This window comes from Staphylococcus sp. 231237_7MaSpsaltlick, from assembly GCF_043107035.1.
Genome location: NZ_JBICNX010000010.1, coordinates 115,343 through 161,856, shown reverse-complemented (window position 1 = coordinate 161,856; position 46,514 = coordinate 115,343). Strand labels below are relative to the sequence as shown.

Below are 46,514 nucleotides of genomic sequence, written 5' to 3'. Positions count from 1 at the left end.
GCTTTCTTAAAATCTAAAGGTGGTAAACTTGTAGACTTCGTACGTTATGAAGTAGGCGAAGGTATGGAAAAACGTGAAGAAAACTTTGCTGACGAAGTTAAAGGACAAATGAAATAATTTTTCATAGTTAGAACAAGAAAGAAGACACCTTTTGTGCTCCGTATGAAAGATTCACTTTTGTATTGGAAGACCTATTGTGTCTTCTTTACTTGTATAATTACATATTTTACAATAGAGAGGATAAGACAATGGCTCAAACTTCTAAATACGAACGTGTTGTATTAAAATTAAGTGGCGAAGCACTAGCAGGTGACGATGGGTTTGGAATTAACCCAATTATTATTAAAAGTGTTGCAAAACAAGTAGCTGAAGTAGCAAAAATGGATTGTGAAATTGCTGTTATCGTTGGTGGAGGCAATATTTGGAGAGGTAAAACTGGTAGTGATTTAGGCATGGACCGTGGTACTGCTGATTACATGGGTATGTTAGCTACGGTTATGAATGCATTAGCTTTACAAGATAGCCTTGAACAATTAGAGTGCGATACACGTGTCTTAACTTCAATTGAAATGAAACAAGTTGCAGAACCGTATATCCGTCGTCGTGCAATTAGACATTTAGAGAAGAAACGTGTTGTAATATTTGCAGCTGGTATAGGGAATCCTTATTTCTCTACTGATACTACAGCAGCATTGCGTGCGGCTGAAGTTGAAGCTGATGTTATCTTAATGGGTAAAAACAATGTTGATGGTGTTTACTCTGCTGATCCAAAAGTAGATCAAAATGCAATTAAGTATGAACATTTAACACATATTCAAATGTTACAAGAAGGTTTACAAGTCATGGATTCAACGGCTTCATCATTCTGTATGGATAATAATATCCCATTGAATGTATTTTCTATAACAGAAGAAGGCAATATTAAACGTGCTGTTATGGGTGAAAAAATAGGAACGTTAATTACAAAATAATTTAGAGGTGTATGACTATGAGTGACATTATTAATGACACGAAATCAAAAATGCAAAAATCTGTAGATAATCTTTCTAGAGAATTAGCTAATATCAGTGCAGGTAGAGCTAACTCAAATTTATTAAATGGTGTAACTGTTGACTATTATGGTGCACCGACACCTGTACAACAACTTGCAAGCATCAGTGTACCAGAAGCGCGTTTATTAGTAATTGCGCCATACGATAAATCATCTGTAGGTAACATTGAAAAAGCGATTAATGCTGCTAACTTAGGCGTTAATCCTTCAAGTGATGGCGAAGTGATTCGTATAAGTGTGCCTGCTTTAACAGAAGAGCGTCGTAAAGACTTAGTTAAAGAAGTTAAGAAAATCGGCGAAGATGCTAAAGTGGCTGTTAGAAACGTACGTCGTGATGCTAATGATGAACTTAAAAAACAACAAAAAAATGCTGACATCACTGAAGATGATTTAAAATCACAAACAGCAGATGTACAAAAGCTAACTGACGATTCAATTAAAGAAATCGATAAATTGTTAGAAGAAAAAGAACAAGATATTATGTCAGTATAAACATGGTAATGAATGATAAGACTTGGCTTCAATTCTGTTGTTTCAATTAATCAACGGGGTTCAAAAATTAGAAGTCTATCATATTTTATCTGAACTGTATCAAATCAGACTTTGGTACAGTTTTTTTATTTGTTTATTCAATGCGCCTATCTAGTATGATAAAATGGTAGATAATTGCATCTAGAACCTATTATAATAAACATAGATGATCACGCTCGGAGGAAATACCATGTTTAAAAAGTTAAATAAGAAAAAAAATCAGCCTAACCAATCCGATTTCGAATTGGATTTACATAATATACCTGAACATGTTGCAATCATAATGGATGGTAATGGTCGTTGGGCGAAACAAAGGAAATTGCCTAGAATTAAAGGTCATTACCAAGGTACACAAACCGTAAAAAACATCACTAAAGTAGCTAGTGATCTGGGAATAAAATACTTAACATTATATGCATTCTCTACAGAAAATTGGTCAAGGCCGGAAAATGAAGTTAATTATATTATGAGTTTACCAGGCACATTTTTAAAAACTTTTCTACCGGAATTGATAGAGAATAATGTGAAAGTAGAAACGATTGGCTTTTTGGAACATTTGCCAAATTCTACACTCAACGCAATAGCTAAAGCGAAAGAAGATACTAAGGACAACACAGGCTTAAAATTAATCTTTGCTATGAACTATGGTGGACGTGCCGAAATTGTAAACAGTGTGAAAAAAATCTATGATCAATTAACTGCTAAAGGTTTATCGAGTGATGAAATCACTGAACAAATGATTGATGAGCATTTGATGACTCATGCATATCCTGACCCAGATCTTTTGATAAGAACTTCAGGAGAACAAAGAATTAGTAATTTCCTTATCTGGCAAGTATCGTATAGTGAATTTATTTTCAACGAAAAATTATGGCCGGACTTTGATAAGGAAGAATTAATAAATTGTATTAAAATTTATCAATCACGCCAACGTCGCTTTGGTGGGTTATAAATAGTTAGGAGATTAGTATGAAAGTTAGAACTTTAACCGCAATCATAGCACTTATCATTTTTCTCCCTGTATTACTAAAGGGCGGCTTTATTCTAATGCTATTTTCATATTTATTAGCATTTATAGCTCTAAAAGAATTGCTTAATATGAATATGATTAAGTTCTTATCTATACCAGGTATAATAAGTGCATTAGGTATTTTAATTATTATGTTGCCTCAAGAAGCAGGCGACTGGGTTAATAATTTCCAATTAAAATCGTTAATAGCTATGAGTTTTATTTTATTAAGTTATACCGTGCTTTCTAAGAATAGATTTAGCTTTATGGATGCAGCTTTCTGTCTTATGTCTATCGCATATGTTGGTATTGGTTTTATGTATTTATATGAAACTCGTTCAGAAGGCTTGCATTACATCTTGTTCGCATTTTTAGTTGTGTGGTTAACAGATACGGGCGCTTATATTTTTGGTAGATTGATGGGCAAACATAAGTTGTGGCCAGTTATCAGCCCTAATAAAACAATAGAAGGTTTTATTGGCGGATTAATTTGTAGTATAATTGTCCCACTTGTAATGATGCTATTTGTTGATTTTAATATATCTACCTGGCTATTAATCATAGTTACAATTATTTTAAGTATGTTCGGACAGCTAGGTGATCTTGTTGAATCAGGTTTTAAACGCCATTTTGGTGTTAAAGATTCAGGTAGAATTTTACCGGGCCACGGTGGTATTTTAGATAGATTTGATAGTTTTATGTTTGTATTGCCATTGTTGAATATATTATTAATTCAAAGCTAAACATAGTTGTTCTTAAAATTTTATAAATTATAAACATGGAGTTAATGAATTGGAGTAACTGCGCTAAGCATACAGTTAATATGATTCTTAACTCCTTTAATAAATCTAAAGAATTTAACTTAATACTACGTTTTGCTATTACGAGATATGCAAGTTGAATTAGGCCACTGTTATTACATAATCAAAACATCTTAGAGATTAAATAAACTAAATTATTAGCTGATACCTTTTTACATAAAAAATGGCCACAATAATATATAATAGTAACGTGTTTCAGTTAACATTATTGTGTTATAATTTTATAATCTGAAGTACGAATAACAAACTTTAAAGTAAAGCGCTTGTTTTTTTAAAGTTAAACGTAGTTAATTTATTAAGAATATATGAGGTGTATCAAATTGAGTTTTCTAGTAACAATTATTTCTTTTATAATCGTCTTTGGTGTCCTCGTAACCGTGCATGAGTATGGGCATATGTTTTTTGCCAAACGGGCAGGGATTATGTGTCCAGAATTCGCAATTGGTATGGGACCGAAAATTTTTAGTTTTAGAAAAAATGAAACGTTATATACAATACGACTATTACCTGTAGGTGGTTATGTTCGTATGGCGGGCGACGGCTTAGAAGAGCCGCCTGTTCAACCAGGAATGCACGTAAAAATTAAATTAAATGATAAAGAAGAAATTACACATATCATTTTAGATGACCAACACAAATTCCAACAAATTGAAGCTATGGAAGTGAAACAATGTGATTTTAAAGATGGCTTATTTGTGGAAGGTGTGACTGCCTATGATGATGAACGTCATCGTTTCCCTATTGCAGAAAAATCATATTTTGTAGAAAATGGTAGTTTAATTCAAATTGCACCTAGAGACAGACAATTCACATATAAAAAGCCTTATCAAAAATTCTTAACGTTATTTGCTGGACCATTGTTTAATTTCTTACTTACATTAGTCTTATTTATCGGTTTAGCTTATTATCAAGGTACACCGACGAATTCAGTTGATGAAGTAGCGAAAGATACGCCGGCAGCTCAAGCTGGACTTAAATCTGGTGACACAATTGTGAAATTAGATGATAAAAAAATCGAAGACAAAAGTGATATCGATAAATTTGTTGAACAGAATAAAGACAAAAAAGCAAAAATGACAGTAGAACGTGATGGTAAGACCCATACGATGGATATCAAGCCTAAAAAAGTAGAACAAAAAGTTACTAAAAATAAGAGTCAAACAAGATATTTATTTGGCTATACTCCTACCACAGAACACACTTTATTTAAACCAATCGTTGCTGGTATTGACCGCACACTAGAAGCTGGAAAGCTTATTTTCTCTGCAATTGTCGGGATGATTGCTAGTATTTTCACAGGGAACTTCTCTTTTGATATGTTAAATGGACCTGTTGGTATCTATCATTCAGTCGATTCTGTGGTTAAAACTGGTATAATAAACTTAATTTCTTGGACGGCATTATTAAGTGTCAACTTAGGATTAATGAATTTATTACCTGTACCTGCTTTAGACGGTGGTCGCATACTATTTGTCTTTTACGAAGCAATATTTAGAAAACCTGTAAATAAAAAAGCAGAAACAACAATTATTGCAATTGGTGCAGTATTTGTATTAATCGTAATGGTCTTAGTGACTTGGAACGATATACAACGTTATTTCTTATAAAGAGGGAGAGAAGTATATAAATGAAACAGTCTAAAGTATTTATACCAACTATGAAAGAAGTACCAGCCGGTGCTGAAGCATTAAGCCATCGTTTGTTATTGAAAGCAGGTTTAATCAAACAAAGCACAAGTGGCATATATAGTTATTTACCGCTCGCAGCAAGAGTATTGAATAATATAGAGGCGATTGTCCGTGAAGAAATGGAACGTATTGATGCAGTGGAAATCTTAATGCCAGCACTGCAACAAGCAGAATTGTGGGAAGAATCTGGCCGTTGGAGCGCATATGGGCCGGAACTCATGCGTTTACAAGATCGTAATGGCCGTGAATTTGCCCTTGGACCAACTCACGAAGAAGTAGTTACTTCTTTAGTAAGAGATGAATTAAAATCTTATAAACAATTACCTTTGACATTGTTCCAAATTCAATCTAAATATAGAGACGAAAAACGACCACGTTTTGGATTGTTACGTGGCAGAGAATTTATTATGAAAGATGCTTATTCTTTCCATGCTGATGAAGAATCTTTAGATGCTTCATATCAAGATATGTACAATGCATATGGTCGTATTTTTAAACGAGTTGGTATTAATGCGAGACCCGTAGTTGCTGATTCTGGTGCAATTGGTGGTAGTCATACGCATGAATTTATGGCATTAAGTGAAATTGGTGAAGATACGATTGTCTTTAGCGACCAAAGTGATTATGCTGCAAATATTGAAAAGGCAGAAGTTATTTATCAACCAAATGAAAAGCATGATGAGATTAAACCATTAACTAAAATAGAAACACCTAATGTGCATACTGCACAAGAGTTAGCGACATTCCTTGAAAAGCCATTGGATGAAATTACGAAATCTATGATATTTAAAGTAGACGGTGAATTCATTATGGTCTTAGTACGTGGCCATCATGAAATCAATGATATTAAATTAAAAGCGTACTTTGCTACTGATAGCATTGAATTAGCAACTGAAGATGAAATTGTTAATTTACTTGGAGCGAAACCCGGTTCTTTAGGTCCAATTTTCGATAAAGATATTAAGATTTATGCTGATAATTACATTCAAGACTTAAATAATATCGTTGTTGGTGCAAATGAAGATGGCTACCATTTATTAAATGCAAATGTAGGTCGCGATTTTGAAGTTACAGAGTATGGCGATTTCAGATTTATATTAGAAGGTGAGCCACTAGTAGATGGTTCAGGTTCAGCACACTTTGCCGAAGGTATTGAAGTAGGACAAGTATTTAAACTAGGCACAAAATATTCAGAAAGTATGAATGCTACTTTCCTTGATAATCAAGGTAAAGCTAAACCACTATTAATGGGTTGTTATGGTATTGGTGTTTCTAGAACATTAAGCGCGATCGTTGAACAAAATAATGATGAAAATGGTATTATTTGGCCGAAGTCAGTTACACCATTTGATTTACATTTAATAACAATAAATCCTAAAAAAGATGATCAACGTGAATTAGCAGATCAACTCTATACACAGTTAAAAGAGCAATTTGATGTGTTATATGATGATCGTAAAGAACGTGCGGGTGTGAAATTTAATGATGCAGATTTAATTGGCTTACCAATACGAGTAGTTGTTGGTAAAAATGCTGCTGAAGGCATTGTTGAGGTTAAGCGTCGTGACACTGGTGACAGCGAAGATATTCACATTGATAACTTAACAAACTATGTAAGTGACTTATATTCAAATATATAAATTGAAAGCAGAGTCGATGACAATTTGTTATAATAGCTAATGTAAATAGGTTAATAATACCTATAAAAAATCATAAGGCTGAAACAAAAAATAGAGTATTAAATACTGATGTGTTTAAACTTGGAGCATATACAGTAGCTGTTTAGTATTTAAAAATAAGGGTTTCAAGATTTTTAAATACTTATTCAGTCTTGTGGGGGCGGGCATATGAAATCAAATTTAAAACTTTGGTTTCTGTTCCGCTCCCACTTATTTGTTTGTAAAAATTATGAATTAGGTCCAAAGAGTTGAACTATTAGAATTTCAAATATATTTCGTTATAATAGAGAGAATGAAAAATAATACATACACCGTCATAAAATGTAATCAATAATATACAAGTAAAACAGTGTAATTAATAGTAAGGTGGTTATCGTCATGCCAATGACAAATCAGGAAAAGTTTAAAATCCTAGCTGACCAAATTAAAATAGCAGAGCATTTGGATTCTGAAATATTAACACAAAGTGAGTTAACACGTGTGGACGTTAAAACAGTAGATCGTTCATGGGTGTTTCAAATCACTTTCCCATATTTTTTAACAATAGAAGATTACTTACTTTTCACTAGTGCAATTACTGAAGAATTCAAAACAATTGCTGAGGTAAAATGTAATATCACGATAAAAGATAAAGCAAACCAAGATGAATTTGCTATTAAATACTTTAGTCATTGTATCGATCAAACAAAGTTATCACCAAAAGTTAAAGGTCAATTGAAACAGAAAAGTTTGATAATGTCTGGAGATATTTTAAAAGTGATGTGTCAAAACGATATTGAACGAGATCATTTTGATAAAGCTTGTAACGGTAGTTTAATTGCAGCATATCAACAGTGCGGATTTAATATAAGTAAAGTTGTTTTTGAAACTGATAGCGCTGTAAATGATGGTGATTTAGCATCATTAGAGGCACATATACAAGAAGAAGATGAAAAGAGTGCACGTGAAGCAACAGAAAAATTAGAAAAAATGAAAGCTGAAAAAGCAAAACAACAAGATAATAACGAAAGTTCTGTCTCAAAATGTCAAATTGGTAAACCAATTCAAATTGAAAACGTACGTACAATTGATTCTATTATTGAAGAAGAGTTTAAAGTAGCCGTTGAAGGCGTTATTTTTGATATTAATCTAAAAGAGTTGAAAAGTGGTAGACATATTGTAGAAATAAAAGTAACAGACTATACGGATTCTCTCGTATTAAAAATGTTCACCCGTAAAAATAAAGATGACTTAGCTCATTTCAAAGCTTTAAGCGTAGGGAAATGGGTACGTGCACAAGGTAGAATAGAAGAAGATACTTTTGTACGAGATTTAGTTATGATGATGTCAGACATAGAAGAAATTAAAAAAGCAACGAAGCAAGATAAAGCTGAAGAAAAACGAGTAGAATTCCACTTGCATACCTCTATGAGCCAAATGGATGGCATCCCAAATATTTCTACGTATGTAGAACAAGCTGCTAAGTGGGGTCATAAAGCTATTGCTGTTACAGATCATAACGTTGTTCAAGCATTTCCAGATGCACACGCTGCGGCAGAAAAAAATGGTATTAAAATGATTTATGGCATGGAAGGTATGCTTGTTGATGACGGGGTGCCTATAGCTTATAAGCCTAAAGATTGTAATTTGAAAACAGCAACTTATGTTGTGTTTGACGTTGAAACCACAGGTTTGTCTAACCAATACGATAAGATTATTGAGCTTGCGGCTGTCAAAGTTAAAGACGGTGAAATTATAGATAAGTTTGAACGATTTAGTAATCCACATGAACGTTTATCAGAAACAATTAAAAACTTAACTCATATTTCTGATGATATGTTAGTGGATGCACCAGAAATTGAAGAAGTGTTAACAGAATTTAAAACATGGGTCGGAGATGCAATTTTTGTTGCTCATAACGCTTCCTTTGATATGGGCTTCATTGATACTGGTTATGAACATGTTGGTATAGGTGCTTCTACAAACGGTGTTATTGACACATTAGAATTATCTAGAACAATTAATACAGAATATGGTAAGCACGGTTTGAATTTCTTAGCTAAAAAATATGGTGTCGAATTGACTCAACATCATAGAGCCATCTATGATACTGAAGCAACTGCATATATGTTTATAAAAATGTTGAAACAATTAGAAGAACTCGGGGTTCACAATCATCAAGATATCAATACTTCTTTGACAAACGAGGACGCGTATAAGCGTGCGAGACCTAATCATGTTACTCTCATTGTACAAAACCAACAAGGCTTGAAGAACTTGTTTAAAATTGTAAGTGCTTCGTTAGTTCAATATTATTATCGTACCCCACGGATTCCACGTTCACTTTTAGATGAGTACCGTGAAGGGATATTAGTAGGTTCAGCTTGTGACGAGGGTGAAGTATTTACAGCCGTAATGCAAAAAGATCAATCTCAAGTGGAACGCATTGCTAAGTACTATGATTTTATAGAAGTTCAACCACCAGCACTTTATCAAGATTTAATCGATAGAGAACTTGTGAGAGATAATGAAACATTACATGAAATATATAATCGTTTAATTAGGGCTGGAGATGTTAATAATATTCCTGTAATCGCGACAGGCAATGCACACTATTTAAATGAACATGATGCAATTGCCCGTAAAATTTTAATTGCATCACAACCAGGTAATCCGTTGAATCGTTCTACTTTACCCAAAGCACATTTTAGAACAACTGATGAAATGTTAGATGAATTACATTTTTTAGGTGAGGAAAAAGCATACGAACTTGTTATCAAAAATACAAATGAATTAGCGGATAAAATTGAACGTGTTGTACCAATTAAAGACGAATTGTATACACCAAGAATGGAAGGCGCAAATGATGAAATTCGTGAAATGAGCTACTCTAATGCTAAAGCATTATACGGCGATGAATTGCCTCAAATTGTTATTGATCGTTTAGAGAAAGAACTAGAAAGTATTATTGGAAACGGCTTCTCTGTTATTTATTTGATTTCACAGAGGCTTGTTAAAAAATCATTAAATGATGGTTATTTAGTAGGTTCACGTGGTTCGGTGGGGTCTAGTTTTGTAGCAACAATGACAGAAATTACAGAAGTAAATCCATTGCCGCCCCATTATATTTGTCCAGAATGTAAGAACAGTGAATTCTTTAATGATGGTTCAGTTGGTTCTGGTTTCGATTTACCGGATAAAAAATGTGAATCTTGTGGCTGTGACTTAATTAAAGAAGGACAAGACATTCCCTTTGAAACATTCTTAGGATTTAAAGGGGACAAAGTACCAGATATTGACTTGAACTTTAGTGGGGAATATCAACCGGAAGCACATAATTATACAAAGGAACTCTTTGGGGAAGATAAAGTGTTCCGTGCTGGTACAATAGGCACAGTTGCTGAAAAAACTGCATTTGGTTTTGTTAAAGGTTACTTAAATGACCAAGGTATCCATAAACGTGGTGCTGAGATTGATAGACTAGTGAAAGGTTGTACAGGAGTAAAACGTACAACAGGACAACATCCAGGCGGTATCATCGTTGTGCCTGATTATATGGATATATATGATTTTACGCCAGTCCAATTTCCAGCAGATGATCAAGCATCGTCTTGGATGACAACGCATTTTGACTTCCATTCTATTCATGATAATGTCTTGAAACTAGATATTCTGGGACACGATGATCCAACTATGATACGTATGCTGCAAGATTTATCTGGTATTGATCCGAAAACGATTCCAGTTGATGATAAAGAAACAATGGGTATATTTAGTTCACCAGAACCATTAGGTGTGTCTTCAGAGGAAATTCTATGTAAAACGGGCACATTTGGCGTACCTGAATTTGGTACTGGCTTTGTTAGACAAATGCTAGAAGATACAAAGCCTACAACATTCTCGGAACTTGTTAGAATTTCTGGTCTTTCTCATGGTACGGATGTATGGTTAGGTAATGCGCAAGATTTAATTCGTTCTGGAAAATGCGATTTAGCTAGCGTAATTTGTTGTCGTGATGACATTATGGTTTACTTGATGTATAACGGTTTAGAACCATCACTTGCCTTCAAAACGATGGAATTTGTGCGTAAAGGTAAAGGATTAACAGACGATATGGTTGAAGCTATGGTCGATAATGAAGTACCAGACTGGTATTTAGATTCATGTAGAAAAATTAAATACATGTTCCCTAAAGCGCATGCTGCCGCTTATGTATTGATGGCAGTACGTATTGCATATTTCAAAGTGCATTATCCATTGTATTATTATGCAAGTTATTTCACGGTACGTGCTTCTGATTTTGACTTAATTTCAATGATTAAAGATAAAGAAAGTATTCGTAATACAGTAAATGACATGTATTCAAGATATATGGATTTAGCTAAAAAAGAAAAAGATACTTTAACTGTACTTGAAATTATGAATGAAATGGCTCAACGTGGTTACCGGATGCAACCAATTAGTTTAGAAAAGAGTAAGGCTTTCGAATTTATAATTGAAGGTGATACTTTAATCCCACCATTTATATCTGTTCCAGGTCTAGGGGAAAACGTTGCACAAAGAATAGTTGAAGCTCGTGAAGAAGGACCATTCTTATCTAAAGAGGATTTAAATAAGAAGGCAGGTTTATCACAGAAAGTAATTGAGTATTTAGATGAATTAGGCTCATTACCTAACTTGCCAGACAAAGCACAACTTTCAATTTTTGACATGTAACAAGTTGTATCAATTAAATTATAAATGCTAATACTAAAATTGATTAAATTAGGTTTGAACAATTATCTCAAACTTAAGGTGCGTGATTTGAAGCTATAAAAATTAGATGACTTACAAATTTTAATTTATATAGAGGTATAATGGCTTTAGCGCATTAAAATAACAACATTAGCGGATTTAAATTACGAAGCGTTTGAAACAATGCTTTAATAAAAAAAGAATTTAAAACTTATAAAACATAGCACAACAAAGTGACTAGCTTGTCATTATGGGATTTATAAAATATAGTTATTTGTATAGAAAATAAACATATGATATAATAATAGTGCTTAAAAAATTAGACTCAGGCAGGAAGAGTGGGCATATTACCCGCTCTTTTCTATTTGCCAAAAAAGGAGGTCAGCATGAGTAAAATAACTGAGCAAGTTGAAGCAATTATTCAACCTGTCCTTAACGACTTAAATTTTGAATTAGTAGAAGTTGAGTTTACAAAAGAAGGAAAAGACCATTTTTTAAGAGTATCTATTGATAAAGAAGGCGGCGTAGACTTAAACGATTGTGCGTTAGCTTCTGAGAAAATCAGCGAAGTTATGGATGCAGAAGATCCTATTCAAGAAATGTATTACTTAGATGTTGCGTCACCTGGTGCAGAAAGACCAATTAAAAAAGACAAAGATTTCCATAACGCTGTAACAAAACCTATTTTCGTTTCTTTATATGCACCAATTGAAGGTTCTAAGGAATGGTTAGGTATTTTAAAATCTGTTGATGATGAAACGATAACTATGGAAGTTAAGGATAAGTCAAAAACAAAACAAGTTGAAATATTAAGAAGCAAGATCGCTAAAGCACGTCATGCTGTAATGATATAACGTGATAAGGAGGATGATAAGTCGTGTCAAGTAATGAATTATTATTAGCAACTGAGTACTTAGAAAAAGAAAAAAAGATTCCTAGAGAAGTGTTAGTTGATGCTATAGAAGCAGCTTTAATCACTGCTTATAAAAAGAATTATGATAGTGCAAGAAGTGTACGTGTTGAATTAAATATGGATAATGGTACATTTCATGTTATCGCACGAAAAGAAGTTGTCGAAGAATCAATGGATGATAGAGAAGAAATTGATTTAAGTACTGCACTTGTTAAAAACCCTGCATATGAAATTGGTGATATTTATGAAGAAGATGTTACACCAAACGATTTCGGGCGTGTGGGTGCTCAAGCAGCCAAACAAGCAGTGATGCAACGCTTACGTGATGCAGAGCGCGAAATCCTATATGATGAATTTATCGATAAAGAAGATGACATCGTAACAGGCTTAATTGATAGAGTAGATCATCGCTATGTTTATGTGAATTTAGGACGTACTGAAGCAGTTTTATCTGAAGCGGAAAGAAGTCCAAATGAAAGTTATATTCCAAATGAAAGAATTAGAGTATACGTAAACAAAGTTGAACAAACTACAAAAGGCCCACAAATTTATGTTTCAAGAAGTCATCCAGGCTTACTAAAACGTTTGTTTGAGCAAGAAGTACCTGAAATATTTGATGGTACAGTAATTGTTAAATCTGTAGCACGTGAAGCTGGAGATCGTTCTAAGATCAGTGTACACTCTGACAATCCTGATATTGACGCAGTCGGTGCATGTGTTGGTGCCAAAGGTTCTCGTGTGGAAGCTGTAGTAGAAGAACTTGGTGGAGAAAAAATTGATATCGTTCAGTGGAACGAAGATCCAAAAATATTTGTCAAAAATGCCTTAAGTCCATCCCAAGTTTTACAAGTTATTGTTGATGAAGCAAACCAATCTACAATTGTTGTCGTACCAGATTATCAATTATCATTAGCGATTGGTAAACGTGGCCAAAATGCCCGTTTAGCTGCTAAATTAACAGGTTGGAAGATTGATATTAAATCTGAAACTGACGCAAGAGAAGCAGGCGTTTATCCAACTGATGAAGGTATCATTGAAGAAGTTGACACGCCTTCAGAAACAGTTGACACAGAGGTAGCACATTCCGAAAATGCTACAAGCGAAATTATAGAAGAAGATGTAGATACTGAAAAATAAATTGGAGTGATTACTTTATGAAAAAGAAAAAAATTCCAATGCGTAAATGTATACTATCAAATGAAATGCATCCGAAAAACGACATGATAAGAGTTGTGATAAATAAAGAAGGCGAAATTTTTGCTGATGCAACTGGAAAACAACAAGGTCGTGGTGCATATGTATCAAAAGATGTTAAATTAGTAGAAGAGGCTCAGCAAAAAGGTATATTAGAAAAATATTATAAAGCTGATGCTGAAACACTAGAACCTGTTTATAAAGAAATTATACGTCTTATTTATCGTGAAGAGATTCCTAAATGACCAAGGACAAAATCGTAAATTTTTTAGGTTTAGCAATGCGTGCTGGAAAAGTTAAAACAGGTGAATCTGTCATTTTAAATGATTTAAAAAAGAACAAGTTAAAGCTCGTAATCATTGCAACAGATGCTTCTGATAACACAGCTAAAGTGATACAGAACAAATGTGAAAGTTACCATATATCATTACGCATATTTGGAACGAGAGCTGAATTAGGACAAGCTTTAGGGAAAGCAGAACGTGTAAACATTGGAATCACTGATCAAGGCTTTGCTAAAAAGTTATTGTCAATGATTGATGAATATCGTAAGGAGTGACTATATGAGTAAAAAAAGAATTTACGAATACGCAAAAGATTTAAAATTAAAAAGTAAAGATATTATAGATGAACTAGCTAAAATGGACGTTGAGGTAACAAGCCATATGCAAACGTTAGAAGACGACCAAATTAAAGCATTAGATAAAATCTATAAACCAGAACAAGCACAACAAGCTGCTAAAGCAGAACAGAAAAGTGCTCAAAACAAACAATCAACGACGAATAATAAAAATAACCAAAGTAACAAAGGCAATCAAAATAATAAATCAAACAACAAGAAAAATAATAAAAACAACAATAAGAATGCTAATAAAAACAATAAAAATAATAAACAACCTAAACAAGAAGAGCCAAAGGAAATACCTTCTAAAATTACGTATCATGATGGTATAACTGTAGGTGAACTTGCTGAGAAGCTAAATATAGATTCTTCAGGTATTATTAAAAAATTATTTTTACTTGGTATAATGGCAAACATTAACCAATCTTTAGATGATGAAACTTTAGAATTAATCGTAGATGATTATGGTGTAGAACTTGAAAAAGAAGTTATCATTGATGAAGAAGACTTATCAATTTATTTTGAAGATGATGCTGATGAAGAAAATGGAATTGAACGTCCAGCAGTTGTAACAATCATGGGACATGTTGACCATGGTAAAACAACATTATTAGACTCAATTCGTCATACTAAAGTAACTGCTGGTGAAGCAGGTGGTATTACTCAGCATATCGGTGCATATCAAATTGAAAATGATGGCAAAAAAATCACTTTCCTTGATACTCCAGGTCACGCTGCATTTACAACAATGCGTGCTCGTGGTGCCCAAGTTACTGATATTACAATTTTAGTAGTAGCAGCAGATGATGGTGTAATGCCACAAACAATTGAAGCGATTAACCATGCTAAAGAAGCAGAGGTACCTACAATTGTGGCTGTAAACAAAGTTGATAAACCAACAGCTAATCCTGACCGTGTAATGCAAGAATTAACAGAATACGGTTTAATTCCTGAAGCTTGGGGCGGCGATACAATTTTCGTACCACTTTCAGCTTTAAGTGGAGACGGTATTGAAGACTTACTAGAGATGATTGTACTAACTTCAGAAGTTCAGGAATTAAAAGCAAACCCAAGTAAACACGCTGTGGGTACTGTGATTGAAGCTGAATTGGATAAATCACGCGGACCATCTGCGTCATTATTAGTTCAAAACGGAACCCTTAATGTTGGCGATTCACTAGTAGTAGGAAACACTTATGGCAGAATCCGTGCTATGGTAAATGATTTAGGTCAACGTATTAAGTCAGCTGGTCCTTCTACACCTGTAGAAATTACTGGTATCAATGATGTACCACAAGCTGGTGATAGATTTGTTGTCTTCAAAGATGAAAAACAAGCAAGACGTATCGGTGAAGCACGTCATGAAGCAAATGTGTTGCAACAGCGTCAAGAAAGTAAGAGCGTTTCATTAGATAACCTGTTCGAACAAATGAAACAAGGTGAAATGAAAGATCTTAACGTAATTATTAAAGGTGATGTACAAGGCTCAGTAGAAGCACTTGCAGCATCATTAATGAAAATAGATGTTGAAGGCGTTAATGTGAGAATCATTCATACAGCAGTAGGTGCAATTAATGAATCAGACGTTACACTTGCAAATGCTTCAAATGGTATCATTATCGGCTTTAATGTACGCCCAGATACTGGTGCGAAAAGAGCGGCAGACAATGAAGGCGTAGATATGCGTTTACACCGCGTTATTTATAACGTTATTGAAGAAATTGAATCTGCAATGAAAGGTATGCTAGATCCAGAATTTGAAGAACAAGTTATTGGACAAGCAGAAGTTCGTCAGACTTTCAAAGTTTCTAAAGTAGGTACAATCGCTGGTAGTTATGTAATTGACGGTAAAATCACACGTAATGCTGGGGTACGTGTGATAAGAGACGGTGTAGTACAATTTGAAGGTGAATTAGACACATTAAAACGTTTCAAAGATGATGTTAAAGAAGTAGCTCAAGGCTACGAATGTGGTATAACAGTTGAAAAATTCAATGACCTTAAAGAAGGCGACATTATTGAAGCATTCGAAATGGTTGAAATTAAAAGATAACTTTTAGATTCTAGCAATATTTTCATTTTTGAAAATAAATTTTTATTAGCAACAAAGCAAACATATAGTATACTGTTTGCTTTGTTTTTTTGTCTCATTTTTTATATTTTTTCTCTTTGGAACATTGTTAACAAGCAATGGTAACACATTAATTTACTGATAAAATAAACTTGAATTATGTACAATATACATGACCATATTTTTCTTTTTTAAAATAATAGTAAAATATAAAAATTGAATATTGCAAACGTTGACCGATTTATTTATATAAATTATATGCCTATTTATAGTTGTAAATTAGATTGAAAAATTATTGTAAATATTCACTCTTTTGAGAGGGCTGACAATAGTTGTCTATGCTTTTAATTAGAATTAAGTTGAATAGGAGGTTATAAATGATGAGTAAATATTTAAAAGATATAAATGAATTTTGGGAACAATATTTTAGTCAGTATAACTCTATTTATGACGAATCAACATTAAAGGCGATTATAAAAAAAATGATACAACAGCGTTTTTACATCCTATGGATTATGCATATTTTCAAGAACATTTTGGAGATAATTTTACTGACATTCCAAGGTTTAAAAAAATGATAGATTTTGCGAACGGCAAAGTTACTTTAAATAAAAATAGACAAAGAGTTACATTTGAAAATGCAGATTTAAACCCAGCAATAGCAAGACCATATTTTGGGAATCCAGAAATTGCCGATATAGTTATATTAAAAAAGCAGCCAGAAAATGATTTCAAAACATACGAACGTAATCTGACTGATGATGAGGCTATTGAATATAGACAGAGAATATTCTTAGATATCCAAGGTAAGTTATCATTTAATGGAAAAAAATTATTTTTACCTTATATAGATAGACATAGATGGTTTGTAAAATATTTATATAGTAATGCGTCTACATTAAAACAATTTAATATCGATCCTAACAGAGTTATGGTTATCAATTTCTTTCCATATCAAACTGGACATTCTGCGGGTATACCTAAAGATTTTTTATCATTTAACCATCAACTTCCATCTCAAGTTAAAAACTTTGAGTTATTAATTAAAATGTTGAAAGACGATAAGCCTCGCATTTATATCGTTAGTGAAGAAGAACTATATATTTCTATATTTAAGAATTTTGCAGATAGTGAATTATGTCAGTATTTAATTGATCATTTATTCGTACTATCATCAAAACAAAATCGTCACCTTACAGTATGTAATGTGCTAAGTTATAGAGAACAACGTATGCGTATTAAGAAAAAACAAGAGCTTAGTAAAATCGAATACTATAAATGGAACCAAGAACAAAAAGCAGCACGTGAAAATGGGTATTCCGATTTCCACGAAAAAGTAAAATCATTGCAATATACATTGGAGAATCAACATTAATAAATTAGGCAAGGCTCTTAAGGAAAATAAGTTAATATTAAAAATCAATAAATACCATCATAAAATATAGTGATTTAGCCTCGTTATCTAGCTGTTTAAATATAAAGCGTTGGTATAAAGAGTGGGACAGAAATCTAATTCAGTTAAAAAGGTTTATTTGTTCTATTTCACAAAGATGATTAAGCTCGATAGAGATAAAAAGTTTTACTGAGCTGTAGTGCATGCATAAAGCCATTAACTTCATAAATTAATAAGTGGTGGGTCTTCGAAGAAGTGAAAGTTTTAGCTATTGCTAATATAATGAGTAAGGCAGAGATATTTATATCTCTGCCTAAATAATAAACGTCAATCTCTATAGAAATTGACGTTTATTTAGTTTTATAAAAATTTATAGCGTGTTGAGCTATCATCTTTCTTATATATAGTACAATTAAGGCAAACTTCTACCTTGTTTATTCCTCGAACTGACATACGAGTCCAACCTAAAATAGCTTTTATAAACCCAAAATTAATTCTATATCAATTTTTCTTTGATTGTAGATTTTTTACTTTATGGTTCAGAAAGCTGTTGATTAATTTGAAATTTGAAATATTCGCAATTATAATTCTTCATTAAGTTTTTTGCTTGTTTTCAAATGAAATTTCATACATATAATTTTTAATAAAGAACGAATTACATTAAAAATGGCTATCCTTATATCATAAGTATAAAGTAGCCATAAATGTTTTGTTTTTTAATTTCTATTTGAAAGGTGGGGTTCGTTAATACGGATGAGTCCTTTATTTTGAGAATAGAAATTTTTGTCTCTGACTTTTTCCATCCTTAAGTTATTTAAAACTTCACAATTAAATAAAAAGAAACAATCAATCGACATGTATATATGATTATTTTAAGTTTTATTTGAGAAGTTAGCAAAACCTATGCCATTTTATAAGCGTCAAAATAAAGCGAAACAGTTTTTTACTGAATCAATAGCACGCCAATACTAAAATCTAAAAGTAAAGCTATTTAGCTAAACTATTTTTCAATAACTAATTTAAATATTGTAAGTGTTGAACAAAGATTTTATAATCATTTTGAAATCGTCAACATAGTGTTGGGGCTTTAGTAAAGTGATTTGGTTAGGATGTTCATAAGCAATATGCATGCTTTCTTCTTTTGAAATAATAATATCTACAATTCGTCCATTATCTACAGATTTGGTATTTACTATGATAAACTGATGCTTAATTTTAGGCCAAATATGATCTTGAATGAACATAGTCACACTATTAATATTTTCGAATACAGATTGGTTATAAACATCATTAAGTTGTTCAACTTCTCTTACAACAGATAAATCGAGAGTATTAACTTTGCCGTTAGCTAAGTAAGTAAACCAATATTTATCAGAAAAATACCTTGTGTATATAGGAATGATACCTGTAATTTGTGTATCTTGTAATTGAACAGAAATTTTATGACTGTTTTCAATCGCTAATTGTATTCTGAAGATTAAGGTTGATTCACTAAGTTCACGATGGATATTGAATTGGCTTAACATTTTATTAGATAATAGTTTTTCTGCTAAATTCGAATTGGCATTTAAACCTCTTATGAGATTATATGTATCTTCGTGTATTATAGGGGTAAAATTTTTCATTCTAAAAATTAAATTAAGTAGTCTATTATTTTTGAATTTATACCTATCAATTTTTAAACGGTGCTTTTCTAAGGCGTTATCGTATACAATCTGCCCTTCTAGACCATGCCATTCTTGATCTTCATATAAAAAATTGTTTATATCACTTATATCTCTTTGGATAGATCTTACATTTACATTGAGTCGTTGTGCCAGTGCTTCTTTATTTAATGCTTTTCCATTTAAAAATCGTGTATAAATGTACAAAAGCCGTTCTGGTTTCTCCAATAATATACGCTCCTATTATATTGAAAATAAGGCCGGGTCATTAAAATGTTTCGACCGTTAAAGTGTCACTTAAGTATAATTCATCATGAATTAATCTACTAATTTAAGTTAATGGTGCTAATGTATTTGTACGCTTGTTGGTTAATCTTAGATATAAATATGGGGGAGGGCGATAATATACTTTTGAAAATATGTTGCCACTGTCTCACTCCTTAGAAGTATACCATTATAAATTATGAAATGTGTAATATTTTATTTTTAAATCACATAAATAGTAAGGGAATACATAATAACATATCTTATTGCATTAAAATTAACACTAAGGCAAAAATTTATAACAGTTAGGCAACTCAAAATGAAATTTATAGCGTTTTTATGAAAAATTATTACATAATTTAACAGTTAGGGAATAAAATAATGCTCAACTGTCATAAGATATTTGTATTTTATTAATACTATGCAATTTATCCTTTTAACAATCCTAGCTATATGCAATATATTATTTTAAACTTCGAATAAGTGAAATTTGTTTGACGTTATGAAATAAACTGTCATATAATCTGTAAGTAAGGGAAAGATTAACGGACTGATAAACAATGAGAGGTGAAACTTAATGAATATGAGAGCGGAACGCGTAGGCGAACAAATGAAACAAGAAATCATGGATATCGCTAATAATAAAGTTAAAGATCCAAGAATTGGATTCCTAACGATTACAGAGGTTCAATTAACTAATGATTTATCTATTGCAACAGTTTATCTAACTGTACTAGGAAATGAAAAACAAAAAGCAGATACATTCAAAGGTCTAGAAAAAGCAAAAGGTTTTATTAAATCTGAGCTTGGTTCGAGAATGAGACTTAGAATTATCCCTGAGTTAAATTTCGAATATGATGAATCAATCGATTATGGTAATAAAATTGAACGAATGATTCAAGATTTGCATAAAAAGGATTAATTTATCGAAAAACAGTTAAGACATTCATATAACTTATAATGTTCATGTTGTAATATATAACTTGCGCAATTGCCGAATTTCTTCTAAATTATAATTAAATTAATTTATTTAGTTGATTTGACAAAATTGTGGGGGCGGGAATACGAAATCAAATTTAGTTTTGATTTCTGTCCCGCTCCTTTTTACATAACTTATTATTAACAATTACATGTTAATATGAGATTAGAGCTTTAAAAATCAGACTTTGAAGGTGAAATAAGAATGTATAATGGTATATTACCTGTATTTAAAGATCGAGGATTGACGAGTCATGATGTGGTTTTTAAATTAAGAAAAATATTGAAAACTAAAAAAGTAGGGCACACTGGCACTTTAGATCCTGAAGTTTCTGGTGTGTTACCAATATGTATAGGGGCTGCGACAAAAGTTAGTGACTACATAATGGAAATGGGTAAAACTTATGAAGCAACAGTAAGTTTGGGTAGTACAACTACTACTGAAGATCAAACTGGTGATGTGATAGAGCAAAAATATATACTACCTGGTGAAATTACTGCAGAAAATGTTGACTTGATACTCAAACAATTTGAAGGAGTAATTACTCAAATACCACCAATGTATTCCTCGGTAAAAATAAATGGTAAGAAATTATATGAATATGCTAGAAATAACGAAGAAGTTGAGCGACCTGAACGTCAGGTACACGTATATAAAATTAAGCGCACATCCGAATTACGTTTTGAAGATAAACACTGTCAATTTGATATAATTGTAGGATGTGGTAAAGGTACATATATACGAACACTTGCAACAGATATCGGCAGCGCATTACAATTCCCTGCGCATATGTCAAAATTAACGCGTACACAGAGTGGTGGATTTGACATTAAAGATAGTTTGACTTTAAATGAAATAGTGGAATTACATGAGCATGAATCATTACAAGAAAAGTTATTTCCTATAGAATATGGTTTGAAAGGTTTACCACAAATTATAATTTCAGAAGAAAATATCAAAGCTAAAATTTTGAATGGACAAAAATTTGAAAAAACGATGTTCCAGCAAAATATAGACGATATGGTTACAATGGTAGATGAGGACACACAAAAAGTAATAGCAATTTATGAACCTCATCCAGAAAAACAAGATGAAATTAAACCTAAAAAGGTGTTTAACTAAAGGAGAAATACGCATGAAAGTGATAGAAGTAACTCATCCAATTCAAGAAGAACAATATATAACAGAAGATGTTGCTATGGCTTTTGGATTTTTTGATGGTATGCATAAAGGCCATGCAAAAGTATTTGATATTTTAAATCAAAAAGCAGAAGCTGCGAATTTAAAAAAAGCAGTGATGACATTTGATCCACATCCTTCAGTCGTATTAAATCCTAAACTAAAACGGACTGATTATTTAACGCCGATTCAAGATAAAATAGAAATTTTAGAATCATATGATATTGACTATTGTATTGTCATTAACTTTTCATCTAAATTTGCAGAAGTAAGTGCTGAGGATTTTATACAAGATTATATTATAAAGAATCACGTTAAAGAAGTCATCGCAGGTTTTGATTTTACTTTTGGAAAATATGGCAAAGGAAATATGATGATCCTAGATGAAATGACTGAATTTAATTCGACAGTTGTAAGCAAACAAGAAATTAATTCTGAAAAAATTTCTACTACTGATATAAGAAAATCATTGAAAACTGGAGAGTTACAAAAAGCTAATGATGAATTAGGCTATCGCTATCGTATTAAAGGTACAGTTGTGCAAGGCGAAAAACGAGGAAGAACAATAGGTTTTCCAACAGCAAATGTGCAACCAAGCGGTGATTACGTATTGCCTAAGAATGGTGTTTATGCAGTTAGCATGGAAATAGGTGCGGATAAGCAGATTTATAGAGGAGTTGCTAATGTAGGGGTAAAACCAACATTTCACGACCCTTCTAAAGCTCAAGTCGTAATCGAAGTAAATTTATTTGATTTTGGTGAAAATATTTATGGTGAACGTGTTACCGTATTTTGGCATCATTATTTAAGACCTGAAATTAAATTTGATGGTATTGACCCGTTAGTGGAACAAATGAATAAAGATAAAGAAAAAGCGAAATACTTGTTATCGGTTGATTTTGGTGACGAAGTATCATATAATATTTAAGTCGAATGTGTATTACACATTTTAGCACCTTTACCTTGGCACTTCGAAACTCCGACGATTTGCTCGGATAAAGGCGAATAAAATTAAAGGAGGAAATTGACAATGGCAATTTCACAAGAGCGTAAAAATGAATTAATTAAAGAATATCGTACACACGAAGCGGACACTGGTTCTCCAGAAGTTCAAATCGCTGTATTAACTGCAGAAATCACTGCATTAAATCAACACTTACGTGAGCACAAAAAAGATCATCATTCACGTCGTGGATTATTAAAAATGGTAGGTCGTCGTAGACACTTACTTAACTATTTACGTGACAAAGATGTTCAACGTTACCGTGAATTAATTAAATCATTAGGTATCCGTCGTTAATTATAAGGCGTATATTGATAGAGGCTGGGGCATAATTACATGTCTCAGCCTCAACTTTGATATAGGTATTGATAGATTTGAAAAAGCACTTATAAAACCTACTACTGCTAATGTATAAGACTTAAATTATAATACGAGTAAGATTTATATAACGATTTAAATGTTTCTTCTACTCATCTTTACTTGGGGTGGGATAATGAAATCTTATTAAAATTATTAGATTTCTGTCCTGCTCCTTTTTTATAATTTGAAATGAGCATTTTTAAAAAACAATATACTAATATAAAAATTTTCTAAGAAATGATATGATAGTACTATTAGATATATGAGAGGAGATTTGTAATGTCTCAAGAGAAAAAAGTTTTTAAAACGGAATGGGCAAACAGATCATTGACGATTGAAACTGGTCAACTTGCTAAACAAGCCAATGGTGCTGTACTCGTTCGTTATGGTGATACAGTAGTCTTATCTACTGCGGTCGCTTCAAAAGAACCACGTGATGGTGACTTCTTCCCATTAATGGTTAATTATGAAGAAAAAATGTATGCTGCTGGTAAAATTCCAGGAGGATTCAAAAAACGCGAAGGTCGACCAAGTGATGAAGCAACTTTAACTGCGCGTTTAATCGATAGACCAATTCGTCCATTATTCCCTAAAGGGTATAAATATGACGTACAAATCATGAATACTGTATTAAGTGCAGATCCTGATTGTTCACCTGAAATGGCGGCAATGATAGGTTCATCAATGGCATTGAGCGTTTCTGATATTCCGTTCCAAGGACCAATTGCTGGCGTGAATGTTGGTTATATTGATGGAGAATATATTATCAATCCAACAGTTGCACAAAAGGAAGTATCACGTTTAGATTTAGAAGTTGCTGGTCATAAAGACGCTGTAAATATGGTTGAAGCCGGTGCTAGTGAGATAACTGAAAGTGAAATGTTAGATGCTATTTTCTTTGGACACAGTGAGATTCAACGCTTAGTTAATTTCCAACAAGAAATTGTAGATCATATCCAACCTGAGAAGAAACCGTTCGTTCCGGTTGAAAAAGATGAGTCACTTGTAGAAAAAGTTACTCAATTGACAGAAGCAAATGGTTTGAAAAATGCTGTTTTAACATTTGATAAACAACAACGTGATATTAACTTAGATAATTTAAAAGAAAAAGTTGCAGCTGAATTTATCGATGAAAGTGATGCTGACAATGAAGCTTTAATTAAAGAAGTTAATAGCATTTTGAACGATTTAGTTAAAGAAGAAGTAAGAAGATTAATTGCAGATGAAAAAATAAGACCAGATGGCCGTAAAACGGATGAAATTCGTCCGCTTGAATCAGAAGTTGGTGTATTACCAAGAGCTCATGGTTCGGGATTATTTACACGTGGTCAAACACAAGCACTTTCAGTATTAACGTTAGGCTCAATGAGCGAATATCAAATTCTAGATGGTTTAGGCGAAGAAGAACAAAAACGCTTTATGCATCATTATAATTTCCCTAACTATTCAGTAGGTGAAACTGGTCCAGTACGTTCTCCAGGACGTCGTGAAATCGGACACGGTGCTTTAGGAGAGCGTGCGCTTAGCCATATTATTCCTGATGTAAAAGATTTTCCTTATACTGTTAGAATTGTAAGTGAAGTTTTAGAATCAAATGGTTCTTCGTCACAAGCATCAATTTGCGGTTCTACATTAGCATTAATGGATGCAGGTGTACCTATTAAAGCACCAGTAGCAGGTATTGCGATGGGACTAGTTACACGTGATGATAGTTATACAATCTTAACTGATATTCAAGGTATGGAAGATGCATTAGGCGATATGGACTTTAAAGTTGCCGGAACATCTGAAGGTATTACTGCTATTCAAATGGATATCAAAATTGACGGTTTAACAAAAGAAATTATTAAAGAAGCTTTAGAGCAAGCACGCGTTGGTCGTCTTGCAATTCTGGATCATATGTTACAAACGATCGATACACCACGTAATGAATTAAGTGCATTTGCACCAAAAGTAGTAACTATGACGATTAAACCAGAAAAAATTAGAGATGTAATTGGGCCTGGCGGTAAAAAAATCAATGAAATTATTGATGAAACGGGTGTTAAATTAGATATTGAACAAGATGGTACAATATTCATTGGCGCAGTTGATAAAGATGCGATTGATCGCGCGCGTAATATTATAGAAGATATCACGCGTGAAGCAGAAGTTGGCCAAGTATACGAAGGAAAAGTAAAACGTATTGAGAAATATGGCGCTTTCGTTGAATTGTTCCCAGGTAAAGATGCGCTTGTTCACATTTCACAAATTGCTAATGAACGCATTGAAAAAGTAGAAGATGTGTTGAAAGTTGGAGACACATTTAAAATAAAAGTAACTGAAATTGATAAACAAGGACGCGTTAATGCTTCGCATAAAGCTTTGTTGTAAAATCAAAATCTTAATACATTGAATTTTTAATTAGAGGCTAGTCATTGGTTTATGCTTTTATAGTAGAATGCCGTTAATTCTATTGTAAAAGCATGCTTAATCAGTATAAACTAGTTTCTTTTTTATTATATAAAAGTCAATTATTTATATCGTAAAGATAAAATTATACATAAAATTTAAATACTATAAAATTATTGATATGCAATATGTAATTTTCTATAAATATTTTAGACTATTTTGAAATTTCAGCTTGATTTCAAATACAAATAATTTAAGAAAATGTAATAACGATTACATTTATAAGTGTTTAACCTTTACCAGATATTACTTTAATAGTGTACATAAAGCCTATTTTAACTTATAATAAATTATGAGTTTATATATGGACGGGAATTTAAATAGGAGGTAACATTTTGAGTTTAATAAAGAAAAATAATAAAAATATTCGCATCATTCCACTCGGCGGAGTTGGAGAAATAGCGAAAAATATGTATATCGTCGAAGTAGATGACGAAATGTTCATGCTTGACGCTGGCTTAATGTTCCCAGAAGATGAGATGTTAGGTGTAGATATCGTTATACCAGATATTCAATATGTTATTGAGAACAAAGATAAATTAAAAGGGATCTTTTTAACACATGGACATGAACACGCAATTGGTGCTGTTACTTATGTATTAGAACAAGTTGATGCACCAGTTTATGGATCGAAACTTACAATTGCTTTAATTAAAGAAAATATGAAAGCACGTAATATTAATAAAAAAGTTAGATATTATACCGTTAATAATGAATCTATCATGCGTTTCAAAGGTGTCAATGTAACATTCTTTGATACAACACACAGTATTCCAGATAGTTTAGGTGTATGCATTCATACTTCTTATGGGGCAATTGTATATACAGGTGAATTTAAATTTGACCAAAGTTTACAAGGTCATTATGCGCCAGACTTAAAGAAAATGACTGAAATTGGTGAGGCAGGTGTATTTGCATTAATTAGCGATTCAACTGAAGCAGAAAAACCTGGATATAATACACCTGAAAATGTGATTGAATCGCACATGTATGACGCCTTTACAAAAGTGAAAGGTAGATTGATTGTGTCTTGCTACGCATCTAATTTTATCCGTATTCAGCAAGTTTTAAATCTTGCACAAAGATTAAATAGAAAAGTATCATTCTTAGGTCGTTCATTGGAAAGTTCTTTTAATATTGCTAGAAAAATGGGGTACTTTGATATATCAAAAGACTTATTAATCCCAATAAATGAAGTTGAAAATTATCCTAAAAATGAAGTTATTATTATTGCTACTGGTATGCAAGGTGAGCCAGTAGAAGCTTTAAGCCAAATGGCTCAAAAAAAACACAAAATAATGAATATCGAACCAGGAGATTCTGTATTTTTAGCTATTACTGCTTCTGCTAATATGGAAGTGATTGTCGGAAATACGCTTAACGAATTAGTACGTGCTGGTGCAGAAATTATCCCAAATAGTAAAAAGATTCACACTTCAAGTCATGGTTGTATGGAAGAATTGAAGATGATGATTAACATTATGAAACCTCAGTATTTTATTCCGGTTAACGGTGAATTTAAAATGCAGATTGCACACGCAAAATTAGCGAATGAAGCAGGTGTGCAACCAGAAAAAATCTTCCTTGTTGAAAAAGGCGACGTAGTTAATTACGATGGAGAAGAAATGATTTTAAATGAAAAAGTTCACTCGGGTAATGTACTAATTGATGGTATTGGTGTCGGCGACGTCGGTAATATCGTACTAAGAGATCGTCACCTGTTAGCTGAAGATGGTATTTTTATCGCAGTTGTAACACTTGATCCTAAAAATAGACGAATTGCAGCTGGTCCAGAAATTCAATCTAGAGGTTTCGTTTATGTTAGAGAAAGTGAAGTTTTATTAAATGAAGCTGAAGAAAAAGTCCGTGAAATCGTTGAATTAGGATTACAAGAGAAACGTATTGAATGGTCTGAAATTAAGCAAAATATGCGTGATCAAATTAGCAAACTTTTATTTGAAAATACAAAACGTCGTCCAATGATTATTCCAGTAATTTCTGAAATTTAATAATTTCTGTACTAAACAAAGAGGTTAAGACAAGCGCTCAGGTAAATATTTTGTAAGGTGAATTGCGATTGAATGTTTTGAAGTGAAATGACATTCACGCACCCTTTGAAATGACTACACGCGTAATATGTCTTACCTCTTTTATGTTATTATAGATGGAAGGGTTAAATTTTAAGCATACATAAAATTGTATATATTCAATTAATAAATTTATTATTATTGCTAATATTAAAAAATTATTTTTACAGTAGTGGGTGAATATAAAAATAATTTTGAGCACAGTCGAAGAAGAAGGTGGTAAACTTGGCACAAACAAAAAAGAAACAAACAACAAAAAGAAAACCTACGAATACAAGAAAGAAAACAACTAATAATAAGAAAAAACAAGGGGATAGCCCATTAAGATATATTGTGGCAATCGCCATTTTTGTAATAGTAACCTTGGGTATCTTTCAACTTGGTATTGTTGGAACGATGATAGATAGTTTCTTCAACTATTTATTTGGCACAAGTAGATTCTTAACATATATTCTTATTTTAATAGGTACAGTTTTTATTACATATTATAAAGCGTTGCCCAAAACGAGGCGCACTGTTGGCGCATTTGTATTACAATTGGCCTTACTATTAGTTAGTCATATTGTCTTTTACTTTTCACATAAAGTACAAGCCCAACGTGAACCAGTTTTATCTTTTGTATATAAATCTTATGAGCATTCTAATTTTCCTGTATTTGGAGGCGGTTTAATAGGTCATTACCTATTAGCACTATTTATCCCCCTGATTTCTATTGTAGGTATTATTATTGTAACGATACTACTAATCGCTTCAAGTATCATTTTGTTATTAAAACAAAAGCATCGTGACGTATCTAAGTTATTATTTGAAAAGGTGAAAGTTAAAAGTAAAGATGCTTCCGAAAATTACCAAGAACGACGCAAGCAGAATAAAGTGAAGAAAGAAGCTAAAGCACGTGTTAAAGCAGAGAAAAAAGCAGAACAACAGGCAGAACAACAAGCGAGAACTGAAACTCAAAAATCAGATGAAAATGTTACAGATGTTAGTGATTTAAAAGAAATACCAAGGCCAAAATCTGAGCAACAATTATCTATCCCTATATACGGTCATAGTGATAGTGAAGATGGCCACAAGCAAAATTCAGAAAAGCCTATAGGCAAACGCACTAAGCGAATGTTTGATCAAGAAGGGCATCTCGCACAAAAAGCAACACAACCAGACACTAAATTAAATCAGGCATCACTAGACCAACAAATAGATGATATGGATTCTGAACAAAGCGAACAAGGTGAAGCGATTAATTCAATTTCTGAAGCAGGTGAAGTAGAAAATGAAACATATACTTTACCACCTCTTACTTTACTTAAGCAACCAGCGAAACAAAAGGCTACGTCTAAAGCAGAAGTTCAGAAAAAAGGACAACTATTGGAAACAACACTTAAAAACTTTGGTGTCGATGCGAGAGTTACACAGATAAAAATAGGGCCAGCAGTGACACAATATGAAATCCAACCAGCACAAGGGGTTAAAGTTAGTAAAATTGTTAACTTGCATAATGATATTGCACTTGCACTTGCTGCCAAAGACATTCGAATAGAAGCACCGATACCTGGCCGTTCTGCTGTTGGAATTGAGGTCCCTAATGATAAGATTTCTCTTGTTTCATTAAAAGAAGTTTTAGATGAAAAATTCCCAGCTAAAAATAAATTAGAAGTAGGTTTAGGCAGAGATATTTCAGGTGATCCTATAACAGTCGAACTAAATAAAATGCCACATATGCTTGTTGCAGGGTCTACAGGAAGTGGTAAATCTGTCTGTATTAACGGTATAATTACAAGTATTTTACTTAATGCTAAACCACATGAGGTAAAACTTATGTTAATTGACCCAAAAATGGTAGAATTGAACATATACAACGGTATTCCTCATTTACTGATACCAGTTGTGACTAATCCTCACAAAGCATCACAGGCACTAGAAAAAGTCGTTGCTGAAATGGAACGTCGTTACGATTTATTCCAACATTCTTCTACTAGGAATATAGAAGGTTATAATGAAGCAATTAGACGTCAAAATGCCGAATTAGAAGAAAAACAATCAGAACTACCATACATTGTTGTTATTGTCGATGAGTTAGCAGACTTGATGATGGTTGCTGGTAAAGAAGTAGAAAACGCTATTCAACGTATTACGCAAATGGCACGTGCGGCAGGTATTCATTTAATTATTGCAACTCAAAGACCTTCTGTAGATGTCATTACTGGATTAATTAAAAATAATATACCTTCAAGAATAGCTTTTGCAGTAAGCTCACAAATCGACTCTCGTACAATTATTGACAGCGCCGGTGCTGATAAATTGTTAGGTAAAGGCGACATGCTATATGTAGCTAATGGTGGTTCTACTAGAACGCGTGTACAAGGCGCATTTTTAAGTGACCAAGAAGTACAAGATGTCGTGAATTATGTCGTAGAACAACAAAAAGCTAATTATGTAAAAGAAATGGAACCAGATGCACCAGTTGATAAATCAGAAATGAAAAGTGAAGATGCGCTTTATGATGAAGCATATTTGTTTGTTTTAGAACAACAAAAAGCGAGTACTTCTTTATTACAAAGACAATTCAGAATTGGTTATAATCGAGCTTCAAGATTAATGGACGATTTAGAACGTAATCAAGTTATTGGACCACAAAAGGGTAGTAAACCTAGACAAATTTTAGTGGATATTGATAGTGATGAGGTGTAAATATGGAACTAACTTCAGTTTATAAAGTAAAAGAATGGATGATTCAACAAATTAAGGAAGGCAATTTACAACATGGGGAGCCACTTCCGAGTAATTTAGCAATAGCAAGAACTTTAAAAGTAAAAACAGATGATGTTTATGACGCAGTAGATGAATTAATTACTGAGCAAGTATTATCCAATAATTTAGAAGAAGGTGCACGTGTTAAATCACTGCACCCATTCTATTATCCATTGGAAGAAGTTGTGAGCATTAGTAAAATGATTAAAGACCAAGGTTATACCCCAGGAACAGAATATATTAGTTTCGATGAAAAACCAGCAACCTCTTTAGATTCTAAAAGATTAAATATTGCAGATAAGGCGCCTGTAACTATTATAGAACGTTTAAGAACTGCAGATAGAAAGCCAGTCGTTTATTGTTTAGATAAAGTGCCTGCAAATGATTTGACTTGTGCACAATACCAAAGTAGTGATGAGTCACTTTTAGGTGCAATTGAAGCCTATACTAATAAAAAAGTTTCATACGCAGATACTGAAATGGAAGCGATTAGTTATGAGCCCCATATATCGGATATCTTAGGAGCTTCGCCACATGAAGGGCTCATGTTGTTAAAATTAGTCCACTATGATACAAATGATCAACCGATATTATATTCATTTAATTATTTCAAAAGTAGTTTAGTTAAATTTAAAACGGTTAAAAACAGATTATAATAATAAATTTATGGAAGTGAGGCATGACAATTTGAAAATAGAAAAACCACAGAAGGATTTACACATTAAAGTGTTGCCGACAACAAAATTTAAAACCACAACGATTACATTAAAATTTATGGCACCATTAGATAGCGAAACGATGACTGCACGATCTATTTTAAGCAAACTCTTAGTACGTGCTACAAAACAATGGCCATCAGATAAGGATTTTAATCGACATTTATCTCATTTATACGGAGCTTATGTAAACAGTTTTGTGTCCAAATTTAAAGATAAACATGTTATCACAATATCTTTAGAATTAGTAAATGAACGTTATTTAAAAGACCAAACGCCACTTTTTGAAAAAGGATTAGAATTACTTAAAGAAATGATATACAATCCTTTAATATTAGATAATCAATTTGATGAAACATTTGTTACTCAAGAAAAATCGTTATTATCTAAAAAATTAAATGCTATGATTGACAACAAATCGCAAATTTCATTTTTGAACTTATTGAAATATATGTTTGGCGAACAACCGTACCGACATTTAGCAACTGGACAAGTTGAATACATAGCTGACATAACGCCAGAAACTTTATATCATACATATCAATCTATGTTGCAAAATGACTACTGCGCAGTATATGTAGTAGGTAATGTAGATCAACAACAGGTAAAATCTCAAATACAAACATATTTTAATATTAATCCATTCTCTTTTGAATTATCACAAGCTAATCCAATAGGACAAGCACATGCTAAACCTCAAGTCATTGTAGAGACAGATGACATCGATCAAGCTAAATTAAATATGGGCTTTAAATTACCAGCTAAATACGGAGATCCTGAGTATTTTGCGATGATTGTATTTAATGTAATGTTTGGCGGAGATCCATCATCCGTATTATTTAATGAAGTACGAGAAAAGCAAAGTTTAGCATATTCCATTCATTCTCAAATAGACGCTAAAAATGGTTTTCTATTTGTATTAAGTGGTGTGTCAATTGATAAATATGAAGTTGCTAAAGAGACGATTGTGTCAGAATTCGAGAAATTCCAACAAGGGGATTTTGAAGAAGATAAAATAACGCTTGCTAAAAAGGTTATTTTATCACAAAGACAAGAGTCCCATGATAGGGCTAAAAGCATTATAGAAATCATGAATAACAATATATTGTTAGATGAACCAATGTCAGAAGAAAGTTATATTTCAGGGATTCAAAATGTTGGTAAATTAGAAATCCAACAGTTGGCACAAGCAACTACACTAGATACAATCTATATTTTGACAAAAGGGGGCGATGACTAATGAATGAAACCTACTATGACCAAATTGACGAGCGAGTATTTGAAGCTGAATTTAAAAATGGTTTAAAATTATTCATAATTCCTAAAAAAGGGTTTCAAAAAACCTTTGTGACTTATACAACGCAATTTGGGTCGTTAGACAATAAATTTAAGCCACATGGTAGTGATGAATTTGTAACAGTTCCTGATGGTGTGGCTCACTTCTTAGAGCATAAGTTATTTGAAAATGATAACGATGAAGAAGATTTATTTACAGCATTTGCTGAAGACAATGCACAGGTAAATGCATTTACTAGTTTTGATAGAACAAGCTATTTATTTAGTGCAACAGATAATATAGAGCGTAATATCAAACGCTTATTAACTATGGTCGAAACACCTTACTTCACTAAAGAAACAGTAGATAAAGAAAAAGGTATAATTGCTGAAGAAATCAAAATGTACCAAGAACAACCTGCTTATAAATTGATGTTTAATACCTTAAGAGCTATGTATGATACACACCCAATACGTGTTGATATTGCTGGTAGTATTGAAAGTATTTATGAAATAACTAAAGACGATTTATATCTATGTTATGAAACGTTTTATCATCCTTCTAATATGGTATTATTTGTCGTTGGTGATGTAGATGTAAATCATATTTATAAAATTATTGAAGAGCATGAGAACCAACGTGATAAAGAAGCACAACCACAAATTGTAAGAGACCCATTGATTGAGCAGACTTCAGTGAAAACACCAAATGTTTCAGAAGCGATGAAATTACAATCACCAAGATTAATGTTAGGTTTTAAAAATGAACCATTATCTGATGAACCAAATGAAACTTTTGTTAAACGTGATTTAGAAATGACTTTATTCTATGAAATGATATTTGGTGAAGAAACAGATTTTTATCAGTCATTACTCAATGACGAATTAATTGATGAAACTTTTGGATATCAATTTTTATTAGAATCTACATATAGTTTTTCCGTTATAACAAGTGCAACGCAATACCCCGATAAGTTAAAGGCATTATTATTAGATGAAATTAAAAGCAACTTAGGCAAACTTGACGATGTAGAAGCTTTTAGCCTATTGAAAAAACAATTTATTGGTGAATTTATTTCAGGTTTGAACTCTCCGGAATATATTGCAAATCAATATACAAAGTTATATTTTGAAGGAGTAAGTTTGTTCGACTTATTAGATATTGTTGAAGGTATTACTTTAGAGAGTGTTAATGAAACAGCACAAACATGTTTGAATTTATCACAAGTAGTAGATAGTCGCTTGGAGATGAAGTAATAGTGAAAGCATTAGTTATGGGTGGTTCCGGTACAATAGGAAAAGCAATTGTGAAGCGATTATTAGCTGATGGTTTTGAAGTGATTGTTCATTATAATAATGCGAATATTGAAACACTCCAAAGCGATTTTATTGGAAAACCAGTAGAGTTTTTGCAATGTGATTTAAATCAAGATATAGATTTAGAATCACACTTTGCTTATATTAGAAATCTTGACTGCTTGGTATACGCAAGTGGAACAGCTTTATATGGTCAGTTACAAGATGTAACTGATAAAGAAATAGATGATTGTTATCAAATCCACGTGCGTCAATTAATTAGAATATGTAGATATTTCACCAACCGATTACGACAAAGCAGTCATGGTCGCATTGTTATCATATCATCTATTTGGGGAGAAACCGGTGCAAGTATGGAGACAATTTACTCTGCAATGAAGGGGGCTCAAATTGCATTTGTAAAAGCTTTGAGTCAAGAATTAGCAATGACAACAGTAACCGTAAATGCGATTACTCCTGGGTTTGTTAGTGGAAACATGTCTCAAGTATGGTCTGACGAAGAATTACAGGCAATTACTGAAGAATTGCCTCAGCAAAGACTTATTGACCCTATTGAGATAGCGCATACTTGTAGTTATTTGTGTCATCCTATGGCAAGAAGCATTACCGGAACAATTCAAAAAGTTAATGGTGGATGGTACGTATAGATTTTTTAATAATATACAGAAAATAAACCAACTATGAAACATTCAATGATATAATATCATTACAATAAAATGCTTATATGGATATTTAAGTTTAAAAAATGTAATGACTAAGTTGTTTTAAATGAGTTATATGCTTACGTATAAATTGTACATAAGTGGTTTTAAAATAAAGGGGTGCTTATTTCATGACAGTTGCTACTAAAAAAGAATGGTATTTAGAGTATGAGATAACGATGAACCGAGCAGGACTTTTAGGTGATATATCAAGTTTGTTAGGCATGATGGGGATTAGTATCGTAACAATCAATGGTATTGATGAAGGTCGTAGAGGTCTATTAATTAAATCTGATAGTCTAGAAAAAGTAAGCCGTTTCGAAAATATCGTGACAGAAATAGATGATATTTCGATTACTAAATTAAGAAAACCAGAGTTAAGAGATCGATTGGCAGTAAGACATGGAAGATACATAGAGCAGGATGCCGATGATAAAAAGACATTTCGCTTTGAAAGAGAAGACTTAGGTTTACTAGTTGATTTTATGGCGGAACTGTTTAAAGAAAAAGGTCATAAATTAATTGGTATTCGTGGAATGCCTAGAGTTGGTAAAACAGAATCAATTGTAGCAGGTAGCGTCTGTGCGCACAAACGTTGGTTATTTATTAGCTCTACCCTTATTAAACAAACGGTGCGTAGTTCACTAATCAAAGGTGAATATGATTCAGACCATGTCTATATTATTGATGGTGCTGTTACAGCAAGAGAGTCCAGTCAGAAGCACCAAGAACTAGTGAAAGAAGTTATGAGTCTTCCAGCTATTAAAGTAGTTGAACACCCTGACTTATTTGTTGAAGCAAGCGACTATAAGATGAGCGATTTTGATTATATTATTGAATTAAGAGAAAATAAAAATCAAGAGATTCATTATGAAGAAATGAAAAAACAAACAGTTAAGAGCAAAAACAATTTGGATTTTGGTAATGATCCATTTGGTGGCGGCTTTGGTTTCTTTGAATAATAATGATTGTTGATTGAGGAGGGCTGACATCATGAACTTAGTTGGTCAGACATTAAAAGGGCGACGAGAACGTTTAGGTATGACATTAAATGAATTAGAATCGCGTACACAAATTAAGCGACAAACATTAGTAATGATTGAAAATAATGATTTCGAATCATTAAAAAAAGCTGAGTATGCGGAAGGTTTCATAAGGAAATACGCTAAAGCAGTGAATATTGATTCTGTACAGTTGATTAATGCACACAGAGAAGAAATCCCGAATAATGATGAAGCGATACATCAAACAATTGCAGCTTTTGCGAATGAGGACAAACCAACATACCGTAGCAAGAATAAAGAACCCTTACAAGTGGCTGTTGTGATAAGTGTAGTAATTATTATTACAGCATTGTTGTGGGTATTTTCAGTATTGGTATTTTAAAGTGACAAATAAATGTAAGTTATAAGTTATAAATAGAAAAGAGGACTTTGTATGAATATACCGAATTGGATAACTGTGTTTAGAGTTATACTAATTCCAATATTTCTTGTTTTTGCATTAGTAGATTTTGGATTTGGTAACGTTTCATTTATCGGTGGATATGAAATTAAAATTGAATTATTAATAAGTGGCGTAATTTTTATTATTGCATCCCTAAGTGATTTCTTAGATGGCTATTTAGCTAGAAAATGGGGACTTGTTACAAATATGGGGAAATTTTTAGACCCACTTGCAGATAAATTATTAGTCTCAAGTGCACTTATTGCGCTTGTAGAAATTGGCTTAACAAATTCATGGGTAGCCATTATCATTATTGCCCGTGAATTTGCAGTTACTGGTTTGCGTTTATTGCAGATTGAACAAGGATTTGTAAGTGCTGCTGGTCAACTAGGTAAGATTAAAACAGCCGTTACAATGGTAGCAATCATTTGGATACTCTTTGGTGATCCACTCGTTACATGGGTTGGTTTCCCAATAGGACAAGTGTTGTTGTACATTGGTGTGTTCTTTACAATTTTATCTGGTATAGAATACTTCTACAAAGGTAAAGATGTTTTTAAAGTATAATTAAATTTATTAATAAACTGGAAGATGGACTAGTTCTATAGACATCTTCCAGTTTTTTGATGTTTTATGATATGAAGTCAGATTTTTCGTTTTTGAGAGGTTTTCATTTTATAATTAAGGGAAGTAAAAACATATTGTTTAACAAAGGACATTAAAAGTATATATAAGATTATATGAACTTTGTTTTTGAGGAGGAGTATTTGTGAATATATCAATCATCGCAGTAGGTTCGGAATTATTATTAGGACAGATTGTTAATACGAATGGCCAATATCTATCAAAATTATTAAATGGTGTCGGTCATAATGTTGTAGAGCATTCTGTAATTGGGGATAATCCACAACGTTTAGAAAGAGTAGTAAATCAAGCCCTTACTCAATATGATACCGTGATTTTAACGGGTGGCTTAGGGCCAACAAAAGATGATTTAACCAAACATACTGTAGCTAAAATATTAGGTCGCGAATTAGTAATTGATGAACATGCGCTAAATTATATTGAATCATATTTTAGAGAGCAAGACATCGACATGACACCAAATAATAGACAACAAGCGCTTGTGATTGAAGGTGCATCTATTTTAGAAAATAAAGTTGGTATGGCGCCGGGTATGTTTGTTAATCATGGAGATAAAAAAATTGCTTTGCTACCAGGTCCCCCAAAAGAAATGCAACCAATGGCGAAACACGAGTTATTACCTCATCTCCTTAATGGTGAACACACAATATTTTCAGAGTTACTACGCTTTGCAGGTATAGGTGAATCAAAAATAGAAACTGAATTAATGGATTTAATAGATCAGCAAACAAATCCTACTATTGCACCGCTTGCTGGAACTCATGAAGTAAATATAAGATTAACTGCAAACGGGACATCACAGCAAGCATGCAAGGATTTAATCGCACCTGTGAAAGCTTCAATATTAAATCGCATTGGTAATTATTATTACGGTTCTGATGATATTCTTCTAGAACAAGCTTTTATGTCATTGGTCAATGAAACTTTTGCTATTTATGATGGCGTGACTGATGGCGAACTATATTCTAGAATGAAAAATTTTGATGAAAGTCAAATGTTGAGAGGTATGTTACCTCATCACTCACAATTTATAAATGAACATGATACAATTGAATCTCAACTTTCAATGACAGCACAAATTATAAGAGATTTTTACAATGCAAAAGTCGGTATCTCGATATTGAGTGAAGTTGACACCGTGTATTTAGGTATTTTAAAAGGTGATAACTTAACAATTCAATCATTTAAAATGACTCGTAAAAGGAATCTAATGAAAAGTAGAACACAAAATTATGTATTAATTAGGTTACTAAATTTGTTTAAATAGTTAATAACTGTTTGCTAAAACTCAAAAATATAGCACGTGTGTTCTATTTTTGAGTGTTTATCATATTTCTTTAGCGAACAAATATTCGCAAAATACTTGCAGAATAATCTAAATCAAGGTATAGTATGGTTAAGATATTTTTCAGAGAGAGAATTCTCATATAGGAGGTCCAACATTGGATAACGATCGTCAAAAGGCTTTAGATACAGTAATTAAAAATATGGAGAAATCATTTGGTAAAGGCGCAGTAATGAAATTGGGTGACAATGAAGCACGCAAAGTTTCAAGTGTTTCAAGTGGTTCTGTAACATTAGATAATGCTTTAGGAGTAGGTGGTTACCCTAAAGGTAGAATTGTAGAAATTTATGGTCCTGAAAGTTCTGGTAAAACGACTGTGGCACTTCATGCCATTGCGGAAGTTCAAAGAAATGGTGGCGTGGCAGCCTTTATTGACGCTGAACACGCATTAGATCCAGTTTACGCAGAAGCATTGGGTGTTGATATTCAAAACTTATATTTATCACAACCTGACCATGGTGAACAAGGATTAGAAATTGCAGAAGCATTTGTAAGAAGTGGTGCTGTTGAGATAGTTGTCGTTGACTCTGTTGCAGCATTAACGCCTAAGGCAGAAATTGAAGGTGAAATGGGAGATACACACGTTGGCTTACAAGCACGTTTGATGTCACAAGCCCTAAGAAAACTTTCAGGAGCGATATCTAAATCAAATACAACTGCAGTATTTATTAACCAAATTCGTGAGAAAGTCGGTGTTATGTTTGGTAACCCTGAAGTTACACCAGGTGGCCGTGCACTGAAATTCTATAGTTCTGTTCGTTTAGAAGTACGTCGTGCGGAACAATTAAAACAAGGACAAGATATTGTTGGTAATAGAACTAAAATTAAAGTTGTTAAGAATAAAGTCGCACCACCATTTAGAGTTGCTGAAGTTGATATTATGTACGGTAAAGGCATATCTAAAGAGGGAGAATTAATCGATTTAGGTGTGGAAAATGAAATCGTTGATAAATCGGGTGCTTGGTATTCTTACAATGGTGACAGAATGGGACAAGGTAAAGAAAACGTAAAATCTTACCTTAAAGAAAACCCAGCTGTTAAAGCAGAAATAGATAGAAAACTAAGAGAAAAATTAGGCATATTTGATGGCGATGTCGAAGAGTCGGAAGCTGAAAATACAGCGACACTTTTTGATGAAGAAGAATAGGATAAATAGTTGCAATAACATACTGTAAATTATTAACTTATTACATTTATTTAGTAGGAAAACAAACTAAACCCTCAACAAGGTGTTTAGTTTGTTTTTTGTTCAATGTATATAAAAAGTTGGCAACATAAATTTAAATTATTGTTTGGTTAAAACATCTGTAGAATTTTATCAGGATATACTTAAAATATAAAATAGTTTATAAGGAAATTCATTATATCTTATCATTATGTATGATATTCATATAAGAATATAAAAATATTATGTTAATCGATTTCGTTTCAAAAACAAGATGAATTAAGGCTTAATAAACATTGAAGTAAATTTAGTGTAAAAGAGACGCCTCAAATATTGAATTATTGTGTAGTCAAACCTTGACACTTCTTAGTTTAAAACCGTACAATTACATTGTATGATTCTTATATAACTTCATATAATCATATTGAATTTTGATATACAGAGCAAAATCCTAGATAAAAGGGGGTGTTTGTGTGAATTTGTTAAGCCTCCTACTCATTTTGCTAGGTATTATTCTCGGAGTTGTTGTAGGGTACGTCGTTGCCCGAAATATATTGCATCAAAAGCAATTACAAGCAAGACAGACTGCCGATGATATTATCGAACAAGGTAATAAAGAAGCAGAGAATATTAAGAAGGAAAAGCTTCTAGAAGCTAAAGAAGAAAACCAAGTCATAAAAGAAAAAACTGAAAATGAACTTCGTGAAAGACGTGCAGATCTTCAAAAGCAAGAAGCAAGACTTCTACAAAAAGAAGAAAACTTAGAGCGAAAATCTGACCTGTTAGATAAAAAGGATGAGATTTTAGAGCAAAAAGAGTCTAAACTTGAAGAACGACAACAACAAGTAGATGCAAAAGAGAGTAGTGTTCAAACATTAATAAATAAGCATGAACAAGAATTAGAACGCATCTCTGGTCTCTCTCAAGAAGAAGCTGCACAAGAGCAACTTCAAAGAGTTGAAGAGGAATTGTCACAAGATATTGCTATACTTGTTAAGGAAAAAGAGAAAGAAGCAAAAGAAGCAGTCGATAAAAATGCAAAAGAGTTATTAGCAACTACTGTTCAAAGGTTAGCTGCAGAACATACTTCTGAATCAACAGTATCAGTTGTTAATTTACCAAACGACGAAATGAAAGGTCGAATCATTGGTAGAGAAGGTAGAAATATTAGAACTTTAGAAACGTTAACTGGTATTGATTTAATTATAGATGATACACCAGAAGCGGTAATCCTCTCTGGTTTTGACCCAATTAGACGTGAAATTGCAAGAACTGCATTAGTTAATCTTGTTTCAGATGGTCGTATCCATCCTGGACGTATTGAAGATATGGTAGATAAAGCTCGAAAAGAAGTAGACGATATCATTAGAGATGCTGGGGAACAAGCTACATTTGAAATTAATGTGCATAACATGCATCCAGATTTAGTGAAAATCTTAGGTCGTTTACAGTATCGTACTAGCTATGGACAAAATGTATTGAAACATTCTATTGAAGTTGCACACCTAAGTGGTATGTTAGCAGCAGAATTAGGAGAAGACGTTACATTAGCTAAACGTGCTGGACTACTTCATGACGTTGGTAAAGCAATTGATCACGAGGTTGAGGGAAGCCATGTAGAAATTGGCGTTGAATTAGCTAAAAAATATGCTGAGAATGAAACAGTTATTAATGCAATCCATTCTCACCATGGTGATGTCGAACCGACTTCTATTATTTCTATTTTAGTTGCAGCTGCCGACGCATTGTCAGCAGCAAGACCAGGTGCTCGTAAAGAGACTCTAGAAAACTATATTAGAAGATTGGAAAGACTAGAAACACTTTCAGAAAGCTATGATGGTGTTGAGAAAGCATTTGCAATCCAAGCGGGTAGAGAAATTCGAGTTATTGTATCGCCTGATACTATCGACGACTTAAAATCACATCGCTTAGCAAGAGATATTAAGAGCCAAATTGAAGATGAACTTCAATATCCTGGCCATATAAAAGTGACAGTTGTTCGTGAGACTAGGGCAATTGAATATGCAAAATAAAATTTTAAAAATTTAATGACGAATTTTTTAAACAAACTAAACGAAATTATCGTTTAGTTTGTTTTTTTATAGTCAAATGAGCATATAGATTTGATATTTAGATAAACCAAAACAAATGAAAAACACCTCAAACGCTATAAGTACGAATGAGGTGCTAAGATTATTTATATTCATTTTCAAATTAACTTTAAGTGTTTTGTGCTAAATTACTGAGTTTAAAACTAAGTTAATTCTAAATCAGCATTTTTAACTTCTTGAATAATTTCAGCTGTATCATAACAATTTGTTGAAATATTAGCATATCTTTCAGCTAAACGATAAGCATGGATATATAATTCTAAGCTTTCCTTAGCTATATCCTCTGGATCTTCACTTTTGGATGGATTTGCTGTGACAACTAAGTCAGCAAAATGTTGTGGATCAATATTTATTGCCATGTATTACTTCCAACTCCTATATTTTGAATTATTTAATTCCTACTATAATTTATACCACCAATTTTAAGGTTAAAACTAAATTAATTTAATGAAATTTTTATAATGCCACTTTTCATCGTAAATAAATTGCATTAAACTAACATTAAGAGAGAGGATGAACATCTAAATGAGATTATTATTTATTGGAGATATAGTAGGTAAAGTAGGTCGTGAGGCTATTACAACGTATTTACCTAAATTGAAACAATCGTATCGTCCTACAGTTACTATTGTAAATGCTGAAAATGCTGCACATGGTAAAGGATTAACCGAAAAGATATATAAAGAACTATTACGAGAAGGCGTAGATTTTATGACGATGGGTAATCATACTTATGGTCAACGTCAAATTTATGATTTTATTGATTCCGCAAACCGTATGGTTAGACCAGCTAACTTTCCCGAAGAAGCACCAGGCGTAGGTATGCGATTTATTCAAATAAATGAAATTAAATTAGCGATTATCAATTTACAAGGTCGTGCATTTATGCAAGACATTGATGATCCTTTTAAAAAGGCTGATGAGCTTATCAAAGAAGCTCAAAAAGAAACTGATTATATTTTTGTAGATTTTCACGCCGAGACTACTTCAGAAAAAAATGCAATGGGTTGGTTTTTAGATGGCAAAGTAAGTGCGGTTGTAGGCACACATACACATATCCAAACATCAGATGAACGTATATTACCTGGGGGTACAGGTTATATTACAGATGTGGGCATGACAGGCTTTTATGATGGTATACTAGGAATTAATAGAGATGAAGTGATTACTCGATTTATCACAAGTTTGCCTCAAAGACACGTGGTACCAGACGAAGGTAGAAGTGTATTATCAGGCGTTATCATTGATATCAATAAAGAAGGGAAAACAACTCACATTGAACGTGTGCTAATTAATGATGACCATCCTTTTTAAAAGTATCGTCCATTAGTATGAATTTGAAAAATACCACTCTTAACATAGTAATAGAGTGGTATTTTTTGATATGATGAATAATGAATTATTATAACCACTAGGAGGCAAGATGATATGAAATCACAAGTATCATGGAAAGTGGGCGGACAACAAGGCGAAGGTATTGAATCTACTGGAGAAATCTTCGCGACTGCTATGAACCGTAAAGGATATTACTTATATGGATATCGTCATTTTTCAAGTAGAATTAAAGGCGGCCACACAAATAATAAAATAAGAGTTTCTACGACGCCAGTACATGCGATTAGCGATGATTTAGATATTTTAATTGCATTTGACCAAGAAACAATAGAGTTAAATCATCATGAAATGCGTGAAGATAGTGTGATTATTGCTGATAGTAAAGCAAAACCTGAAAAACCAGAGGATTGTCGCGCACAATTAATAGATTTACCTTTTACTGCGACTGCAAAGGAATTAGGGACTGCTTTAATGAAAAATATGGTTGCAGTAGGTGCAACTTGTGCAATTATGGATTTTGATATTTCAGATTTTGAAACGTTAATCACCAATATGTTTACAAAAAAAGGTGACAAAGTTGTAGAAATGAACATAGAAGCATTGAATGAAGGCTATCGTTTAATGCGTGAACAATTAACTACCGTTGACGGTGATTTTGTTTTAGAAGAAACTGAGGGTGTACCACACTTATATATGATTGGGAATGATGCAATTGGTCTAGGTGCTTTATCAGCTGGTTCTAGATTTATGGCAGCATATCCAATTACTCCTGCTTCTGAAATCATGGAATATATGATTGAGAACTTACCAAAAGTAGGCGGTACGGTGGTTCAAACTGAAGATGAAATTGCAGCAGCAAACATGGCAATTGGCTCTAACTATGCAGGAGTTCGCTCATTTACAGCGAGTGCAGGTCCTGGTCTTTCATTAATGATGGAAGCAATTGGTTTATCAGGCATGACAGAAACGCCATTTGTAGTTATTAATACGCAACGTGGTGGACCATCTACAGGATTACCAACAAAACAAGAACAATCTGATTTAATGCAGATGATTTATGGTACACACGGTGATATCCCTAAAATTGTAGTAGCACCGACTGATGCTGAAGATGCATTTTATTTAACTATGGAAGCATTTAATTTAGCGGAAATGTATCAATGTCCTGTAATTATATTAAGTGATTTACAATTATCATTAGGTAAACAAACTGTTGAAAAATTAGATTATAGTAAAATTGATATCAATCGCGGTGAAATTATCCAATCAGATATTGAACGTGAAGAAGATGATAAAACTTACTTTAGACGTTATGCACTTACAGAAAGTGGCGTATCGCCAAGACCTATCCCAGGTGTTAAAGGCGGTATACACCATGTAACCGGTGTTGAACATAATGAAGAAGGTAAAACAAGCGAAGCTGCAGACAATAGACAACAGCAAATGGATAAACGTATGCGTAAAACAGAACATTTACTTATTCAAAATCCTGTGGAGACAACGGGAAAAAATGAAACGGCAGATATTTTATATTTAGGCTTTATTTCAACAAAAGGTGCAATTCAAGAAGGGAAAGCAAGATTAGAAGCTCAAGGATTAAAAGTAAATCATCTTCAAATTAGACAATTACATCCTTTCCCTAGTGAATCAATACAAAAAGAAATAGATAAAGCTTCTAAAGTTGTTGTCGTGGAACATAATTATCAAGGGCAACTTGCTAGCATTTTAAAAATGAACGTAAACTTAGGTGATAAATTAATCAATCAAACTAAATATGATGGTACACCATTTTTACCAAAAGAAATTGAAACTAAAGGGCTCGAAATTGCTAAAGAAATAAAGGAGTTGGTATAAATGGCAACATTTAAAGACTTTAGAAATAATGTCAAACCTAATTGGTGTCCTGGCTGCGGAGATTTTTCAGTGCAAGCAGCAATTCAAAAAGCTGCAGCAAATGTAGGTTTAGAACCTGAAGAAGTAGCTATTATCACTGGAATTGGCTGTTCAGGGCGTTTATCAGGATATGTAAATTCTTATGGTGTTCATGGTATACATGGACGTTCACTGCCACTTGCTCAAGGAGTGAAAATGGCTAATAAAGATTTAACTGTAATCGCCTCAGGTGGAGATGGAGATGGTTACGCCATAGGTATGGGACACACTATCCATGCCTTACGTAGAAACATGAACATGACATACATTGTAATGGATAATCAAATTTATGGCTTAACAAAAGGACAAACATCTCCATCTTCAGCGCAAGGTTTTGTAACTAAATCAACGCCAAAAGGAAATATCGAACAAAATGTTGCGCCATTAGAACTTGCGCTTTCATCGGGAGCGACATTTGTAGCACAAGGATTTTCAAGTGATATCAAAGGACTTACGAAAATGATTGAGGATGCCATTAATCATGATGGATTTTCATTTGTAAATGTATTTTCACCTTGTGTGACATACAATAAAGTAAATACTTATGATTGGTTTAAAGAGAATCTAACAAGTATTGATGAAATCGAAGACTTCGATGCGACAGACAAACAAAAAGCGACTCAAAAAGTTTTAGAATACAATTCACTGCTTAAAGGTATTGTTTATCAAGATTCAGAAACGCCATCTTATGAATCACAAATTGAAGAAATGAATGGTACGCCACTTGCTAAACAAGATCTTCATATTGATGAGGATCAATTTGAAGCTTTAACAAAACAATTTGTATAAATATATGAATTAAAATTTAACATTGTTAAGTAATAAAACTGTTACATTATTGACCAATTAGATTAGGGGAACATGCCATAATGCTATTATCTATAATGTAACGGTTTTTTTGTTTTGATTTAAACGCGAAATTACTATAAAATTCATAGGATGATTAAGTGACGGAGGCAATAGGTATGGTAGATAAATTTAAGTCGATGACCGAATTGGTTGCACAGACCACAGAACATAAAGATTGGGAAATACAGACTACAAAAAGAAAATCAGCAACGCTCATAACTGCCATACATGGTGGGGCGATTGAGCGAGGAACAACAGAAATAGCACAGTTAATTAGTGAACAAGGTAACCATAGTTTTTACACTTTTAAAGGAATTAGAAATAATAAAAATAATGAATTACATGTTACGTCAAGACATTTTGATGAACCAAAACTTAAGCAGATGGTATATAGTCATCATAGCGTTGTATCTATACATGGATGTATGGGAGATTTGCGTGAAGTCTATGTTGGTGGTAGAGACGTTGAGTTAGCGTCTGAAATAAAAATAGAATTAGAAAAAATGAACATTATTGTTAAGCCTGCCCCTTCACATATATCAGGTATGCATACCGACAATTTTGTTAACTGTGGGCAAAAAAAGGCTGGCGTTCAACTAGAATTAACAGTTGCATTAAGAAAGCGATACTTTAACAATCATAAATATAACCTGAATGATAGAGAAAATAGGCAGAATTGGTCACAGTTTATGTATGTATTTTCGACAGCTGTAAATAAAGCGATAACCAATATAGAAGAAACAAAATAATTATAATTGTATTGCGTTGGATAATTAAAAATATTAAGTTGCCCTTTACAAAATCTTAAGTTAATAGGAATGATGTGAGGGAAATACAAATATAGAAACTTTGGAAGGGGTTTTTATATGGCTGATAAGTATAATTCAATGTCAGAGTTAGAAGCGGAGACAATTGAAAATAAGGACTGGGAAGTTGTAACGCGTGACTTAGATAGTCAAGTAATTATTACTGCGATACATGGTGGAGGTATCGAACCAGGTACAACTGAAATTGCTGATTTAACTGCGCAAAAAGGTGAGTATGATTATTTTTCTTTTAAAGGTACTAAATCAAAAGGGAATGAAGATTTACATGTAACTTCTCGAAATTATGATCAGTCTGTATTGATGGAAATGATAAAGAACAAAACATATGCAGTAGCAATTCATGGTTGTGAAGGTGATGAAAACATTGTCTATATCGGAGGAAAAGATCAAAAACTTATTCATAAAATGACTAGACAATTTGAACAATTGA

37 protein-coding genes and 4 pseudogenes (1 of these 41 cut by a window edge) are annotated in these 46,514 nt (G+C 32.8%); 38 read left to right on the top strand and 3 right to left on the bottom strand.

The window, feature by feature from the left end:
• The 15 genes and pseudogenes from ACF91D_RS19015 to ACF91D_RS18945 form a co-directional block, all read left to right on the top strand.
• Positions 1 to 117: pseudogene (locus tag ACF91D_RS19015) on the top strand (translation elongation factor Ts); the annotation flags it as partial.
• Between the two features lie 131 nt (positions 118 to 248).
• Positions 249 to 971: a UMP kinase gene (gene pyrH, locus ACF91D_RS19010; protein WP_017724293.1), complete on the top strand. Its 723-nt coding sequence runs from the start codon at positions 249 to 251 to the stop codon at positions 969 to 971.
• Positions 972 to 988: 17 nt separating this feature from the next.
• A complete protein-coding gene (gene frr, locus ACF91D_RS19005) occupies positions 989 to 1,543 on the top strand; it encodes a ribosome recycling factor (protein ID WP_039066758.1) in 555 nt (184 codons plus the stop codon).
• Positions 1,544 to 1,772: 229 nt separating this feature from the next.
• Entirely contained in the window at positions 1,773 to 2,534 is a 762-nt protein-coding gene (locus tag ACF91D_RS19000; RefSeq protein WP_039066756.1) for an undecaprenyl pyrophosphate synthase, read from the top strand.
• Between the two features lie 17 nt (positions 2,535 to 2,551).
• Entirely contained in the window at positions 2,552 to 3,334 is a 783-nt protein-coding gene (locus tag ACF91D_RS18995; RefSeq protein ID WP_327620633.1) for a phosphatidate cytidylyltransferase, read from the top strand.
• Positions 3,335 to 3,732: 398 nt separating this feature from the next.
• The gene (gene rseP, locus ACF91D_RS18990; protein WP_107548859.1) at positions 3,733 to 5,019 is read left to right on the top strand and encodes an RIP metalloprotease RseP; all 1,287 of its coding nucleotides are present in this window, start codon (positions 3,733 to 3,735) and stop codon (positions 5,017 to 5,019) included.
• 20 nt (positions 5,020 to 5,039) lie between these two features.
• The gene (locus tag ACF91D_RS18985) at positions 5,040 to 6,740 is read left to right on the top strand and encodes a proline--tRNA ligase (protein ID WP_107548860.1); all 1,701 of its coding nucleotides are present in this window, start codon (positions 5,040 to 5,042) and stop codon (positions 6,738 to 6,740) included.
• Between the two features lie 417 nt (positions 6,741 to 7,157).
• A complete protein-coding gene (locus ACF91D_RS18980) occupies positions 7,158 to 11,474 on the top strand; it encodes a PolC-type DNA polymerase III (RefSeq protein WP_327620632.1) in 4,317 nt (1,438 codons plus the stop codon).
• 404 nt (positions 11,475 to 11,878) lie between these two features.
• Positions 11,879 to 12,346 carry a ribosome maturation factor RimP gene (gene rimP / locus ACF91D_RS18975; protein WP_039066750.1) on the top strand — a complete coding sequence of 156 codons (468 nt, stop codon included), beginning with the start codon at positions 11,879 to 11,881 and terminating at the stop codon, positions 12,344 to 12,346.
• Positions 12,347 to 12,369: 23 nt separating this feature from the next.
• Positions 12,370 to 13,542 (top strand): transcription termination factor NusA, encoded by a 1,173-nt coding sequence (gene nusA, locus ACF91D_RS18970; RefSeq protein WP_039066749.1) that lies wholly within the window; start codon positions 12,370 to 12,372, stop codon positions 13,540 to 13,542.
• 17 nt (positions 13,543 to 13,559) lie between these two features.
• Positions 13,560 to 13,844: an RNase P modulator RnpM gene (rnpM, locus tag ACF91D_RS18965; RefSeq protein ID WP_039066748.1), complete on the top strand. Its 285-nt coding sequence runs from the start codon at positions 13,560 to 13,562 to the stop codon at positions 13,842 to 13,844.
• A complete protein-coding gene (locus ACF91D_RS18960) occupies positions 13,841 to 14,158 on the top strand; it encodes a L7Ae/L30e/S12e/Gadd45 family ribosomal protein (protein ID WP_039066746.1) in 318 nt (105 codons plus the stop codon). Before rnpM ends, ACF91D_RS18960 begins: the two co-directional genes overlap by 4 nt.
• A gap of 4 nt (positions 14,159 to 14,162) precedes the next feature.
• Positions 14,163 to 16,274: a translation initiation factor IF-2 gene (gene infB / locus ACF91D_RS18955; RefSeq protein WP_069793419.1), complete on the top strand. Its 2,112-nt coding sequence runs from the start codon at positions 14,163 to 14,165 to the stop codon at positions 16,272 to 16,274.
• Positions 16,275 to 16,669: 395 nt separating this feature from the next.
• Entirely contained in the window at positions 16,670 to 16,870 is a 201-nt protein-coding gene (locus ACF91D_RS18950) for a hypothetical protein (protein WP_392437536.1), read from the top strand.
• On the top strand, positions 16,867 to 17,667 hold the full coding sequence (locus tag ACF91D_RS18945) for a hypothetical protein (RefSeq protein WP_318756641.1): 801 nt from the start codon (positions 16,867 to 16,869) through the stop codon (positions 17,665 to 17,667). The genes ACF91D_RS18950 and ACF91D_RS18945 overlap by 4 nt, the downstream gene beginning before the upstream one ends.
• 377 nt (positions 17,668 to 18,044) lie before the next feature.
• Here the strand turns inward: ACF91D_RS18945 and ACF91D_RS18940 are convergent.
• A pseudogene (locus ACF91D_RS18940) lies at positions 18,045 to 18,329 on the bottom strand (transposase); the annotation flags it as partial.
• A 375-nt stretch (positions 18,330 to 18,704) separates the two neighbouring features.
• Positions 18,705 to 19,577: an HTH domain-containing protein gene (locus tag ACF91D_RS18935; protein WP_327620630.1), complete on the bottom strand. Its 873-nt coding sequence runs from the start codon at positions 19,575 to 19,577 to the stop codon at positions 18,705 to 18,707.
• Between the two features lie 613 nt (positions 19,578 to 20,190).
• Here ACF91D_RS18935 and rbfA point away from each other — a divergent pair.
• From rbfA to rny, 18 genes and pseudogenes are all read left to right on the top strand, one after another.
• On the top strand, positions 20,191 to 20,535 hold the full coding sequence (gene rbfA, locus ACF91D_RS18930) for a 30S ribosome-binding factor RbfA (RefSeq protein WP_017724307.1): 345 nt from the start codon (positions 20,191 to 20,193) through the stop codon (positions 20,533 to 20,535).
• Between the two features lie 261 nt (positions 20,536 to 20,796).
• On the top strand, positions 20,797 to 21,714 hold the full coding sequence (gene truB, locus ACF91D_RS18925) for a tRNA pseudouridine(55) synthase TruB (RefSeq protein ID WP_069793420.1): 918 nt from the start codon (positions 20,797 to 20,799) through the stop codon (positions 21,712 to 21,714).
• A gap of 13 nt (positions 21,715 to 21,727) precedes the next feature.
• Entirely contained in the window at positions 21,728 to 22,699 is a 972-nt protein-coding gene (ribF, locus tag ACF91D_RS18920) for a riboflavin biosynthesis protein RibF (RefSeq protein WP_039066741.1), read from the top strand.
• 102 nt (positions 22,700 to 22,801) lie between these two features.
• Positions 22,802 to 23,071 (top strand): 30S ribosomal protein S15, encoded by a 270-nt coding sequence (gene rpsO / locus ACF91D_RS18915; RefSeq protein ID WP_039066740.1) that lies wholly within the window; start codon positions 22,802 to 22,804, stop codon positions 23,069 to 23,071.
• A gap of 342 nt (positions 23,072 to 23,413) precedes the next feature.
• The gene (gene pnp, locus ACF91D_RS18910) at positions 23,414 to 25,507 is read left to right on the top strand and encodes a polyribonucleotide nucleotidyltransferase (RefSeq protein ID WP_101050761.1); all 2,094 of its coding nucleotides are present in this window, start codon (positions 23,414 to 23,416) and stop codon (positions 25,505 to 25,507) included.
• 413 nt (positions 25,508 to 25,920) lie between these two features.
• On the top strand, positions 25,921 to 27,594 hold the full coding sequence (rnjB, locus tag ACF91D_RS18905) for a ribonuclease J2 (RefSeq protein WP_039066737.1): 1,674 nt from the start codon (positions 25,921 to 25,923) through the stop codon (positions 27,592 to 27,594).
• Between the two features lie 303 nt (positions 27,595 to 27,897).
• Positions 27,898 to 28,575 (top strand): annotated as a pseudogene (locus tag ACF91D_RS18900) (cell division protein FtsK); the annotation flags it as partial.
• A gap of 72 nt (positions 28,576 to 28,647) precedes the next feature.
• Positions 28,648 to 30,360: pseudogene (locus tag ACF91D_RS18895) on the top strand (DNA translocase FtsK); the annotation flags it as partial.
• A 2-nt stretch (positions 30,361 to 30,362) separates the two neighbouring features.
• Positions 30,363 to 31,076 carry a GntR family transcriptional regulator gene (locus ACF91D_RS18890; RefSeq protein WP_039066734.1) on the top strand — a complete coding sequence of 238 codons (714 nt, stop codon included), beginning with the start codon at positions 30,363 to 30,365 and terminating at the stop codon, positions 31,074 to 31,076.
• 10 nt (positions 31,077 to 31,086) lie between these two features.
• Positions 31,087 to 32,376 (top strand): EF-P 5-aminopentanol modification-associated protein YfmF, encoded by a 1,290-nt coding sequence (yfmF, locus tag ACF91D_RS18885; protein ID WP_327620629.1) that lies wholly within the window; start codon positions 31,087 to 31,089, stop codon positions 32,374 to 32,376.
• A complete protein-coding gene (gene yfmH / locus ACF91D_RS18880; RefSeq protein ID WP_327620628.1) occupies positions 32,376 to 33,668 on the top strand; it encodes an EF-P 5-aminopentanol modification-associated protein YfmH in 1,293 nt (430 codons plus the stop codon). The genes yfmF and yfmH overlap by 1 nt, the downstream gene beginning before the upstream one ends.
• A 2-nt stretch (positions 33,669 to 33,670) precedes the next feature.
• A complete protein-coding gene (gene ymfI, locus ACF91D_RS18875; RefSeq protein WP_039066728.1) occupies positions 33,671 to 34,375 on the top strand; it encodes an elongation factor P 5-aminopentanone reductase in 705 nt (234 codons plus the stop codon).
• Positions 34,376 to 34,560: 185 nt separating this feature from the next.
• Positions 34,561 to 35,391 carry a YmfK family protein gene (locus ACF91D_RS18870; RefSeq protein WP_017724318.1) on the top strand — a complete coding sequence of 277 codons (831 nt, stop codon included), beginning with the start codon at positions 34,561 to 34,563 and terminating at the stop codon, positions 35,389 to 35,391.
• A gap of 31 nt (positions 35,392 to 35,422) precedes the next feature.
• The gene (locus tag ACF91D_RS18865; protein WP_039066726.1) at positions 35,423 to 35,815 is read left to right on the top strand and encodes a helix-turn-helix domain-containing protein; all 393 of its coding nucleotides are present in this window, start codon (positions 35,423 to 35,425) and stop codon (positions 35,813 to 35,815) included.
• Positions 35,816 to 35,866: 51 nt separating this feature from the next.
• A complete protein-coding gene (gene pgsA, locus ACF91D_RS18860) occupies positions 35,867 to 36,442 on the top strand; it encodes a CDP-diacylglycerol--glycerol-3-phosphate 3-phosphatidyltransferase (RefSeq protein WP_039066724.1) in 576 nt (191 codons plus the stop codon).
• A gap of 202 nt (positions 36,443 to 36,644) precedes the next feature.
• A complete protein-coding gene (locus ACF91D_RS18855) occupies positions 36,645 to 37,787 on the top strand; it encodes a CinA family nicotinamide mononucleotide deamidase-related protein (protein ID WP_039066723.1) in 1,143 nt (380 codons plus the stop codon).
• A gap of 175 nt (positions 37,788 to 37,962) precedes the next feature.
• The gene (gene recA / locus ACF91D_RS18850; RefSeq protein ID WP_039066722.1) at positions 37,963 to 39,012 is read left to right on the top strand and encodes a recombinase RecA; all 1,050 of its coding nucleotides are present in this window, start codon (positions 37,963 to 37,965) and stop codon (positions 39,010 to 39,012) included.
• Between the two features lie 491 nt (positions 39,013 to 39,503).
• Positions 39,504 to 41,063, top strand: a complete 1,560-nt coding sequence (gene rny, locus ACF91D_RS18845; RefSeq protein WP_069793426.1) for a ribonuclease Y — start codon at positions 39,504 to 39,506, stop codon at positions 41,061 to 41,063.
• Positions 41,064 to 41,284: 221 nt separating this feature from the next.
• Here rny and ACF91D_RS18840 read toward each other — a convergent pair whose 3' ends face one another.
• Entirely contained in the window at positions 41,285 to 41,500 is a 216-nt protein-coding gene (locus ACF91D_RS18840) for a hypothetical protein (protein WP_029377442.1), read from the bottom strand.
• Positions 41,501 to 41,666: 166 nt separating this feature from the next.
• On the opposite strand from ACF91D_RS18840, the gene ACF91D_RS18835 reads away from it, so the two are divergent.
• The 5 genes from ACF91D_RS18835 to ACF91D_RS18815 all read left to right on the top strand — a co-directional run.
• Positions 41,667 to 42,455, top strand: a complete 789-nt coding sequence (locus ACF91D_RS18835; protein ID WP_039066718.1) for a TIGR00282 family metallophosphoesterase — start codon at positions 41,667 to 41,669, stop codon at positions 42,453 to 42,455.
• 114 nt (positions 42,456 to 42,569) lie between these two features.
• Entirely contained in the window at positions 42,570 to 44,330 is a 1,761-nt protein-coding gene (locus ACF91D_RS18830) for a 2-oxoacid:acceptor oxidoreductase subunit alpha (protein WP_069793427.1), read from the top strand.
• Entirely contained in the window at positions 44,331 to 45,197 is an 867-nt protein-coding gene (locus ACF91D_RS18825; RefSeq protein ID WP_069793428.1) for a 2-oxoacid:ferredoxin oxidoreductase subunit beta, read from the top strand. It abuts the gene before it with no gap.
• Positions 45,198 to 45,373: 176 nt separating this feature from the next.
• Positions 45,374 to 46,006 (top strand): poly-gamma-glutamate hydrolase family protein, encoded by a 633-nt coding sequence (locus tag ACF91D_RS18820; RefSeq protein ID WP_069793429.1) that lies wholly within the window; start codon positions 45,374 to 45,376, stop codon positions 46,004 to 46,006.
• A gap of 117 nt (positions 46,007 to 46,123) precedes the next feature.
• Positions 46,124 to 46,514, top strand: the 5' portion of a protein-coding gene (locus tag ACF91D_RS18815) for a poly-gamma-glutamate hydrolase family protein (protein ID WP_069793430.1). It continues 230 nt past the right edge of the window; the window shows 391 of its 621 coding nt (coding positions 1-391); it begins with the start codon at positions 46,124 to 46,126; its stop codon lies off the right edge, out of view.

Excerpts from the sequence above, each read along its gene's own strand:
- pyrH (WP_017724293.1), top strand. The coding sequence starts at position 249 with ATGGCTCAAACTTCTAAATACGAACGTGTTGTATTAAAATTAAGTGGC.
- frr (WP_039066758.1), top strand. The coding sequence starts at position 989 with ATGAGTGACATTATTAATGACACGAAATCAAAAATGCAAAAATCTGTA.
- ACF91D_RS19000 (WP_039066756.1), top strand. The coding sequence starts at position 1,773 with ATGTTTAAAAAGTTAAATAAGAAAAAAAATCAGCCTAACCAATCCGAT.
- ACF91D_RS18995 (WP_327620633.1), top strand. The coding sequence starts at position 2,552 with ATGAAAGTTAGAACTTTAACCGCAATCATAGCACTTATCATTTTTCTC.
- ACF91D_RS18985 (WP_107548860.1), top strand. The coding sequence starts at position 5,040 with ATGAAACAGTCTAAAGTATTTATACCAACTATGAAAGAAGTACCAGCC.
- ACF91D_RS18980 (WP_327620632.1), top strand. The coding sequence starts at position 7,158 with ATGCCAATGACAAATCAGGAAAAGTTTAAAATCCTAGCTGACCAAATT.
- rimP (WP_039066750.1), top strand. The coding sequence starts at position 11,879 with ATGAGTAAAATAACTGAGCAAGTTGAAGCAATTATTCAACCTGTCCTT.
- rnpM (WP_039066748.1), top strand. The coding sequence starts at position 13,560 with ATGAAAAAGAAAAAAATTCCAATGCGTAAATGTATACTATCAAATGAA.
- ACF91D_RS18960 (WP_039066746.1), top strand. The coding sequence starts at position 13,841 with ATGACCAAGGACAAAATCGTAAATTTTTTAGGTTTAGCAATGCGTGCT.
- infB (WP_069793419.1), top strand. The coding sequence starts at position 14,163 with ATGAGTAAAAAAAGAATTTACGAATACGCAAAAGATTTAAAATTAAAA.
- ACF91D_RS18950 (WP_392437536.1), top strand. The coding sequence starts at position 16,670 with ATGATGAGTAAATATTTAAAAGATATAAATGAATTTTGGGAACAATAT.
- ACF91D_RS18945 (WP_318756641.1), top strand. The coding sequence starts at position 16,867 with ATGATAGATTTTGCGAACGGCAAAGTTACTTTAAATAAAAATAGACAA.
- rbfA (WP_017724307.1), top strand. The coding sequence starts at position 20,191 with ATGAATATGAGAGCGGAACGCGTAGGCGAACAAATGAAACAAGAAATC.
- truB (WP_069793420.1), top strand. The coding sequence starts at position 20,797 with ATGTATAATGGTATATTACCTGTATTTAAAGATCGAGGATTGACGAGT.
- ribF (WP_039066741.1), top strand. The coding sequence starts at position 21,728 with ATGAAAGTGATAGAAGTAACTCATCCAATTCAAGAAGAACAATATATA.
- rpsO (WP_039066740.1), top strand. The coding sequence starts at position 22,802 with ATGGCAATTTCACAAGAGCGTAAAAATGAATTAATTAAAGAATATCGT.
- pnp (WP_101050761.1), top strand. The coding sequence starts at position 23,414 with ATGTCTCAAGAGAAAAAAGTTTTTAAAACGGAATGGGCAAACAGATCA.
- ACF91D_RS18890 (WP_039066734.1), top strand. The coding sequence starts at position 30,363 with ATGGAACTAACTTCAGTTTATAAAGTAAAAGAATGGATGATTCAACAA.
- yfmF (WP_327620629.1), top strand. The coding sequence starts at position 31,087 with ATGGAAGTGAGGCATGACAATTTGAAAATAGAAAAACCACAGAAGGAT.
- yfmH (WP_327620628.1), top strand. The coding sequence starts at position 32,376 with ATGAATGAAACCTACTATGACCAAATTGACGAGCGAGTATTTGAAGCT.
- ACF91D_RS18870 (WP_017724318.1), top strand. The coding sequence starts at position 34,561 with ATGACAGTTGCTACTAAAAAAGAATGGTATTTAGAGTATGAGATAACG.
- ACF91D_RS18865 (WP_039066726.1), top strand. The coding sequence starts at position 35,423 with ATGAACTTAGTTGGTCAGACATTAAAAGGGCGACGAGAACGTTTAGGT.
- pgsA (WP_039066724.1), top strand. The coding sequence starts at position 35,867 with ATGAATATACCGAATTGGATAACTGTGTTTAGAGTTATACTAATTCCA.
- ACF91D_RS18840 (WP_029377442.1), bottom strand. The coding sequence starts at position 41,500 with ATGGCAATAAATATTGATCCACAACATTTTGCTGACTTAGTTGTCACA.
- ACF91D_RS18835 (WP_039066718.1), top strand. The coding sequence starts at position 41,667 with ATGAGATTATTATTTATTGGAGATATAGTAGGTAAAGTAGGTCGTGAG.
- ACF91D_RS18830 (WP_069793427.1), top strand. The coding sequence starts at position 42,570 with ATGAAATCACAAGTATCATGGAAAGTGGGCGGACAACAAGGCGAAGGT.
- ACF91D_RS18825 (WP_069793428.1), top strand. The coding sequence starts at position 44,331 with ATGGCAACATTTAAAGACTTTAGAAATAATGTCAAACCTAATTGGTGT.
- ACF91D_RS18820 (WP_069793429.1), top strand. The coding sequence starts at position 45,374 with ATGGTAGATAAATTTAAGTCGATGACCGAATTGGTTGCACAGACCACA.